At 73.1% G+C, this 56163-nt stretch carries 55 protein-coding genes and 1 riboswitch (2 of these 56 running past the window's edge); of the genes, 32 read left to right on the top strand and 23 right to left on the bottom strand.

Going from position 1 to position 56163, the window contains the following annotated elements; genetic code table 11:
• A protein-coding gene (locus PSQ21_RS05800; RefSeq protein WP_274029324.1) for a S8 family peptidase crosses the window boundary here: on the top strand, positions 1–1401 show its 3' portion. The gene continues 138 nt to the left of window position 1, outside the view; 1401 of the gene's 1539 nt are visible here — the last part of the coding sequence; its start codon lies off the left edge, out of view; it ends in the stop codon at positions 1399–1401.
• 85 nt (positions 1402–1486) lie between these two features.
• On the opposite strand, the gene PSQ21_RS05805 is transcribed toward PSQ21_RS05800, so the two are convergent.
• The 3 genes from PSQ21_RS05805 to PSQ21_RS05815 are packed head-to-tail and all read right to left on the bottom strand — an operon-like array spanning position 1487 to position 4213.
• Complete coding sequence (locus PSQ21_RS05805) at positions 1487–2545, bottom strand: zinc-dependent alcohol dehydrogenase family protein (RefSeq protein ID WP_274029325.1); 1059 nt, start codon at positions 2543–2545, stop codon at positions 1487–1489.
• A gap of 22 nt (positions 2546–2567) precedes the next feature.
• Positions 2568–3284, bottom strand: a complete 717-nt coding sequence (locus tag PSQ21_RS05810) for a lysoplasmalogenase (protein ID WP_274029326.1) — start codon at positions 3282–3284, stop codon at positions 2568–2570.
• Positions 3281–4213: a sterol desaturase family protein gene (locus PSQ21_RS05815; RefSeq protein WP_274029327.1), complete on the bottom strand. Its 933-nt coding sequence runs from the start codon at positions 4211–4213 to the stop codon at positions 3281–3283. The genes PSQ21_RS05810 and PSQ21_RS05815 overlap by 4 nt, the downstream gene beginning before the upstream one ends.
• A gap of 221 nt (positions 4214–4434) precedes the next feature.
• On the opposite strand from PSQ21_RS05815, the gene PSQ21_RS05820 reads away from it, so the two are divergent.
• The 5 genes from PSQ21_RS05820 (at position 4435) to PSQ21_RS05840 (ending at position 9284) form a co-directional block, all read left to right on the top strand.
• Positions 4435–5484 carry a DEDDh family exonuclease gene (locus PSQ21_RS05820; RefSeq protein WP_274029329.1) on the top strand — a complete coding sequence of 350 codons (1050 nt, stop codon included), beginning with the start codon at positions 4435–4437 and terminating at the stop codon, positions 5482–5484.
• A 64-nt stretch (positions 5485–5548) separates the two neighbouring features.
• Positions 5549–5782: a hypothetical protein gene (locus PSQ21_RS05825; protein WP_007459448.1), complete on the top strand. Its 234-nt coding sequence runs from the start codon at positions 5549–5551 to the stop codon at positions 5780–5782.
• Positions 5783–5860: 78 nt separating this feature from the next.
• Positions 5861–6664 (top strand): SURF1 family cytochrome oxidase biogenesis protein, encoded by an 804-nt coding sequence (locus PSQ21_RS05830; protein ID WP_274029330.1) that lies wholly within the window; start codon positions 5861–5863, stop codon positions 6662–6664.
• Between the two features lie 66 nt (positions 6665–6730).
• The gene (locus PSQ21_RS05835) at positions 6731–8524 is read left to right on the top strand and encodes a glycoside hydrolase family 15 protein (RefSeq protein ID WP_274029331.1); all 1794 of its coding nucleotides are present in this window, start codon (positions 6731–6733) and stop codon (positions 8522–8524) included.
• 4 nt (positions 8525–8528) lie between these two features.
• Positions 8529–9284 (top strand): SDR family oxidoreductase, encoded by a 756-nt coding sequence (locus PSQ21_RS05840; protein ID WP_274029332.1) that lies wholly within the window; start codon positions 8529–8531, stop codon positions 9282–9284.
• Between the two features lie 35 nt (positions 9285–9319).
• Here the strand turns inward: PSQ21_RS05840 and amaP are convergent, their stop codons facing one another.
• From amaP to PSQ21_RS05865, 5 genes are read right to left on the bottom strand one after another with little or no spacing between them, the layout of a single operon-like run.
• Positions 9320–9898, bottom strand: a complete 579-nt coding sequence (gene amaP, locus PSQ21_RS05845) for an alkaline shock response membrane anchor protein AmaP (protein ID WP_274029333.1) — start codon at positions 9896–9898, stop codon at positions 9320–9322.
• 5 nt (positions 9899–9903) lie between these two features.
• On the bottom strand, positions 9904–10587 hold the full coding sequence (locus PSQ21_RS05850; protein WP_274029334.1) for a DUF6286 domain-containing protein: 684 nt from the start codon (positions 10585–10587) through the stop codon (positions 9904–9906).
• The gene (locus tag PSQ21_RS05855; protein ID WP_274029335.1) at positions 10584–10937 is read right to left on the bottom strand and encodes a hypothetical protein; all 354 of its coding nucleotides are present in this window, start codon (positions 10935–10937) and stop codon (positions 10584–10586) included. Before PSQ21_RS05855 ends, PSQ21_RS05850 begins: the two co-directional genes overlap by 4 nt.
• On the bottom strand, positions 10934–11125 hold the full coding sequence (locus PSQ21_RS05860) for a hypothetical protein (RefSeq protein WP_006123598.1): 192 nt from the start codon (positions 11123–11125) through the stop codon (positions 10934–10936). Before PSQ21_RS05860 ends, PSQ21_RS05855 begins: the two co-directional genes overlap by 4 nt.
• A gap of 43 nt (positions 11126–11168) precedes the next feature.
• Positions 11169–11645, bottom strand: coding sequence for an Asp23/Gls24 family envelope stress response protein (locus PSQ21_RS05865; RefSeq protein ID WP_274029336.1), 477 nt, complete (start codon positions 11643–11645; stop codon positions 11169–11171).
• A 93-nt stretch (positions 11646–11738) separates the two neighbouring features.
• Here PSQ21_RS05865 and PSQ21_RS05870 point away from each other — a divergent pair, with 93 nt between their 5' ends.
• A complete protein-coding gene (locus PSQ21_RS05870) occupies positions 11739–12488 on the top strand; it encodes a hypothetical protein (protein ID WP_274029337.1) in 750 nt (249 codons plus the stop codon).
• Here PSQ21_RS05870 and PSQ21_RS05875 read toward each other — a convergent pair.
• The 3 genes from PSQ21_RS05875 to PSQ21_RS05885 form a co-directional block, all read right to left on the bottom strand.
• A complete protein-coding gene (locus tag PSQ21_RS05875; protein WP_274029338.1) occupies positions 12478–13269 on the bottom strand; it encodes an enoyl-CoA hydratase/isomerase family protein in 792 nt (263 codons plus the stop codon). The genes PSQ21_RS05870 and PSQ21_RS05875 overlap by 11 nt on opposite strands.
• 156 nt (positions 13270–13425) lie before the next feature.
• Positions 13426–13647, bottom strand: a complete 222-nt coding sequence (locus tag PSQ21_RS05880; RefSeq protein WP_009337982.1) for a helix-turn-helix domain-containing protein — start codon at positions 13645–13647, stop codon at positions 13426–13428.
• A gap of 320 nt (positions 13648–13967) precedes the next feature.
• The gene (locus PSQ21_RS05885) at positions 13968–15566 is read right to left on the bottom strand and encodes an ABC-F family ATP-binding cassette domain-containing protein (protein WP_274029339.1); all 1599 of its coding nucleotides are present in this window, start codon (positions 15564–15566) and stop codon (positions 13968–13970) included.
• A 298-nt stretch (positions 15567–15864) separates the two neighbouring features.
• Here PSQ21_RS05885 and PSQ21_RS05890 point away from each other — a divergent pair, with 298 nt between their 5' ends.
• Positions 15865–16275 (top strand): VOC family protein, encoded by a 411-nt coding sequence (locus PSQ21_RS05890; protein WP_274029340.1) that lies wholly within the window; start codon positions 15865–15867, stop codon positions 16273–16275.
• 97 nt (positions 16276–16372) lie between these two features.
• Here the strand turns inward: PSQ21_RS05890 and PSQ21_RS05895 are convergent, their stop codons facing one another.
• From PSQ21_RS05895 to PSQ21_RS05905, 3 genes are all read right to left on the bottom strand, one after another.
• Positions 16373–17740: a hypothetical protein gene (locus PSQ21_RS05895; protein WP_274035654.1), complete on the bottom strand. Its 1368-nt coding sequence runs from the start codon at positions 17738–17740 to the stop codon at positions 16373–16375.
• Positions 17741–17924: 184 nt separating this feature from the next.
• A complete protein-coding gene (locus PSQ21_RS05900) occupies positions 17925–19052 on the bottom strand; it encodes an alpha/beta hydrolase (RefSeq protein WP_274029341.1) in 1128 nt (375 codons plus the stop codon).
• A gap of 156 nt (positions 19053–19208) precedes the next feature.
• Complete coding sequence (locus tag PSQ21_RS05905) at positions 19209–19868, bottom strand: class II aldolase/adducin family protein (protein ID WP_274029342.1); 660 nt, start codon at positions 19866–19868, stop codon at positions 19209–19211.
• 277 nt (positions 19869–20145) lie between these two features.
• Here PSQ21_RS05905 and PSQ21_RS05910 point away from each other — a divergent pair, with 277 nt between their 5' ends.
• The 7 genes from PSQ21_RS05910 to PSQ21_RS05940 all read left to right on the top strand — a co-directional run bounded on the left by PSQ21_RS05910 (position 20146) and on the right by PSQ21_RS05940 (position 28747).
• A complete protein-coding gene (locus tag PSQ21_RS05910; protein ID WP_274029343.1) occupies positions 20146–21408 on the top strand; it encodes an inorganic phosphate transporter in 1263 nt (420 codons plus the stop codon).
• A 12-nt stretch (positions 21409–21420) separates the two neighbouring features.
• Positions 21421–21654 (top strand): hypothetical protein, encoded by a 234-nt coding sequence (locus tag PSQ21_RS05915; RefSeq protein WP_274029344.1) that lies wholly within the window; start codon positions 21421–21423, stop codon positions 21652–21654.
• 151 nt (positions 21655–21805) lie between these two features.
• Positions 21806–21937, top strand: a riboswitch (cobalamin riboswitch).
• Positions 21938–22068: 131 nt separating this feature from the next.
• Positions 22069–23034, top strand: coding sequence for a cobalamin biosynthesis protein (locus PSQ21_RS05920; protein ID WP_274029345.1), 966 nt, complete (start codon positions 22069–22071; stop codon positions 23032–23034).
• A 40-nt stretch (positions 23035–23074) separates the two neighbouring features.
• On the top strand, positions 23075–24760 hold the full coding sequence (locus PSQ21_RS05925; protein ID WP_274029346.1) for a cobyric acid synthase: 1686 nt from the start codon (positions 23075–23077) through the stop codon (positions 24758–24760).
• Positions 24757–26802 (top strand): putative cobaltochelatase, encoded by a 2046-nt coding sequence (locus tag PSQ21_RS05930; protein ID WP_274029347.1) that lies wholly within the window; start codon positions 24757–24759, stop codon positions 26800–26802. The genes PSQ21_RS05925 and PSQ21_RS05930 overlap by 4 nt, the downstream gene beginning before the upstream one ends.
• Entirely contained in the window at positions 26802–27401 is a 600-nt protein-coding gene (gene cobO / locus PSQ21_RS05935) for a cob(I)yrinic acid a,c-diamide adenosyltransferase (RefSeq protein WP_032756693.1), read from the top strand. Before PSQ21_RS05930 ends, cobO begins: the two co-directional genes overlap by 1 nt.
• A complete protein-coding gene (locus PSQ21_RS05940; RefSeq protein ID WP_274029348.1) occupies positions 27395–28747 on the top strand; it encodes a cobyrinate a,c-diamide synthase in 1353 nt (450 codons plus the stop codon). Before cobO ends, PSQ21_RS05940 begins: the two co-directional genes overlap by 7 nt.
• A gap of 76 nt (positions 28748–28823) precedes the next feature.
• Here PSQ21_RS05940 and PSQ21_RS05945 read toward each other — a convergent pair whose 3' ends face one another.
• Positions 28824–29546 carry a ZIP family metal transporter gene (locus PSQ21_RS05945; RefSeq protein WP_274029349.1) on the bottom strand — a complete coding sequence of 241 codons (723 nt, stop codon included), beginning with the start codon at positions 29544–29546 and terminating at the stop codon, positions 28824–28826.
• 161 nt (positions 29547–29707) lie between these two features.
• Here PSQ21_RS05945 and cobC point away from each other — a divergent pair, with 161 nt between their 5' ends.
• Positions 29708–31309 carry an Rv2231c family pyridoxal phosphate-dependent protein CobC gene (gene cobC, locus PSQ21_RS05950; protein ID WP_274029350.1) on the top strand — a complete coding sequence of 534 codons (1602 nt, stop codon included), beginning with the start codon at positions 29708–29710 and terminating at the stop codon, positions 31307–31309.
• 54 nt (positions 31310–31363) lie between these two features.
• Here the strand turns inward: cobC and PSQ21_RS05955 are convergent, their stop codons facing one another.
• Positions 31364–32353, bottom strand: a complete 990-nt coding sequence (locus tag PSQ21_RS05955; protein WP_274029351.1) for an SCO1860 family LAETG-anchored protein — start codon at positions 32351–32353, stop codon at positions 31364–31366.
• Positions 32354–32660: 307 nt separating this feature from the next.
• Positions 32661–33761, bottom strand: coding sequence for an amidohydrolase family protein (locus PSQ21_RS05960; RefSeq protein WP_274029352.1), 1101 nt, complete (start codon positions 33759–33761; stop codon positions 32661–32663).
• 77 nt (positions 33762–33838) lie between these two features.
• On the opposite strand from PSQ21_RS05960, the gene PSQ21_RS05965 reads away from it, so the two are divergent.
• The 6 genes from PSQ21_RS05965 to PSQ21_RS05990 all read left to right on the top strand — a co-directional run bounded on the left by PSQ21_RS05965 (position 33839) and on the right by PSQ21_RS05990 (position 39737).
• Entirely contained in the window at positions 33839–34945 is a 1107-nt protein-coding gene (locus PSQ21_RS05965; protein WP_274029353.1) for a pyridoxal-phosphate-dependent aminotransferase family protein, read from the top strand.
• A gap of 308 nt (positions 34946–35253) precedes the next feature.
• Positions 35254–35784, top strand: a complete 531-nt coding sequence (ectA, locus tag PSQ21_RS05970; RefSeq protein WP_274029354.1) for a diaminobutyrate acetyltransferase — start codon at positions 35254–35256, stop codon at positions 35782–35784.
• A 157-nt stretch (positions 35785–35941) separates the two neighbouring features.
• Complete coding sequence (gene ectB, locus PSQ21_RS05975; protein ID WP_274029355.1) at positions 35942–37204, top strand: diaminobutyrate--2-oxoglutarate transaminase; 1263 nt, start codon at positions 35942–35944, stop codon at positions 37202–37204.
• An 87-nt stretch (positions 37205–37291) separates the two neighbouring features.
• Positions 37292–37690 (top strand): ectoine synthase, encoded by a 399-nt coding sequence (locus PSQ21_RS05980; RefSeq protein ID WP_003969937.1) that lies wholly within the window; start codon positions 37292–37294, stop codon positions 37688–37690.
• Between the two features lie 6 nt (positions 37691–37696).
• On the top strand, positions 37697–38590 hold the full coding sequence (thpD, locus tag PSQ21_RS05985) for an ectoine hydroxylase (protein ID WP_274029356.1): 894 nt from the start codon (positions 37697–37699) through the stop codon (positions 38588–38590).
• Between the two features lie 100 nt (positions 38591–38690).
• Positions 38691–39737 (top strand): VOC family protein, encoded by a 1047-nt coding sequence (locus PSQ21_RS05990; protein WP_274029357.1) that lies wholly within the window; start codon positions 38691–38693, stop codon positions 39735–39737.
• Positions 39738–39861: 124 nt separating this feature from the next.
• On the opposite strand, the gene PSQ21_RS05995 is transcribed toward PSQ21_RS05990, so the two are convergent.
• The 4 genes from PSQ21_RS05995 to PSQ21_RS06010 form a co-directional block, all read right to left on the bottom strand.
• The gene (locus PSQ21_RS05995; protein WP_274029358.1) at positions 39862–40920 is read right to left on the bottom strand and encodes an aminotransferase class V-fold PLP-dependent enzyme; all 1059 of its coding nucleotides are present in this window, start codon (positions 40918–40920) and stop codon (positions 39862–39864) included.
• Between the two features lie 93 nt (positions 40921–41013).
• The gene (locus PSQ21_RS06000; protein ID WP_274029359.1) at positions 41014–41730 is read right to left on the bottom strand and encodes a DsbA family oxidoreductase; all 717 of its coding nucleotides are present in this window, start codon (positions 41728–41730) and stop codon (positions 41014–41016) included.
• Positions 41731–41876: 146 nt separating this feature from the next.
• Complete coding sequence (locus tag PSQ21_RS06005; RefSeq protein ID WP_274029360.1) at positions 41877–42488, bottom strand: DUF1349 domain-containing protein; 612 nt, start codon at positions 42486–42488, stop codon at positions 41877–41879.
• A complete protein-coding gene (locus PSQ21_RS06010; RefSeq protein ID WP_274029361.1) occupies positions 42485–44002 on the bottom strand; it encodes an aldehyde dehydrogenase (NADP(+)) in 1518 nt (505 codons plus the stop codon). Before PSQ21_RS06010 ends, PSQ21_RS06005 begins: the two co-directional genes overlap by 4 nt.
• A gap of 223 nt (positions 44003–44225) precedes the next feature.
• Between PSQ21_RS06010 and PSQ21_RS06015 the strand changes: the two genes are divergently transcribed.
• The 8 genes from PSQ21_RS06015 to PSQ21_RS06050 all read left to right on the top strand — a co-directional run bounded on the left by PSQ21_RS06015 (position 44226) and on the right by PSQ21_RS06050 (position 52814).
• A complete protein-coding gene (locus PSQ21_RS06015; protein ID WP_069756667.1) occupies positions 44226–44996 on the top strand; it encodes an IclR family transcriptional regulator in 771 nt (256 codons plus the stop codon).
• A 217-nt stretch (positions 44997–45213) separates the two neighbouring features.
• Positions 45214–45585: a hypothetical protein gene (locus PSQ21_RS06020; protein WP_274029362.1), complete on the top strand. Its 372-nt coding sequence runs from the start codon at positions 45214–45216 to the stop codon at positions 45583–45585.
• Complete coding sequence (locus PSQ21_RS06025) at positions 45582–46856, top strand: sensor histidine kinase (protein ID WP_274029363.1); 1275 nt, start codon at positions 45582–45584, stop codon at positions 46854–46856. The genes PSQ21_RS06020 and PSQ21_RS06025 overlap by 4 nt, the downstream gene beginning before the upstream one ends.
• Positions 46853–47515: a response regulator transcription factor gene (locus tag PSQ21_RS06030; protein ID WP_274029364.1), complete on the top strand. Its 663-nt coding sequence runs from the start codon at positions 46853–46855 to the stop codon at positions 47513–47515. Before PSQ21_RS06025 ends, PSQ21_RS06030 begins: the two co-directional genes overlap by 4 nt.
• A 102-nt stretch (positions 47516–47617) precedes the next feature.
• Positions 47618–49069, top strand: coding sequence for a peptidoglycan D,D-transpeptidase FtsI family protein (locus tag PSQ21_RS06035; RefSeq protein WP_274029365.1), 1452 nt, complete (start codon positions 47618–47620; stop codon positions 49067–49069).
• Between the two features lie 199 nt (positions 49070–49268).
• Positions 49269–50069, top strand: coding sequence for an alpha/beta fold hydrolase (locus PSQ21_RS06040; protein ID WP_274029366.1), 801 nt, complete (start codon positions 49269–49271; stop codon positions 50067–50069).
• On the top strand, positions 50066–51361 hold the full coding sequence (locus PSQ21_RS06045) for a SpoIIE family protein phosphatase (protein ID WP_274029367.1): 1296 nt from the start codon (positions 50066–50068) through the stop codon (positions 51359–51361). Before PSQ21_RS06040 ends, PSQ21_RS06045 begins: the two co-directional genes overlap by 4 nt.
• Positions 51362–51458: 97 nt before the next feature.
• A complete protein-coding gene (locus PSQ21_RS06050; protein WP_274029368.1) occupies positions 51459–52814 on the top strand; it encodes an MFS transporter in 1356 nt (451 codons plus the stop codon).
• Here PSQ21_RS06050 and PSQ21_RS06055 read toward each other — a convergent pair.
• Together PSQ21_RS06055 and PSQ21_RS06060 are read right to left on the bottom strand one after the other, a co-directional pair.
• Complete coding sequence (locus PSQ21_RS06055; protein WP_274029369.1) at positions 52800–53975, bottom strand: hypothetical protein; 1176 nt, start codon at positions 53973–53975, stop codon at positions 52800–52802. The genes PSQ21_RS06050 and PSQ21_RS06055 overlap by 15 nt on opposite strands.
• Positions 53972–54973 (bottom strand): 5-dehydro-4-deoxyglucarate dehydratase, encoded by a 1002-nt coding sequence (locus PSQ21_RS06060; RefSeq protein WP_274029370.1) that lies wholly within the window; start codon positions 54971–54973, stop codon positions 53972–53974. The genes PSQ21_RS06055 and PSQ21_RS06060 overlap by 4 nt, the downstream gene beginning before the upstream one ends.
• A 208-nt stretch (positions 54974–55181) precedes the next feature.
• Here PSQ21_RS06060 and PSQ21_RS06065 point away from each other — a divergent pair, with 208 nt between their 5' ends.
• Positions 55182–55991: an NAD-dependent epimerase/dehydratase family protein gene (locus tag PSQ21_RS06065; RefSeq protein WP_274029371.1), complete on the top strand. Its 810-nt coding sequence runs from the start codon at positions 55182–55184 to the stop codon at positions 55989–55991.
• 171 nt (positions 55992–56162) lie between these two features.
• Position 56163 carries a 1-nt sliver of a hypothetical protein gene (locus tag PSQ21_RS06070; protein ID WP_274029372.1) on the top strand. Its footprint extends 221 nt past the window's final position, so only 1 of the gene's 222 nt is visible here; only part of the start codon is in view: it crosses the right edge, with 1 base visible at position 56163; the stop codon falls past the right edge of the window.

Here is a 56163-nt window from a genome sequence, read left to right on the forward strand (position 1 = left end):
ACCGACGGGCCGAAGCTGTCCTACGTGGTCAACACCCGGGGCAACCACGGCACCGTCAAGAAAGTCAAGAAAGCGATCGCCAAGGCGGGCGGCACGGTCGTCATCGCCTATGAGCAGATCGGCGTCATCGTCGTCCACTCGCAGAACCCCGCCTTCGGCGAAACGATTCGCCGGGTACGCGGCGTGGAGTCGGCGGGCGCCACTCGCACGAACCCGATCGTCCCGCAGGCCACCAAGGACGTCGGAGCGATAGCGCAGCCGCTCACCGCCGAGCAGGCGGCGGCCGCCGCCGCGGACGCGAAGGCCGGCGAGGACCCGCTGGAGCCCCTCCAGTGGTCGCTGCCCGCGATCAAGGCGGACAAGGCGCACGAGAAGTCGCTGGGTTCGAAGCGGGTGACGGTCGCCGTCATCGACACGGGCGTCGACGACACCCACCCGGACCTGGCCCCGAACTTCGACAGCCGCGCCTCGGCCAACTGTGTCTCGGGCGCTCCGGACACCACCGCCGGCTCCTGGCGTCCGGCGGCGGGCGAGAGCGACCACGGCACGCATGTGGCGGGCACCATCGCGGCCGCGAAGAACGGCGCCGGGGTCACCGGCGTCGCGCCGGGCGTGAAGGTGTCGGGCATCAAGGTGTCGAACCCGGACGGGTTCTTCTACACCGAGGCCGTCGTCTGCGGGTTCCTCTGGGCCGCCGAGCGCGGCGTCGAGGTGACCAACAACAGCTACTACACCGACCCGTGGCTGTTCAACTGCAAGAACGACCCGGACCAGGGCGCCCTGGTCGACGCCCTCACCCGCGCCGTGAAGTACGCGGAGCGCAAGGGCACGGTCAACGTCGCGGCGGCCGGGAACTCCCGCCACGACCTGGCGCTCGACGCGATCGAGGACAAGACAAGCCCGAACGACACCGAGACGGTCACGCGGACGATCGACCCGAGCGCGTGCCCCGACATTCCGACCATGCTGCCGGGTGTCGTGACGGTCTCCGCTACGGGTGCGAAGGGCCTGAAGTCCTCGTACTCGAACTACGGCAAGGGCGTCATCGACGTGGCGGCGCCGGGCGGTGACTCGACGGTCTACCAGACCCCCGAGCCGCCGGCCGTCAACGGGCTGATCCTCTCCACGCTGCCGGGCGGCAAGTTCGGCTACAAGGCCGGTACGTCGATGGCGTCCCCCCATGTCGCGGGCGTCGTGGCGCTGATCAAGTCCAAGCACCCCTATGCCTCGCCGGCCGCGGTGAAGGCGTTGCTGACGCTCCAGGCGGACGCGAAGGCGTGCGGTGAGCCGTACGACATCAACGGTGACGGCGTCATCGACGCGGTCTGTGAGGGCGGCAAGCACTACAACGGCTTCTACGGGTCCGGAGTCGTCGACGCACTGGACGCGGTGCGCTGGTAGCAGGACACCCGGTGGTACGACACCGGAGCAGCCGCGGGGCCGGGGAGATCGATCTCCCCGGCCCCGCGGCCCGTGGCCCGCGCGGTCACGGCGTGATGAGCACCTTCAGCGCGGTCCGCTCGTCCATCTCCTTGTAGCCGACGGGCACCTCGTCCAGGCCGATGGACCGGTCGAAGACGGGTGACGGGTCGATCGTGCCGTCCAGCACGTCGGGGAGCAGTTCCGGTATGTAGGCGCGTACGGGGGCGACCCCGCCGCGCAGGGCGATGTTCCGGCCGAACATCACGCCGAGATCGACGCCGGTGGCGCTGCCGTGCGGGACGCCCACGTAGCCGATGGAGCCGCCGTCGCGGACGATGCCGAGGGCGGTGCGCATCGACTGCTCCGTGCCGACCGCCTCGATGACGCTGTGCGCGCCCTGGCCCCTGGTCAGTTCGCGGACGGCGGCGAGGGCGGCCTCGCCGCGTTCGGCGACCACGTCGGTCGCGCCGAAGCGACGGGCGATGTCGGTGCGCGCGGTGTGGCGGCCGAGCGCGATGACGCGCTCCGCGCCGAGCCGCGTGGCGGCGAGCACCGCGCACAGGCCGACCGCGCCGTCCCCGACGACCGCGACGGTGCTGCCCGGCCCGACGCCCGCGCCGACGGCGGCGTGGTGGCCGGTGCCCAGGACGTCGGAGAGCGTCAGCAGGGCGGTGAGCAGCCGGTCGTCGGAGGCGGCGGCGGCCGGGAGCTTGACCAGGGTGCCGTCGGCGTGGGGGACGCGGACTGCCTCGCCCTGACCCCCGTCCGACTGGGCGCCGTCCGGGCCGACCGAGCCCCAGAAGCCGCCCTCAGGGCAGGAGGTGGTGAGGCCCTCGGCGCAGTAGGTGCAGGTGCCGTCGGACCAGACGAACGGGGCGACGGCCAGATCACCGACGGCGAAGCCGTTCACCCCGGGACCGGCCTCCTCGACGACGCCGAGGAACTCGTGGCCGATGCGCTGACCCGGCCGCCGGGCCGACTCACCCCGGTAGGCCCACAGGTCGCTGCCGCAGACGCAGGCCCGCAGGACCCTCAGCACCACGTCGGCGGGGTGCTGGATCCTCGGGTCCGGCACCTCCTCCACCCGGATGTCGTGGGGGGCGTGGATGACGGTGGCGCGCATACGTACGGGGTCCTTGCCGGTCTCAGATGCTGGTACCCCGCTCACGGTACGCCCCGGTTCGCCCGGTTCCCCGGGCCGCCCCCGCCGTGAGCACCCCGAGGGTCAGCAGGGCCTGGGCGGCGATGTAGGTGAGCATCACCCAGAAGTCGGGAGCGGGTGCTTGCGGCCAGTCCGCGATGCCGGTGGCGATGAGGGCGTCGGAGATGAGGAAGAGCGCCCCGCCGGCCGCCGCGTACGGGCCGAGCACGCCCGCCCGCCAGGCCACGGCCGTGAGCAGCAGGCTGTAGCCGGTCAGCGGGGCGCGCAGGTCCGCCGGGAGGTCCGGCCAGATCAGCACGAGGAAGACGGCCAGGACGAGGGCGTATCCGGCCGCCGTGGCCAGCGGCGCACGGGCCCGGTCGCGGCCGAACAGGGTCAGGTAGCAGACATGGCCGGCGGCGAAGGAGCCCATGCCGACGAGGAAGGCAAGGTCGTCGTCGGCGAGCAGGAAGACGTCGCCGCCCCACCCGAACAGCAGGGCCGCGACGAGCAGTCGGGGTCCGCCGCGGAGTGCCGCGTACCCGGCTAGCAGCGGCATCAGCAGCGGCTTGGCGACCAGGTGGACGGCCTCGGCCCCGGCGAGGAGCCCGGTCAGGTCGACCGCGGCGGCGAGGAGGAAGGCGAGGAGCACGGGGCGGGCGAAGCGCTCGGCGCGTGCGCCGCGCCCGGTGTCGCCGGGACGGGACGCGGTGGAGGTCACGGGGTGCCTTCCGGGGCCGGGGCCGCGGAGGCCGGGGCGGGTACGGCTGCCTGGGCGGGTACGGAGGCGGGCGCCGGACCTCTGGCCCCCGCCTTCGACGCCGGCTGCCAGCCCGGCCCCCGGAAGACCCGTCCGGCCCGCTCGCTCCAGGTGTCGGCGGCCCGGACGTCCCGGGCGATGGCGGCGTACTCATGGGTCGCGACGCGCAGCGGGTTGTGGGTGGCGATGTTCTTGGTGAGCCCGTAGACGGGCCGCTCGGTCTCGGCCGCGAAGGACCCGAACATCCGGTCCCAGACGATCAGGATCCCGCCGTAGTTGCGGTCCAGGTAACTGCCCTGCGAGGCGTGGTGGACGCGGTGGTGGGAGGGCGTGTTGAGGACGTACTCGAAGGGGCGCGGGAGCTTGCCGACGCGCTCGGTGTGCACCCAGAACTGGTAGACGAGGTTGGCCGACTGGCAGAACGCGAGCGCCGCCGGGTGCACCCCGCAGGCGATCAGCGGCAGGTAGAAGGGCCAGACGGTCGCGGAGGTCCAGGGCTGGCGCAGCGCAGTGGTGAGGTTGAACTTCCGGCTGGAGTGGTGGACCACGTGGCAGGCCCAGAGGATCCGGATGACGTGGTGACCTCGGTGGGACCAGTAGTAGAAGAAGTCCTGGGCGAGGAGCATCAGCAGGACGGTCCACCACACCACGGGCACCCGCAGCGGCGTCAGTTCGTGGACCCCCGTGTAGATCGCGAGGACGGGGATCTTCCACAGCAGGTCGAAGCCCAGACTGCCGAGGCCCATGGTGAGGCTGGTGGCGGCGTCCTTGGTCTCGTACCCGGCGGCGTCCTCGTCCGGGTGGAGGCGGTAGCTGACCATCTCGATCACGGTGAGCAGCACGAAGGCCGGTATCGACCACAGCACGACATCGGGCAGGTTCGGCTCCATGCGAGCACCGTAGGGCCGCGGGTCGGCGGGGGCTAGACGTTGTTACCCACAAGTATGCGAGACCTGGCGTCAGCAGTCTTTGGCACCTTCTGCCAATCAGAGGAGCCGCGGGCCCGGCGAGTTGCGGAATCCGGCCCGGCGGGTCGCGGAGTTCCGGTCAGGCGTCGCACCCGCCCCCTCCCGGCCGAATAGGGGACTGTCAGTCGCGGCCCGTATTCTCTGTGACCATGCTCGACGACCGCCAGACAGCCGCACCATGGCCGACCGCCTACCCCCAGGGGTACGCGGTCGTCGACGTGGAGACCACCGGGCTCGCCCGCGACGACCGGATCGTGTCCGCCGCGGTCTACCGGCTGGACGCCCTGGGCGATGTCGAGGACCACTGGTACACGCTGGTCAACCCGGAGCGGGACCCCGGCCCGGTGTGGATCCACGGACTGACGAGCGATGTCCTGGAGGGCGCGCCGCTCTTCCCGGAGGTCGCCGCCGAGCTGTCGGAGCGGCTCAAGGACCGGGTGCTCGTCGCACACAACGCGGCGTTCGACTGGTCGATGATCGCCCGGGAGTACGCGCGGGCCTCGGTGATCGCCCCGGTCGAGCACCGGCTGTGCACGATCGCGCTGGCCAAGGAGTTGCGGCTGCCGCTGCCCAACCACAAGCTGGCCTCCCTCGCCGCGCACTTCGGAGTCGTACAGCAGCAGGCCCACCACGCCCTGGACGACGCCCGGGTGCTGGCCGAGGCGTTCCGGCCGAGCCTGCACGCGGCGGCCCGGGGCGGGGTGCGGCTGCCGTTGCTGGAGTGCCGGCCGCTCACCGAGTGGTCCGACTCCCCCGTCGCCCCGCGCGTCGGCTACCAGCCCTCCCGGCAGCCGAACAGCTGGCGGCCCTCGCGCAAGCGGCCGGCCTGCCCGTATCCCAATCCGGGGCGGTACGAGAAGGAGAAGCCGCTCCAGCAGGGGATGCGGGTGGCCTTCTCCGGGGACACCTCGATCGACCGGGAGCTGCTGGAGGACCGGGCGGTGGAGGCCGGTCTGCACGTGGCGACCAGTGTGTCGCGGCTGACCAGTCTGCTGGTGACCAACGACCCGGACGCGGCCACCTCCAAGACGCAGAAGGCCAAGTCGTTCGGCACACCGATCCTGGAGGAGAGCGCCTTCACCCATCTGCTGCGCGACGTGGCCCCGGCCGACGGCGCCGCGCTGCCGCACCAGGCGCCCCCGCCGCCTCCGGAGGCGATCCCGTCGCCGGAGGGCACCCCGTCATCGGAGTGAACCGGGGGCGACTCGCCCGGCAGCCGCTCGCCCCGTGGCCGCCGGGCGTCCCACCCTGTGGCGCATGGCACGTTGTGAGGTTTGCGGAAACGACTACGGCATGTCCTTCGAGGTGCACGCGCAGGGCGCGGTGCATGTCTTCGACTGCTTCTCCTGCGCCATCCACCGCATGGCGCCGATCTGCGAGCACTGCCGGGTCCAGGTGATCGGGCAGGGCGTGGAGGTCGACGGGCACTGGTACTGCGGCGCCCACTGCGCCCGCGCCGAAGGGAAGGCGGGCATCGTGGACAAAGTGTGACGGAACACCCCGTTGCCGGTTGGCTCCGGCGACACCCCTGAGTGCCGCACCCCATGGCCCCGGTTGTACGGTCATGGGGTGTACCGCTTCCTGTTGACCCGGCAGTGGGTGATTCTCACCCTGCTCGGCCTCGTGCTGATTCCGACGATGATCGAGTTGGGTTTCTGGCAGTTCCACCGGCACGAACACCGGGTCGAGCAGAACAGGCTGATCTCGCGGAACCTCGACGCGGATCCGGTCCCGGTCTCCGAACTGACCTCTCCCGGGCACACCGTCCCCCGCTCGGACTACTGGCGGGCGGTCACCGCGACGGGGACGTTCGACACCGAGCACGAGGTGGTCGTCCGCCGCCGGACCTCGGACGACGACCGCATCGGCGTACACGTCCTGACCCCGCTGGACCTCAAGGGCGGCGGCACCGTCCTGGTCAACCGCGGCTGGGTCCCGGCCGCGCCGAACCAGACCGCCTTCCCCGACGTGCCGCCCGCGCCCCGGGGCGAAGTGACCGTCGCCGGCCGCCTCAAGGCGGACGAGACGACCGGCAGCAGCGGCATCAAGGACCTGGCGGGGCTGCCGGACCGGCAGGTGATGCTGATCAACAGCGACCAGCAGTCCCAGCTGCTCTCCCGGACGGTCCTCGGCGGATACATCGAGCAGACCGCTCCCCGGCCGGCGGGTGATCTGCCCGAACAGATCGCCTCCCCCGACGACAGCTCGATCGGCCCGCACATGGCCTACGCCGTCCAGTGGTGGCTGTTCGTCGCCGCCGTCCCGGTCGGCTGGATCATTCTCGTACGCCGGGAGAAGCGAGACCGCGAGCAGGCCGCGGCCACGGACGCGACGGCCGACGCCCCGGAACAGCCCGAACCGGCGAGCGCCTGAGGTATCCGGCACACCCGCGGGCCGGATGGCTGGTTGACAAGGGCCCGGTTCGGGAAAGCGCCAAGCGTGACCCCACGCATCGAGGACTACGCCCTGATCGGCGATCTCCAGACCGCCGCGCTCGTCGGCAGGAACGGTTCCGTCGACTGGCTCTGCCTGCCCCGCTTCGATTCCGGCGCCTGCTTCGCCGCCCTGCTCGGCACCGAGGAGAACGGCCACTGGCGCATCGCGCCCAAGGGAGCGGGCGCCTCGGACACCTGCACCCGGCGCGGGTACGTGGACGACTCCCTGGTCCTGGAGACGTACTGGAAGACGTGGACCGGCACGGTGAAGGTCATCGACTTCATGCCGCAGCGCGACAACTCGCCGGACCTGATGCGGATCGTCGAGGGCGTCAGCGGCACCGTCGACATGAGTTCGGTGCTGCGGCTGCGCTTCGACTTCGGTTCGGTGGTGCCCTGGGTGCGGCGTTCGCACGGCCACCGGGTGGCGGTCGCCGGCCCCGACTCCGTATGGCTGCGCAGCGAACCGCCGGTCAAGACGTGGGGCCAGCAGTTCAGCACCTGCTCCTCGTTCACCGTCTCCGAGGGCGAGAGTGTGGCGTTCGTGCTGACGTGGCACCCCTCCCACGCGCAGCGCCCGAAGCTGATCGACCCGCGCAAAGCACTGAAGCACACCCTGCACGACTGGGCGAAGTGGACCGGCGCCTGCACCTACGAAGGCCCCTACCGCGACGCCGTGCTGCGCTCCCTGATCACGCTGAAGGCGCTGACGTACGCCCCGACGGGCGGCATCGTGGCGGCCCCGACCACCTCGCTGCCGGAGGAGATCGGGGGCGTACGGAACTGGGACTACCGCTACTGCTGGCTGCGGGACGCCACGCTGACCCTCGGGGCGCTGGTCTCGGCCGGCTATCTGAAGGAGGCGGAGGCCTGGCGGGACTGGCTGCTGCGGGCCGTCGCCGGGGACCCGGCCGACCTCCAGATCATGTACGGGCTGGCGGGCGAGCGGCGGCTGCCCGAGACGGAGCTGCCCTGGCTCGCCGGGTACGAGCACTCCCGGCCGGTGCGTACCGGCAACGCGGCCGTCCGCCAGCGGCAGCTCGATGTGTACGGCGAGGTCATCGACGCGCTGCGGCTGGCCCGCGTCGCCGGGCTCGACGACAAGCCGCACGCCTGGAACCTCCAGCTCAGCCTGCTCGGCTTCCTGGAGTCGACCTGGCGCGAGCCGGACGAGGGGCTGTGGGAGATCCGCGGCCCCCGGCGGCACTTCGTGCACTCCAAGGTGATGGCCTGGGTCGCCGCCGACCGGGCGGTGCGCTCGCTGGAGGAGCATCCCGAACTGCCCGGCGACGCCGACCGCTGGCGGGCGATGCGGGACGCCGTGCACGCCGAGGTCTGCGAGAAGGGGTACGACCCCGAGCGGAACACCTTCACCCAGTCCTACGGGTCCCGGGAGCTGGACGCCTCGACGCTGCTCATCGTGCGGACCGGCTTCCTGCCGCCGGACGACCCCCGGGTGATCGGCACGGTCGACGCGGTCCGCGACGAGCTGGGCAGCGACGGTCTGGTCCGCCGCTACGGCACCCGGGGCTCCTCCGTGGACGGGCTGCCCGGCGACGAGGGCGCGTTCCTCGCCTGCTCGTTCTGGCTGGTCGACGCGTTGCAGCGGATCGGCAGGCCGGACGAGGCACGGGAGCTGTTCGAGCATCTGCTGGAGCTGCGCAACGACGTGGGCCTGCTGGCCGAGGAGTACGACGTGGCGGCCGGGCGGCAGCTGGGCAACTTCCCGCAGGCCTTCAGCCATATCGGACTGGTGAACTCCGCTGTCGACCTCGCCGGTGAGGACCCGGCAGGATAGGGCCATGGATCTTGGACTGAAGGACCGCGTCTACATCGTCACCGGAGCGACCCGGGGTCTCGGCAACGCCACGGCCCGCTCCCTGGCCGCCGACGGCGCGAAACTGATCATCACCGGCCGGGACGAGAAGTCCGTCGCGGAGGCCGCCGCCGAACTGGGCCCGGAAGCGGTCGGAATCGCCGCCGACAACGCCGACCCGAGCGCCGCGCAGCGCCTGGTGGACACCGCCCGGGAACGCTTCGGACGGCTCGACGGCATCCTCATCAGCGTTGGTGGGCCCGCCCCCGGCTTCCTCGCGGACAACACGGACGACCAGTGGCAGACGGCGTTCGAGACGGTGTTCCTGGGAGCCGTACGGCTCGCCCGGACGGCTGCGGCCACGCTCGGCGAGGGCGGGGTGATCGGCTTCGTGCTCTCCGGATCGGTCCATGAGCCGATCGCGGGGCTGACCATCTCCAACGGGCTGCGCCCCGGGCTCGCCGGTTTCGCCAAGTCGCTGGCCGACGAGCTGGGCCCGCGCGGCATCCGGGTGGTGGGCGTGCTGCCCTCCCGGATCGACACCGACCGGGTCCGCGAACTGGACGCCCTGTCCGGTGACGCGGAGGCCGCCCGCACCGCGAACGAGGCGCGGATCCCGCTGCGGCGCTACGGGACGCCCGAGGAGTTCGGGAGGACCACGGCCTTCCTGCTCTCCCCCGCCGCCTCGTACCTGACGGGCCTCATGGTCCCGGTCGACGGCGGAGCACGGCGCGGCTTCTGACCCGCCCTGCCGCTCGTCCGGTGGCGCCCGGGCCGTCAGGACACCCGCTCCGCGCGGTGCTTGACGGCCTTGAGGCGTACCTCGGCGGGAAGCCCGTCCAGACCGGCCGAGTCCCTGGCGTGCGCCAGCGCCCCGTCGGCGACCGCGTTCAGCGTCCCGAGGGGCGCGGCGTGCGGTTCCATCAGCAGGCGGACCCGGGCCCGGGGCGCGGTGCGGCGGCCGGTCAGCATCGCGTGGGCGCGGGCCACTCCGTCCAGTTCGCCCGCCTCCCCGGCGAGCACGCCCTCCAGGGCGCGGCCCCGCAGCTGTGCCCCTTCGCCGTCACCGCTGTCCACCAGGACCTCGGCGAGGCGGCCGCGGCGGAGCTGGGCGAGGAACCACCACAGGGCGAGGACCACGAGGACGGCGAGGACGGCGATCACGGTCGGCCACCACCAGCCCTCGTCCCGCCGGCTGTGCCGGTCGGCCGCGCTGAGCAGCACATCGTGCGTGCCGTCCCAGGGCCACCAGGACGGCACGGACGCGCCGAGGCCGGTGGCGAGCACGGCTCCGCCGACGACGGCCAGCACCAGCCCGGCCAGGGCCAGCAGGACCCGGTTGACGGTGGAGCGCATACGGCTCATCCCTTCTTCGCCGGTCGGTGCACCTGGACGGAGAGGGCCGGCGGCTTCGCCAGGCCCAGTTCCCGGACGGCCTTCTCCAGCACGGCGTCCAGGTCGGTCCGTACGTCGTCGAGTTCCCGGAAGTGCGAGAGCGCGCGCACCTTCGCCTTCCGCCGTCCCATCCCGACCCGCACGGACTGCACGCCGGGCACCTCCACGGCCCGGTCCCGCAGGACCAGCGCGGCGGCGGTGCGGTCCAGTCCGGCCCGTACGTCGGCACGGTCGCGGCGCATCGGCAGCAGGTCGCGCAGTCCGGGGGTGAGGGCCAGCAGGATCAGCCAGAGGCCGATCAGCGCCGCGACGCCCGCCCCGATGAGCACCGCGACGTCGTCCAGGGGCCGTTCGGCCAGTCCGTCGGCGAGGGAGCGACGCCACTGCATGGCCGGATGACCGGTCCGTACGGCGGCGATGTCGTAGAGCAGCAGCCCGGCCCCGCCCAGGACCACGAGGGCCAGCAGGGCGGCCGGGACCCGGCGCGCGGACCAGAAGCGTCCGGCCCGGCCGTCCCCCTGTTCCAGGGTGGGGACAGGTGCGCGGGCGTCGGCCGAAGCGCCCGGGACGGGCGGGCGCGCGCCGCCGTCGCTCTGGTCGACCGTGGGCATCCGCCGGGTGGATCCGGTCGGTTCACCGGGTTCGGTCATCGGATCCTCCCCTGCGCCGCGGCGCCCGCTCCCGCGGGGTGCAGCCGTTCGACCTGCACGGCCACCTCGGGCACCTCCATCCCTGCCAGCGCCTTGACCCGCTGGGCGACCCGTCGGCGTACGGCGCCGCACTGGCGGCCGATGTCGCCGGGGTAGCCCAGCTCCAGGCTGACCCAGACCCGGGCGGCGTCGCGGTGCACGGTGACCGTGGCACGCGGCGACGCCCCGTCCGCCGGCGGTTCGTCGACCGCCTCCTTCGCCGCCTGGGCGGCGATCTTGGCGACGACGCGGTCGGCGATCCGGGTCTCGCCCCGTTCGGCGGCGGCGACCCGGCCGGTCACCGCCGTCACCGTCGCCGGTCGCCGCGCTCGCGACTCCGGAAGAAGTCGCCGGGCTCCAGGTCACCGTCCAGGAAGCGGCCGGCGATGAAGCCGATCGCGCCCAGCGCGGCCACCAGTACGAAGGCTCCGAACCCGCCGAAATACCCGGCGAATCCGAGCGCCATGCCGGCCAACAGGCCCGCGACAGCCATGCTCATCGTGGTCTCTCCTCAACTGCGGTGCGACGGAGATGCGGAACGGTCACTGAAGACGCTGCTCGTCGTTGTCGTCGTCCTCGTCGTCCTCGTCGGGCAGCTTGACGTCGCTGACCGCGATATTGACCTCGACGACCTCAAGGCCGGTCATGCGCTCGACCGCCGCGATGACGTTCTCGCGTACATCGCGGGCCAGGTCGGAGATCGACACGCCGTAGTCGACGACGATCTCCAGGTCAAGAGCCGTCTGCGATTCGCCGACCTCGGCCTTGACCCCGCGGGTGACGGATCTGCCGCCGCCGGGGACCCGGTCACGGACGGCGCCGAACGTCCGCGACAGGCCGCTGCCCATCGCGTGGACGCCGGCCACGTCGCGTGCCGCCATCCCCGCGATCTTCTCGACGACGCCGTCCGCGATGGTGGTGCGGCCCCGGGTGCCCGGTGCGCCGCCGCCGCGTTTGCTCAGCGGCGTCTTGTCACCGGACCCGCTGTCGGGGTTGTTGCGCTGGGAGGTGTCAGTCATCGCTGCTCTTCCCTTCGGGGCAGGTTTGTACTTCCTTGCCCACGTTAAGTGCGCTTTCCCCATCTCGCGCCGTGGATGCGGCAGTCTGGGGTGATGACGACGGCTTGGGGCCCGCGGAGGGCCGACGGATGGACCGCTGCGGTACGGGAACGCCTGGGCCTGGGCAGGCTGCTGCCGCTGGGCGGTCCGGCGGACGGCGCGTGGATCGCGGAGACGGCCGCCGCGTCGGTGCTGCGCGGGGCGTCCGCCCTCCCGGGGACGGTGCTCGGGATGCTGCGGATCGGTCCGACGGAGGAAGCGGTGGAGAGAGCGGTCACCGGGGGCGGTTCCGACGCCTCACGGGACCCTGCGGGCCCGGTGCCGCCGCCGGCTCCGCCGAGTGCGCTGCCGCCGGGGCCGTTGCGGATCGAGGCGGAGTTCTCGGCCGCCCCGGACCGGCCGCTGCCGGAGGCCGCCGCGGCACTGCGCGCGGTGCTCCTCACGGCCGCCGCGGCCCGGCTGGGTCTGGAGATCGCCGAGGTGGACCTGAGAGTGACGGCGTTGCTGGAGGACGATGCGCCCGATCAGGTGAGGGCGGCGCCGCCGTCACCTGATCGGGCGCGGGTCGCGCAGGCGGAGGGCCCGGTGGCGACGGCCGCCGCCGGGGCCCCGGGAGTCGCCTCGCTGACCCGGGCCCTGGGCAGCCCGGTGCACACCACCCAGGAGTGCGTACGGGTCGAGGTGGCGGCGGCCGGGAACCTCCGGGCGCTGGATGTCGCCCGGTCGGTGCGCACGGCGGTGGCGGCGGCCACGGGGGACCGGCTGCCGGTGTCCGTGCTGATCACGGACGTGGTCAGTCCGTGAGGCCCGCCAGGTCGCGGAGCCGGCGGCCCTGGGCGGCCCGCTCGGCGATGCGCTGCTCCTCGTAGTCGCGCGAGAGCGCGCCACCGAGCAGCGCCTTGGTCTCGACGACGGCGTCGCGTGGCGCCGCCACCAGGGCCCCGGCCAGGTCGCGGGTGGCCGCGTCGAGCTGGTCGGCGGGGACCACGAGGTTGGCGAGGCCGGTGCGCTCGGCCTCCTCGGCGTGCACGAAGCGGCCGGTGGCGCAGATTTCGAGCGCGCGGGCATACCCCACGAGGTGCACCAGCGGGTGGGTGCCCGTGAGGTCGGGAACGAGGCCGAGACTGGTCTCGCGCATGGCGAACTGCACGTCCTCGGCGACGATCCGCAGATCGCAGGCGAGGGCGAGCTGGAAGCCGGCGCCGATGGCGTGGCCCTGGACCGCCGCGATCGACACGAGGTCGTTGCGGCGCCACCAGGTGAACGCCTCCTGGTACTCGGCGATGATCGCGTCGAGCTCGGCCTCCGGGCCGCGCGCCATGTCGAGGAACGACGGCTCGCCGTCGAAGCCTTCGGGAGTGAAGGCCTGCCGGTCGAGGCCCGCGGAGAAGGACATGCCCTCGCCACGGAGCACCACGACCCGGACCGTGCCGGGCAGCGCCCTTCCGGCCTCCGTCAACGCCCGCCACAGAGCGGGAGACTGAGCGTTGCGCTTGGCCGGACGGGTGAGCGTCACCGTGGCGACGGCGTCGTCGACGGTGAGCCGTACGCCGTCCTTGTCGAGCACAGTGTCGAGCGAGGTCATGGGGCGCCTCCGGATGGGGTGCGGTCAGCACTCGGAATTAAGTGACTGAACAGTAACCACCCGGACGACCTTGCGGTCAGCCGGGTGGTCACCCCGTGTTCCGTTGGGCCGGAATGACACCGAATGACACCGAAGACACCGGGAACGCAGAGGCCTTCAGGCCGAAGTGGCCTTCTTGCCCCGTGTCGCGCCGCCGCGTCCTCGCAGCGTCACTCCGGATTCACTGAGCATCCGGTGGACGAACCCGTAGGAGCGGCCGGTTTCCTCGGCCAGCGCCCGGATGCTCGCACCGGAGTCGTACTTCTTCTTCAGGTCTGCCGCGAGCTTGTCACGCGCGGCGCCGGTTACCCGGCTGCCCTTCTTCAGAGTCTCGGCCACCCGTGCCTCCTCATGGGAAGTGCGCTCTGGACTCTCATGATCACCCCTCCCGCGCTTCCTGGCCACCCATTCGGCAAGGTCGGTGCGAGCGGTTTCCCGGACGAGAAGCCCCTCGGCACGAGCGGAATCCTCGATTCCGAAGGGCGCACGAGGGCGTTCGGCCCGGACCATGACGAGAACAGCCAGGTCAGGGCCGTACGGGGAAGAGTGGCCGAAACAGGGGCGCAGAGCGGGTGAGCGCCGGGCGCACCACCGGAGTACGAGACGCTCTCACACAGATGGTGGATCACGCGTAGGCCGAATGATCTATCCCCGGTGGATCAGGCGAGAGCGACGAGGTCGCGGTAGTCCGCTCCCCAGAGGTCCTCGACGCCGTCCGGGAGCAGGATGATCCGCTCCGGCTGGAGCGCCTCCACGGCGCCCTCGTCGTGGGTGACGAGGACGACCGCGCCCTTGTAGGTGCGCAGCGCGCCGAGGATCTCCTCGCGGCTGGCGGGGTCGAGGTTGTTCGTCGGCTCGTCGAGCAGGAGCACGTTGGCGGAGGAGACGACCAGGGTCGCGAGGGCGAGCCGGGTCTTCTCACCGCCGGAGAGCACGCCCGCGGGCTTGTCGACGTCGTCGCCGGAGAAGAGGAAGGAGCCGAGCGTCTTGCGGACCGCCACGAGGTCGAGGTCGGGGGCGGCGGAGCGCATGTTCTCCAGGACCGTGCGATCCGGGTCGAGAGTCTCGTGCTCCTGGGCGTAGTAACCGAGCTTGAGGCCGTGCCCCTGGATGATCTCGCCGGTGTCGGGCTTCTCGGCGCCGCCGAGCAGGCGGAGCAGCGTGGTCTTGCCGGCGCCGTTGAGGCCCAGGATGACGACGCGGGAGCCCTTGTCGATGGCGAGGTCGACGTCGGTGAAGATCTCCAGCGAGCCGTACGACTTGGACAGGCCCTCCGCCATCAGCGGGGTCTTGCCGCAGGGCGAGGGGTCGGGGAAGCGCAGCTTGGCGACCTTGTCGGAGACCCGCACGGCCTCCAGGCCGGAGAGCAGCCGGTCGGCGCGCTTGGCCATGTTCTGGGCGGCGACGGTCTTGGTGGCCTTGGCGCGCATCTTGTCGGCCTGCGCGTTGAGGGTCGCGGCCTTCTTCTCGGCGTTCTGGCGCTCGCGCTTGCGGCGCTTCTCGTCGGCCTCGCGCTGCTGCTGGTAGAGCTTCCAGCCCATGTTGTAGACGTCGATCTGGGAGCGGTTCGCGTCGAGGTAGAACACCTTGTTGACGACCGTCTCGACCAGGTCGACATCGTGGGAGATCACGATGAAGCCGCCACGGTAGGACTTGAGGTAGTCGCGCAGCCAGACGATGGAGTCGGCGTCGAGGTGGTTGGTCGGTTCGTCCAGGAGCAGGGTGTCGGCGTCCGAGAAGAGGATCCGGGCCAGCTCGACGCGGCGGCGCTGACCACCGGAGAGCGTGTGCAGCGGCTGGCCGAGGACCCGGTCGGGCAGGCTGAGCGCGGCGGCGATGGTGGCGGCCTCGGCCTCGGCGGCGTATCCGCCCTTGGTGAGGAACTCCGTCTCCAGGCGCTCGTACTTCTTCATCGCCTTCTCGCGGGTGGCGCCCTGCCCGTTCGCCATCCGGTCCTCGTTCTCACGCATCTTGCGCAGGATCGTGTCGAGACCGCGGGCGGAGAGGATGCGGTCGCGGGCGAGGATGTCGAGGTCGCCGGTGCGCGGGTCCTGCGGGAGGTAGCCCACCTCGCCGGACCTGGTGATGGTGCCCCCGGCGGGAGTGCCCTCGCCCGCGAGGCACTTGGTGAGGGTGGTCTTGCCCGCTCCGTTGCGGCCGACGAGGCCGATGCGGTCGCCCTTGGCGATGCGGAAGGAAGCGGATTCGATGAGGATGCGGGCGCCGGCGCGCAGCTCGATGCCGGAAGCGGTGATCACGGAAAAACTCCAGGGCAGTGTGGACGGCGGAGGGACGAGGGCGGAGGTCTCTCGACGCCGCTAATGCACAAGGAGGAAAGCCATACGGCCCATTCTACTGGCGGTGCGCAACTTCTTTCCCGCGAGCCCGTCGGGACGAACCGCCCGCTGTCCAGCGCGGAGGGGCACCCGCCTGGGCGGCGGCGGTCGGCGAGGACCGGATCCGGGAGGGCATTGTCAGTGCCCGGTGGAAGACTGAGACGCAGATCACATCAGAGTGGTCCGCAGAGCAGACGCGACACCGGAAGAGGTGAGTGCGATGACCGGCGGGGCGAACGGCGTTCCCACGATCTACCCGACGATCCTGTACGACGACGCGAAGGCCGCGATCAGAACGCTGACGCAGGGTCTCGGCTTCACCGAGGAGGCGGTCTACGAGGGGGAGAACGGCAGCGTGCTGCATGCCGAGCTGTCCTGCGGCAACGGCAGGGTGATGCTCGGCTCCAAGGGGCGCGGGGGTCTGTTCGCGCAGGCGATGACGGGCGCGGGCCCGGCGGGGGTGTACGTGGTGGTGGAAGAGGTCGACGAACACTGTGCCCGCGCCAAGGAGTTCGGCGTGGAGATCCTCATGGAGCCGACCGACCAGGACTACGGCTCCCGGGACTACATGGCGCGGGACGCCGAGGGCAATGTGTGGAGCTTCGGGACCTACGCTCCGGGGTCCGGCTGAGCGGGCTGAGCGGTCCCGAACGGCGGGCGGGTTTCGCGCGGCGCCCGGTTGGGCGTAGTTTCGCGCGGCGCCCCGGTGCCGCCCGGGGCGCGCGGTCTCAGGCTCCTCCGGTGTGCACCTGGAAGGCGGCCCGGCGGACCGCCTTGGCCAGGGCCGGGTCCGGGTGGGCCGCGGCCAGGGCGACCAGGACCTGGACGGTGCGCGGATGGCCGACGGCCCTGACCTCGTCGAGCAGGGCCGGGACGGTTCCCTGGACGGCGGAGTCGAGGTGGCGGACCAGCAGCCCGGTCTCGCCGTGGTCGGCGACCGCGGCCGCGGTGTCGACCCAGAGCCAGGTGGCCTCCTCGCGGCTGAGGACGTCCTGGGCGTCATCGGGATCGTTGCCCTCGTACTCGGCGAGCCAGAGCAGCCCGTAGGGCCGCAGCGAGGGTTCGGTGAGCACGGCGCGGACCTCGGGTTCGGCGGGGGCGCCGACGACCCTCAGCGCCTCGAAGGCCAGTCCGCGCAGCAGCGCGTCCTCGCCCCGGGCGACGGCCAGCAGTTCCGCGACGGCGCTGCCGACGGTACGGGCGGCGAGCCAGGCGCGGTATTCGTCGCGGGCCGGGCCGGGGCTGAGCCGGGCGCAGCCGAGGAGCATGTCGGCGGCGGACTGCTCGATGTTCCCGGCCGGGCTCTGGGCGGCGACGCAGATCTGTTCCAGCTTGACCCAGACCGCCCAGTTGCCGAGCGGGGTGAGCGTGGCGTGCCCTTGGCCGAGCGTCAGCGCCCCGACGGCGGCGAGGCCTTCCAGGGCCCAGTCGAGCAGCAGGGCGTTGAGGCCGGGGCTCCGGTCGGGTCCGGCGGCGCTCTCGGCCGCCGCTGTGCGTGCGGTGGTCACCGCGGGGGCATCGGTCTCCGCCGGGGCGGCGGGCGCGGTTCGGCCGGGTCCGAGGGGCACTTCGCAGCGCTCCTCCTGAAGTTCGGCGACGCGCTGGCCGAGAAGGTCCAGCAGCGCGGGGACGGTGACGGGACCGGCGGAGAGCTGAAGGAGGGAAAGCACCTGGGGCACGGCCTCGACGGCCTCGGCGACCGCGCCCGCCTCGATGCCCGCGGGGGCGGCGTGGACGAGCGACCAGGCGTCGAAGAGCGCCACCCAGCCGCGGAGCACGGCGGAGTCGTCCCGGTCCCAGGCGCGCAGCCGCCACCCGGGGCGGGCGGTGTCGCCGTGCAGTTCGATCAGTCCGGCCAGCCGGGCCCGGTCCCAGCCGGCGCGGACCTGCGCCGGGGAGAGTTCCAGAGCGGTGGCCGCCCGTTCGAGGGCGTGCGCCGCGAGGGGGGCGGCAGTACCCGGCCCCGGCGTGCCGGCCGCCCAGTGGGCGATGCGTACGGCGTCGGCGAGCACCGCCCTGGCCTGGCGCGCCAGTTCCGTACGGGGCGGGGTGCCCTCGGGGGGCCGGGGTGCCGGCCTGGTACGCCGGGTCGTCACGGCCTTGCGGGCGGTGGCGAGGGGTCGCGGGCGGACAAGTCGCAGCCTGGAGTCGCGCGGAGTACGGGACGTCACGGGAGCAGTCTTGCCCCTGACGGCCCGAAAGCCCAAACGGAAGGCGTTTCGCCGGTACGGGAAAGGTTCCCCCGGCGCGACGGCAAGCGGGAGAGTTCACCCCATCGGCTCACATCAGAGGCGTGAGGAAGCGTCGCAGGGTCTCCTCGTAGCGGGCCGGGCCGACGTTCCACATCGACGCATGCGGAGCCTGCGGTACGGCGTGGAGGCTGACCAGATCCGGACGGCGGGCGGCGAGCCGGCGGGAGGCGTCCCAGGGGGCGATGGTGTCGTCCGGTCCGTGCAGGATCAGGGTCGGGGTGCGCAGGGAGGCCGGCGCCGAGGTCTCCAGCATCGGGGCCGCGCTCATCCCGGTCCTGCCCTGGGCGGCGCGGACGGCGAGCGGCAGCAGGGCGGCCGGGACGCCGCGGGCCGCGGCCAGGGCGCGCAGCGTGACCGGCCAGTCCAGCACCGGGGAGTCGAGGACGAGGCCGCTGATCCGGTCGCGGAGCGGGGACTCGACCGCGGCGTACAGGGCCATGGTGGCGCCGGTGGACCAGCCGTGGACGATCACGTCGCGGGCCCCGTAGCGCAGGGCCCAGCGGAGGGCGGCGTCGAGGTCGCGCCACTCGGAGGCGCCGAAGTGGCCGAGGCCGTCCGCGGGGCGCGGGGCCCCGGGGTCGCCCCGGTAGGCGAGGTCGAGCACGGGGAAGCTCTGTTCGCGCAGGAACGGCATCAGGTTCATGGGGTGGGCCCGGGTGGTGCCGAGGCCGTGCACGGTGATGACCCAGGTGTCGCGCGCGCCGGGGACGTACCAGGCGGGCAGGGTTCCCAGTTCGCCGGGGATCTCGACCTCCTGATGGTCCAGGCCGAGGTCGCTGCTCGGGTCACCGCCGTACAGCGCGGGGGTGAGCCGCACCTTCACGCCCGGTTCGAGGAGTCCCGTGCCGACGCTCTCCAGCCTGCGGACGACGGTGTCGGCGGCCTGGGAGGCCCCTTCGACGACGGGCCCGACGACCGCGTGGACGCCGGGTCCGGACAGGCCGTAGGTGCCGGGCCTGAGCGCCGAGAAGGACCGGGTCAGGGTGGTCTGCCCGGCCGCCGTGGCGTGCACGGTGAGTCTGCGGTCGGCGGGGAGGGGACGTCCGGGCGCCGCTTTGAGGGCGACGTCGCTGGCGTACCGGCCGGCCGCGACCGCTGTCGCACCGACGCCGAGGATCGTGGTGACGGCCGTTGCCGTCGCGGTTACCGGGCGCACCGCTCCAGTGTCGTGGGACGGGAGGCGCGCTGCCAGTGGACGGGGCCGTCCGGGGCGGACGCGGGCCGGACCCGGCGCCCGGGCTCCGGCGGACACGAGGGCGCCCGTAGGCGAGCAGCGGGCGCCGGCGGAGAAGGAGCGGGCGCCGAGCGCGGCTCAGCCGGGCTGGCCGTATCCCTTGAGCGCTTCCGTCACCTCGTCCAGCTGGGCCGCGTCGAGCAGGGCCGGGGTGCGGCCGGGTACGGAGCTCGCGGTGAGCCAGAGGCGGCAGAGCCACTCCAGTTGGGCGGTGCGCTCGTAGGCCTGGTCGAGCGTGTCGCCGTAGGTGACGGTGCCGTGGTTGGCGAGCAGACAGCCGGTGCGGCCCGCCAGGGCCCCGAGCATGGCCTCGGCCAGCTCCGGGGTGCCGTAGCGGGCGTAGGCGGCGGTGCGGACGGGGCCGCCGAGGATGGCGGCGGCGTAATGGACGAGCGGCACCTCGGTGACGAGGGTGGAGACGGCGGTGGCGTGCACGGCGTGGGTGTGGACCACGGCGGCGGCGTCGGTGGAGCGGTAGACCGCCAGGTGGAGGGGGAGTTCGCTGGTCGGCCCGAGGTTCCCGAGGACCTGGCGGCCTTCCAGGTCGACGCCGACCGCGTCCCCGGGGCCGAGCCGGTCGTAGGGCACCCCGCTGGGCGTGACCAGGACCAGGTCGCCGACGCGGGCCGAGACATTGCCCGAGGTGCCGACGACCAGGCCGTCCGCCGCGCTGCGGCGGGCCGTTGCCACGACGTCCAGCCAGGCCCGGCCGACGGATTCCGGCTGTTGCTCGCTCATGGGGCGAGCGTAGAGGGCAGGACGCGCAACCGGAACGTCACAGGGAAGGTGACGGGGGTCTCTTCCGGGTGCCGAACAGCCGTTCAAAATGTTCGCCAACTAGTGGCAAAGGGCAGCCCACATCCCGCCCCACTGGCGTCGCGCGGCCCCTCCCGCGTACAAGCGGAGGCAACCCACTCCGCTTGGGGTCACCGTGGCGCCCCGCTCAGTTCACCTTCCGTTCATCCAGGTTGCCTACGGTCCACGTGCCACTGACGTCGAACGATTGCCTGGGTAAATGGAACACATCACGCTGCTGCTTGCGATTGTGGTCGTGACAGCTCTCGTGTTCGATTTCACGAACGGTTTCCACGACACCGCCAACGCGATGGCGACCACCATCTCGACCGGCGCCCTGAAACCCAAGACAGCGGTGGCGATGTCCGCCGTTCTCAACCTGATCGGCGCGTTCCTGTCGGTGGAGGTCGCCAAGACGATCTCCGGCGGGATCGTCAACGAGGACGGCATCAGAACCGAGGTCATCTTCGCGGCGCTCGTCGGCGCCATCCTGTGGAATCTCCTGACCTGGCTGGTCGGCCTGCCCTCCAGCTCCTCCCACGCCCTGTTCGGCGGTCTGATCGGCGCCGCGGTCATGTCGGCGGGCTGGTCCTCGATCAACGGCGGCACCGTCGTCACCAAGGTGCTGCTCCCGGCGATCGCCGCCCCGCTGGTCGCCGGTATCGCCGCGATGCTGGCCACGCGGCTGACGTACCGGATCAACCGGAACGTCACCGACGAGGGTCAGCTCAAGTCGACCGCCAAGGGCTACCGGGCCGGACAGATCGCCTCCGCCGGTCTCGTCTCGCTCGCCCACGGCACCAACGACGCCCAGAAGACGATGGGCATCATCACGCTGGCGCTGGTCACCAGTGGCGTCCTCGCCCCCGGCTCCAACCCGCCGCTGTGGGTCATCGTCTCCGCCGGTGTGGCCATCGCGCTCGGCACCTACCTCGGCGGCTGGCGCATCATCCGCACGATGGGCAAGGGGCTGACCGACCTCCAGCCGCCGCAGGGCTTCGCCGCCCAGACCAGCGCGGCGACGGTCATCCTGGCCTCCTCGCACCTCGGCTTCTCGCTCTCCACCACCCAGTCCTGCTCCGGCGCCGTGATGGGCGCGGGTCTCGGCCGCAAGGGGGGCGTGGTCCGCTGGTCCACCGCCACCCGGATGTTCGTCGCCTGGGGTCTGACGCTCCCGGCGGCCGGTCTGATCGGCGCGGGCGCCGAGTTCCTGACCAAGCAGGGCCCCTGGGGCATCACCGTCACCGCGGTCGTGCTCGTGGGCGGCTCCTTCGCCATCTGGCTGGCCTCGCGCCGCCAGCCGGTGGACCACACCAACGTCAACGACCCGGACGGGGAGGGCGAGCCCCAGGGCGTCGTCACCACCGCCATCGCCGCGGTCCAGCCGCCGCCCGCCGGCGCCCCGGCCGCCGACCTCGCAACCACCATCCCGGCCCCGGCCTCGTCGCCCGACGACCCGGCCCGGCCGCCGGCCAAGGTGTAAGGACAGATCCGCATGAAAATCGACTGGGCAGCCCTCGCCTCCGTGTTCGGTGTCAGCCTCGTGGTCACCGTCGCGCTGGTCGGCCTCTTCACCCTGGGCATCGTCGCCCTCTCCAAGCAGTCCGCCACGGCCGGAAGCGGCGCCGCCGGCGGCGGGTCGGTCGCGCTGGCGCGCACCGCGGCGTACGTCTGCTTCGCGGCGTGCGTGGCGGCGGTCGCGTACGGGATCTACCTGATCGTCGCCTGACCCCGCACCCCGCTTCTCCCTCGGGCCGGACACACCCTCGTGTGTCCGGCCCGATGTGCGTCTGCGCACAGTGGAGCCTCGCAGGTCAACAGCGAGTTGACGGTTGTTCGCGGGGCGTGGTGGACTGCCGGAGCCATTTACGGCGACAGCAGAGGAAGCCGGTGCGAATCCGGCGCGGTCCCGCCACTGTCACCGGGGAGCACTCCCCCACACCGGACGTCACGGCCCACGGAACACGGGCTGGAAGGCCGGGGGAACTGCGGATCCGGAAGCCAGGAGACTCTCGTCGCCGGTCACGTCGAACCAGGGCGCGGACCCTGAGTGAGGACATACGCCATGCCCGGCCGCCGTGTGCCGCTTCCTGTCCCCCCTCATCCCCCTTCCGGAACGCCTCTCCCCGCGACGGGCTGAGCCGTGCGTGCCGACCGCGTCTTCGCGTACGGCGCCACGGCCGGGCTGATCGCCGACGCTCTGCTCGGCGACCCCCGTCGGGGCCATCCCGTCGCCGGATTCGGCCGCGCAGCCGCGCGGGCCGAATCCCTGCTGTGGCGTGACGACCGGGGCCGGGGCGCCCTGCACACCCTCGTGTGCGCCGGCGGCGCCGTCGGGGCCGCCGCGCTGGCCGCCCGCGCCACCCGGGACCGCCCCGCGCTCGCCGTCGCGCTGACCGCCGCCACCGCCTGGTCCGTCGTCGGGGGGACGTCGCTCGGCCGGGAGGCGCGCGCCATCGGCGGCGCCCTGGCCGCCGGGGACCTGGAGGCCGCGCGGGAGCGGCTGCCGCACCTGTGCGGTCGCGATCCGCACTCCCTCGACGGCCCCGGGATCGCCCGCGCGGTCGTCGAGTCGGTCGCCGAGAACACCTCGGACGCCGTTGTCGGCGCGCTGGTGTGGGGGGCGATCGGCGGGGTCCCGGGGCTCGTCGGCTTCCGGGCCGTGAACACGCTCGACGCGATGGTCGGCCACAAGTCCCCCCGCTACCGCCGTTACGGCTGGGCCTCGGCCCGCCTGGACGACCTCGCGGGGTGGCCCGGCGCCCGTCTGACGGCCGCGCTGGCCGTGGCGGGCGGTGGGCGGCCCCGGGAGGCCGTACGCGCCTGGAGGGCGGACGCGGGGCGTCACCCGAGCCCGAACGCGGGGCCGGTGGAGGCAGCGTTCGCGGGTGCGCTCGGCGTACGGCTGGGCGGGACGCTGGCGTACGCGGGGCGCGTCGAGCACCGGCCGGTGCTGAACGGGGAGTCCGGGCGGGCCGTGCGGGGAGCGGACATCGAACGTGCGGTACGGCTGTCGCGCCGGGTGAGCACGCTGGCCCTCGGTGTGTGCGTGGCGGGGCGGCTGGTCGCGGGCCGGACGGTCACGGGGCGGAAGTGGGGACGGTCATGAACGGTCCGGGACGGAACGCGGTACGGGAACGGGAGCGGGCATGAGCGGCGGACTGCTGGTCGCGGGCACCACATCGGACGCGGGCAAGAGCGTCGTCACGGCGGGCATCTGCCGCTGGCTTAAGCGCCGGGGCGTGAAGGTCGCGCCCTTCAAGGCCCAGAACATGTCCCTGAACTCCTTCGTGACCCGACAGGGCGCGGAGATCGGGCGGGCCCAGGCGATGCAGGCGCAGGCCGCCCGGGTGGAGCCGACGGCCCTGATGAACCCGGTGCTGCTGAAGCCCGGCAGCGACCGCTCCAGCCAGGTGGTCCTGATGGGGAAGCCGGTCGGCGAGATGAGCGCCCGGGGGTACCACGGGGGCCGTCAGGAGGCGCTGCTCGGCACGGTGACGGACTGCCTGGAGGAGCTGCGGTCGACGTACGACGCGGTGATCTGCGAGGGGGCGGGCTCCCCCGCCGAGATCAATCTCCGGCGCACCGACATCGTGAACATGGGGATCGCGCGGGCCGCCCGCTTCCCCGTGCTGGTGGTCGGGGACATCGACCGGGGCGGGGTCTTCGCGTCGTTCTTCGGAACAACGGCGTTGCTGGGCCCCGAGGACCAGGCGCTGGTCGCGGGCTACCTGGTGAACAAGTTCCGGGGCGACGTCTCCCTGCTGGAGCCGGGCCTGGACATGCTGTACGGGCTGACCGGGCGGCGGACGTACGGGGTGCTGCCGTTCGCCCACGGGCTCGGCATCGACGAGGAGGACGGCCTGCGGGTGTCCTTGCGGGGTGCGGTGCGGGAGTCGGTCGTGGCTCGCCCGCACGGCGAGGACGTGCTGCGGGTGGCGGTCTGCGCGGTGCCGCTCATGTCGAACTTCACGGACGTGGACGCGCTGGCCGCCGAACCGGGCGTCGTCGTGCGGTTCGTGGACCGGGCGGAGGAGCTGGCCGACGCGGACCTGGTGATCGTGCCCGGGACGCGCGGGACGGTGAGGGCGCTGGCCTGGCTGCGCGAGCGGGGCCTCGCGGAGGCGCTGGTACGGCGGGCGGCGGAGGGCCGGCCGGTGCTGGGGATCTGCGGCGGGTTCCAGGTGCTCGGTGAGCGGATCGAGGACGAGGTGGAGTCGCGGGCCGGCGTCGTGGACGGGCTGGGGCTGCTGCCGGTGCGTATTCGCTTCGACCGGGCCAAGACGCTGGCGCGGCCGGTCGGCTCGGCGCTGGGCGAACCGGTGGAGGGATACGAGATCCACCACGGGGTGGCCGACGTACGGGGCGGGGAGCCGTTCCTCGACGGGTGCCGGGTGGGGGCGGTGTGGGGGACGCACTGGCACGGGTCGCTGGAGAGCGACGCGTTCCGGCGGCGGTTCCTGGTGGAAGTGGCCCACGCCGCCGGGCGGCGGTTCGTGCCGGCGCCGGACACGAGTTTCGAGGCGTTGCGGGAGGAGCAGCTGGACCGGCTCGGGGATCTGGTGGAGGAGCACGCGGACACGGACGCGTTGTGGCGGTTGATCGAGGGGGGCGCGCCGGTGGGGTTGCCGTTCGTGCCGCCGGGGGCGCCGCCGTCGAGCGCGGGTGCTCCGCGGAGCCGGGGCGCTGCCCCGGACCCCGCTCCTCGATCGCCGGAAGGACTCGTCCTTGCCGGGTCCGCCGAAGCAGGGCCCCAGGGGCTCGGGGTTGCCGGGTCCGCTGAGGCAGCGCCCCCGGAGCTTGATCTTGTTGACGTCGACCAGGAGGCCAAGTGAGTACGCCGTATCCCTTCACCGCGATCGTCGGACAGGACGACCTGCGGCTCGGGCTGTTGCTGAACGCGGTCAGTCCGGCCGTCGGTGGGGTGCTCGTGCGGGGCGAGAAGGGCACCGCCAAGTCCACCGCCGTGCGGGCGCTCGCCGCCCTCGTGCCGGAGGTCTCCGTCGTGCCGGGGTGCCGGTTCTCCTGCGACCCCCTCTCCCCCGATCCGGCGTGTCCCGATGGACCGCACGCGGAGGCGGCCGGTGTGTCGCGGGCCGCGCGGACCGTGGAGCTGCCCGTCGGCGCGTCCGAGGACCGGCTCGTGGGGGCGCTGGACATCGAGCGGGCGCTGTCGGAGGGCGTGAAGGCGTTCGAGCCGGGGCTGCTGGCGGACGCGCACCGCGGGATCCTGTACGTGGACGAGGTCAATCTGCTCCACGACCACCTGGTGGACCTGCTGCTGGACGCGGCGGCCATGGGTGCCTCGTACGTCGAGCGGGAAGGCGTCTCCGTACGGCACGCGGCGCGGTTCCTGCTGGTCGGGACGATGAACCCGGAAGAGGGCGAGCTGCGGCCCCAGTTGCTCGACCGGTTCGGGCTGACCGTCGAGGTGGCGGCGTCGCGGGACACCGACGAGCGGGTCGAGGTCGTGCGGCGCAGGCTCGCGTACGACGACGACCCGGAGGGGTTCGCCGCGCGCTGGGTCGGGGAGGAGAGCGCCCTGCGGGAGCGCATCGCCGCCGCGCGTGCCCTGCTGCCCCGGGTCGTGCTGGGCGACGGCGTGTTGCGTCAGATCGCCGCGACCTGCGCCGCGTTCGAGGTCGACGGGATGCGGGCCGACATCGTGATGGCCCGTACCGCGACCGCGCTGGCCGCCTGGGCGGGCCGCGAGGAGGTCACCGCGGACGACGTGCGGCAGGCCGCGCTCCTCGCGCTCCCCCACCGGCGTCGCCGCAACCCCTTCGACGCGCCCGGCCTGGACGAGGACAAGCTCGACCAGACCCTGGACGAAGCCGGTCCGCAGGAGAACAACGACGATGACGACCGGCCCGACCCCGACGGGGGTGGGAACGATGACGGCGGTGGTGGCGGCGGTGGCGTACCGCCCCAGGCCGACGGGGACCGCACGCCGCCGCAGGGCGAGGCCGACAGCGGCGGTGACACGCCGTCACAGGCCCCCGGAGACAGCCCCGACACGCCCGGCCGGTCCACCGGGGCCGAGCAGCAGCCGGTGGCGTCCGCCGAGCCGTTCCGGGCGAAGACACTCAGCGTGCCGGGGCTCGGCGAGGGCGCTGCGGGGCGGCGCTCCCGGGCCCGTACCGAGCACGGGCGCACGACCGGCGCCCGCCGCCCGCAGGGGGCGCTGACCAAGCTGCACCTGGCCGCGACCGTGCGGGCCGCCGCCCCGCACCAGCGGGCGCGCGGGCGTGCCGGGCGGGGGCTCGTGGTGCGCCGGGACGATCTGCGGCAGGCGACCCGGGAGGGCCGTGAGGGCAACCTCGTGCTGTTCGTCGTGGACGCGTCGGGCTCGATGGCGGCGCGGCAGCGGATGAGCGCGGTCAAGGGGGCCGTGCTGTCGCTGCTGCTGGACGCCTACCAGCGGCGGGACAAGGTCGGCCTGGTGACCTTCCGGGGCAAGGAGGCGGAGGTGGCGCTGCCGCCGACCTCGTCCGTGGACGCGGCCGCCTCCCGTCTGGAGGCGCTGCCGACCGGGGGCCGCACCCCGCTGGCCGCCGGTCTGCTCAGGGCCCACGACGTGCTGCGGGTGGAGCGGCTGCGCGATCCGTCGCGGCGGCCCCTGCTCGTCGTGGTCACGGACGGCCGGGCGACCGGCGGGCCGGAGCCGGTGGCGCTCGCGGGACGGGCCGGGCGGCTGCACCGCTCGGAGGGGACGGCGTCGGTCGTCGTGGACTGCGAGTCGGGGTACGTACGCCTCGGTCTCGCCGGGGAACTCGCCCGGGAGCTGGGAGGCACCGCCGTCACGCTCGACGAGCTGCGGGCCGACTCGATCGCCGGGCTCGTCAAGGACGTCACCGCAGCCGGGAGGGCCGCTTAATGCCGCAGGGACAGCCGACTTCAGTACCGGACGACGGACTCACCACCCGTCAGCGGCGCAACCGTCCGCTCCTGTTCGTCCACACCGGCATCGGCAAGGGCAAGTCGACGGCGGCCTTCGGGCTGGCGTTGCGGGCCTGGAACCAGGGGTGGCCGATCGGGGTGTTCCAGTTCGTGAAGTCGGCGAAGTGGAAGGTCGGCGAGGAGAACGCGCTGAAGGTCCTCGGAGCGAGCGGCGAGGGCGGCACCGTCGACTGGCACAAGATGGGCGAGGGCTGGTCCTGGGTCCAGCGCGACGGCCAGCTGGACAACGAGGAGAAGGCCCGCGAGGGCTGGGAGCAGGTCAAGCGCGACCTGGCGGCCGAGACGTACAAGCTGTACGTGCTCGACGAGTTCGCGTACCCGATGCACTGGGGCTGGATCGACACCGACGAGGTCGTCGAGGTGATGCGGAACCGGCCCGGCACCCAGCACGTGGTGATCACCGGCCGCAACGCGCCCGACCAGCTCATCGAGGCCGCCGACCTGGTGACCGACATGTCGAAGGTCAAGCACCCGATGGACGCGGGGCAGAAGGGCCAGAGGGGCATCGAGTGGTGAGTACGCCCCGTCTGGTCATCGCCGCTCCGGCCTCCAACAGCGGCAAGACCACCGTCGCCACCGGCCTGATGGCAGCCTTCGCCGCGCGCGGGCTCGCCGTCTCCCCGCACAAGGTGGGGCCGGACTACATCGACCCGGGCTATCACGCGCTGGCGACGGGACGCCCCGGCCGCAACCTCGACGCGTACATGTGCGGGACGGACCTGATCGCCCCGCTGTTCGCGCACGGGTCGGCGGGGTGCGACCTCGCCGTGGTCGAGGGCGTGATGGGGCTGTACGACGGCGCCTCGGGCCAGGGTGAGCTGGCGTCCACCGCGCAGGTGGCGAAGCTGCTGCGCGCCCCCGTGGTGCTGGTGGTGGACGCCTCCTCGCAGTCACGTTCGGTGGCGGCCCTGGTGCACGGGTTCGCCTCCTGGGACCCCGAGGTCCGCATCGGCGGGGTGATCCTGAACAAGGTGGCCTCCGACCGGCACGAGGCGCTGCTGCGGGACGCGCTGGACGAGTCGGGGCTGCCGGTGCTCGGGGTGATCCGGCGGGCCCCGCAGGTAGCGACGCCCTCACGCCATCTGGGGCTGGTCCCGGTGGCCGAGCGGGGCTCCGAAGCGGTGGACGCCGTGGCGGCGATGGGCGAGCGGGTGCGCGCCGGGTGCGATTTGGACGCGCTGATGGCGTTGGCCCGGACCGCGCCGGCCCTGCCGGACGCCGCGTGGGAGCCGATGCCCGCCGGGGCCACCGGTTCCGCGCGGCCCGTCGTGGCCGTGGCGGGCGGGGCGGCGTTCACCTTCGCGTACGCGGAGCACGCCGAGCTGCTGACGGCGGCCGGTGCGGAGGTCGTGGTCTTCGACCCGCTGCGTGACGAGAAGCTGCCGGTGGGCACGGCGGGGCTCGTGATCGGCGGCGGGTTCCCGGAGATGTACGCCCCCGAACTCTCCGCCAACGAGCCGTTGCGGCGGGCGGTCACGGAGTTGGCCCTGAGCGGCGCTCCGGTGGCGGCCGAGTGCGCCGGCCTGCTGTATCTGGCACGGGAGCTGGACGGGAAGCCCATGTGCGGGGTGCTGGACGCCGAGGCCCGGATGTCCGAGCGGCTCACGCTCGGGTACCGGCAGGCGGTGGCCGTGTCGGACAGCGCGCTGGCGGTGGCGGGGACCCGGATGCGCGGTCATGAGTTCCACCGCACGGTGCTGGAGCCCGGGGCGGGGACCACGCCCGCCTGGGGCATGCACCAGCCGGAGCGTCGGGTCGAGGGGTACGTCCAGCGGGGCGTGCACGCGAGCTATCTGCACACCCATTGGGCCGCGTCGCCCGGGGTGGCCCGGCGGTTCGTCGAGCACTGCCGGGCGCGGTGAGCCCCTGTCCGGACCCGGTGGGCCGCAGCCCGGGGGGCGCGTCCGTCGTCACAAAGCGCCCGGGCGTACGCGCGGCTCACTCCGCGATGCCGACGACCAGCCAGATGAAGCCCACGCCCCCGATGGTGCAGAGAAGGGTGGAGCGGGCGGGATGGGTGTGGTGTGCCTCGGGCAGGATCTCGGCGGCGGCCAGGTAGAGCAGCGCTCCGCCGAAGAAGCCGAGATAGCCGCCGAGCAGTTCCTCCGGAAGGGTGAACAGCACCGTCGTCGCGGCGCCCACGACCGGTGCCGCGGCAGCCGCGAAGAGCATCAGGAGCGCCTTGCGGCGGGCGTTCCCGTACAGACTGGTGAGGGTGTACGTGTTGAATCCGTCGGCGAAGTCATGACTGATCACCGCCAGCGCGACGGCCACGCCCATGGAGCCGCTGACCTGGAAGGCGGCGCCGAGGGCGACGCCGTCCATGAAGCTGTGCCCGACCATCGCGGCGGCCGCCGTCAGTCCCACCTGCGGGACGCGTTCGCCGCTCGCCCCGTGTGCCACCTGGCGTACGGCGAGCAGCCCCTCCACCAGATGGGCCGCCAGGAAGCCGCCGACGAACAGCAGCAGGGCGGCGGGTACCCCGAACACCGGTGTGCCCGCGGCCTCGATCGCCTCCGGCAGGAGGTCGAGTCCGACCACACCGAGCATCAGGCCGCCCGCGAGGCCGAGCACCAGGTGACGGCGGTCGGTGACGCGTTGTGCGACCCAGCCGCCGGCCAGAGTCATCAGGAACGCGCCGAGCGCGACGAACACCGCCATGGGGCCTTGCTAGCCGATCGGGGCCTCTCTCCGCATCTCAGGGTGCCCTTACCGGCGGCGTCCGCCGCGCCGCTCCCGCCGCCCGTCTCCGTATACGGAACGGCCCCTCCTCCTCCCCCCTCAGTACCGAGACGTATGACCTGAAAGGCAGGACTCCGCCGATGACCGGAGCATCCGTCGGCACCGGACCGGAGTCCGGGGCCCGCAGTCTGGTGGTGGGGGTCGGCGCGCGCCGGGGCGCCCCCGGTGATGTGGTGTTCGCCCTGATCGAGGCGGTGCTCAGCGGGGCGGGGCTGGACGCGGCCGACGTGCTGGAGGTGGCGACGGTCGACGCCAAGGGCGACGAGCCGGGGATCGTGGGTGCGGCGGCGCGGCTCGGGGTGCCGCTGCGGACCCATCCGGCCGGGGCGCTGGCCGCGGTGCGCGTGCCGCACCCGTCGGGCGCCGTGGGCGCGGCGGTGGGCACCGGGTCGGTCGCGGAGGCGGCGGCGCTGATCGAGGCGGACGAACTGGTGGTGCCGAAGACCCGCGCCCCGGCCGGAAACTCCGCGGCCGGAGGGGTGGCGACCTGTGCGGTGGCCCGCCGCCGTCCGGCCGTCGCCGGGACTTTCCAGGTTTCCGGGAGGAAAACTTCCACCTCACCGGTGACGGCGGGCTCCCGCCCGTTCACCATGGCTGCCATGAATCCCCCCACGCGGAACATCGAGAGCGCAGGGCCCGACCTGCGCCACCACGGCGACGCGGAGGTGCGCGGCGAGAATCTGACCGATCTCGCGGTGAACGTCCGTACCCACACTCCTCCGGAGTGGCTGCGCGAGCGGATAGCCGCGTCGCTCACCTCGCTGGCCTCCTATCCGGACGGTTCCACCGCCCGCGCCGCGGTCGCCGGGCGGCACGGGCTGCCGGTGGAGCGGGTGCTGCTGACGGCGGGCGCGGCCGAGGCGTTCGTCCTGATCGCCCGTGCCCTTCCGGCCCGTTGCCCGGTCGTGGTGCATCCTCAGTTCACGGAGCCGGAGGCGGCTCTGCGGGCGGCCGGGCACCGGGTGGGGCGGGTGCTGCTGCGTGCCGAGGACGGCTTCCGGCTCGATCCGGAGGCGGTGCCCGAGGAGGCGGACCTCGTGGTGGTCGGCAATCCGACGAACCCGACGTCCGTGCTGCATCCGGCGGCGCTGCTGGAGCGGTTGGCCCGGCCGGGGCGGACGCTGGTCGTCGACGAGGCGTTCATGGACGTCGTGCCGGGCGAGCGCGAGGCGCTGTGCGACCGGACGGACATCCCGGGGCTCGTGGTGCTGCGCAGCCTCACCAAGACGTGGGGGCTCGCCGGGCTGCGGATCGGTTACGTCCTGGCCGGTCCGGAGACCGTGGCGCTGCTCTCCGAGGCGCAGCCGCTGTGGCCGGTGTCGTCGCCGGCGCTGGCGGCGGCGGAGGCGTGCATGGAGCCGCGGGCGCTGGTGGAGGCGGCCGAGGCGGCGGACCGGATCACGGTGGACCGGGCCCATCTGCTGGCCGGTCTGGCCGAGTTCAGCGAGGTGGAGGTGGTGGACGCGGCCCGGGGGCCGTTCGTCCTGGTGCGTCTCGAGCGGGCCGCGGAGGTCCGGGAGCGGCTGCGGCTGCTGGGCTTCGCGGCGCGGCGCGGGGACACCTTCCCGGGGCTGGGGCCGCAGTGGCTGCGGCTCGCGGTCCGCGACCGGGCCACGACCAATCGTTTCCTCCAGGCCCTGGACCAGGCCGTGCAGGCGCTGCCCGCGAGATCGGGGCGCTGAGGGCCCGGCGGGGCCGGGGGCGGCGTTCGCCGTGCGAACGCCGCCCCTTCACGCCTATCGGCTCTGGCTGCTGCCGCGCCTGCGGGCCAGCACCGTCGCGCCCGCGCCGACGGCCAGCAGCAGGGCCGCGCCGCCCGCGATGTACGGGGTGGTGGAGCTGCCGCCGGTCTCGGCGAGGTTGACCTCGGTGGGAGCGGTGCCGGTGTCGGAGCCGGTCTGCGTCTTCGTGCCGCCGCCGCTCGTGCCGCCGTCGCCCTCGTCGCCGCCGGTGCCTCCGTCGCCGCCCGTGGAGCCGCCGTCCGTGGAGCCGGGCTTCTCGGGGGTCTTCGGTCCCTTCGGGGTCTCGCAGGTCGCCTCGGCGAGGGTGACCTCGCCCTCCACCTCGGCGACGTTGAGATTCAGCGGGTTGACCGACACCTTGAGCTGAAGTGCCGTCGCCGCCGCCGTGCGCTCGGTGGTGACCGTCTTGGAGAGGTCGAGGGAGACCTCGCCGACGCCCGGCACCGCCACCCGGGTCGGTCCGCCCGCGCTGAGCGTCACCTTCTTGCCGAGCACCGCGATGTGGCCGAGCACGTTCGACTCGGCGACGGGCTTCTCGCCGGTCTCGCAGACCGCCTTGGAGGTGACCTTCTCGACCTCGATGAGCGAGAGCACCGGCAGTCCGGGGACATGGATCCTGGCCTTCGCCAGGTTGGTGCGGCCCTCGGCCCTGTGCTCGTCGACCGTGGCGTTCGCGGTGGCCACGTCGGCGCGCAGGACGCTGACCGGGGCTCCGCCCTCCACCCCGTCCACGTTCACGCTGAGCGCGGTCTTCTCGGCGCTGGCCGGGGCCTGCACCTCGTTGAGCGTGACCTTGAGGGGCACCTGGACGGACTTGTTGAGGAGCGAGACGTCGAGCCCGGTACGGAGCACGACCGCGCTCGCCCTGCCCTCGCCGCCGGTGGTGGGCGTCGCCGGGGCTGCGTGCGCGGGGACGGCGGCAAGCAGGGCGACGGGGCCGGCGGCGACCGCCAGGGCGGCGAGACGGAAGGTGTTGCTGTTCAAGATGGTGGAACCCCCACAAGAGACATGGAGCCACCGGCACAGTCCAATGGGGGACATCGCCTGCGCCGGTGGCCTCGACTCCGTGAATCTTTACGCACTGAGGGTGAACTGACGGATACCTGGCGTGAGTTCACCCCAAAGGGGGGTTTCCGCGCGCATATTCGAATCTTTCGGCACGTGCGTTCGCCGCTGTCACTCGTTTCACTCGGCGCGAGCCGTACGGAGCGCACTCGCGCCGGAGCGCGCGCAGAGGTGCTTCAACGATCCGGGGGCGGCATCCGTCACCACCCGTCAACACCGCGACGTCTCATCCGGTCACCCGCCCGTTCAGCACGATGTGCCGGGGGGCCGCCAGCACCCGGACGTCCGCGCGCGGGTCCTCGTCGTACACGACCAGGTCCGCCGGAGCGCCCTCCTCCAGCACCGGCCGCCCCAGCCAGCGCCTGGCTCCCCACGCGGTGGCGGAGAGGGCCTCCAGGGGCGGGATGCCCGCCTTGACCAGCTCGGCGACCTCGCCCGCGACCAGCCCGTGCGCCAGGGAGCCGCCCGCGTCGGTGCCGACGTAGACGGGGATCCCGGCGTCGTACGCGGCGCGCACGGTGTCGTAGCGGCGTTCGTGCAGCTGCCGCATATGCGCCGACCAGCGGGGGAACTTGGACTCGCCGCCCGCCGCGAGGTCGGGGAAGGTGGCGATGTTGACCAGGGTCGGGACGATCGCGACCCCGCGTTCGGCGAAGAGCGGGATGGTCTCCTCGGTGAGGCCGGTGGCGTGCTCGACGCAGTCGATGCCCGCCTCCACCAGGTCGGTGAGCGAATCCTCGGCGAAGCAGTGCGCGGTGACGCGGGCACCGAGCCGGTGCGCCTCGGCGATGGCCGCCTCGACCTCGCCACGCGGCCAGCAGGCGGTCAGGTCCCCGGCGTCGCGGTCGATCCAGTCCCCCACCAGCTTGACCCAGCCGTCCCCGCGCCGGGCCTCCCGGGCGACGTACGCGACGAGGTCGCCGGGCTCGATCTCATGGGCGTAGTTGCGGATGTAACGGCGGGTCCTGGCGATGTGACGGCCGGCCCTGATGATCTTCGGCAGGTCCTCGCGGTCGTCGATCCACCGGGTGTCGGAGGGCGAGCCCGCGTCCCGGATCAGCAGGGTTCCGGCCTCCCGGTCGGCGAGCGCCTGCTGCTCGGCGGTCGCCGCGTCGACCGGGCCGTGCCGGTCCAGGCCCACATGGCAGTGCGCGTCGACCAGCCCGGGCAGGGCCCAGCCGGTGACGGTCACCGCGTCGTCGGCGCCGGGCGGCCGCTCGTAGGTGATCCGCCCGCCCACGGCCCACAGTTCGTCCCGCACCTCGTCCGGGCCGACGAGCACCCGGCCCTTCACCCGCAGCACCCGCTGCTCCTCCTGATCACTCATACGCGGCACTGTACGAGGCCGTCGGTAGGCTGCCTGTGCGATTCCGACCGTCGAACAAACCCGAAGAGAGCCCCATCGTGACGCACCCCTTCCTCGACCTCCCCCCGCTCACCGCCGACCGCTTCGCGGCGATCGAGCGGCGCGTGGCCCGGCTCCTCGCCACGGAGCAGGACGTCGTCATCACCCAGGGCGAGGCGCTGCTGCCGCTGGAGGGCTGCATCCGCGGCGGCGCGCGGCCCGGCTCGACCGCGCTGAACGTGGTCACCGGGCCGTACGGGCAGACCTTCGGCAACTGGCTGCGGGACTGCGGTGCGGAGGTCGTCGACCTCACGGTGCCCTTCCACGCCGCGGTCACCGCCGACCAGGTCGCCGAGGCGCTCGCCGGGCACCCGGGGATCGACTTCGTCTCGCTGGTGCACGCGGAGGCGGCGACCGGCAACACCAACCCGGTCGCGGAGATCGGCGAGGTGGTCCGGGCGCACGGAGCGCTGTTCATGCTGGACGCGGTCGCCTCGGTGGGCGCCGAGCCCCTGCTGCCGGACGACTGGGGCGTCGACCTGTGCGTGATCGGCGCGCAGAAGGCCATGGGCGGGCCCGCCGGGGTGTCGGCGGTGTCGGTGAGCGAGCGGGCCTGGGAGCGGATCGCCGCCAACCCGGCCGCCCCGCGCCGCTCCTACCTCTCCCTCCTGGACTGGAAGGAGCGCTGGATCGACGCCGGCCGGACGGCCCTGCCGCACGCCCCGGCGCAGCTGGAGATGCTGGGCCTGGAGGCCTGCGTGGCGCGGATCGAGGACGAGGGCCTGGACACGGTGATGGCCCGCCACGCCTCGGCCGCCGCGGCGACCCGGGCCGGAGCGGTGGCCCTGGGCGGCGGTCTTGAGCCGTACGTCCACGAGGCGCGGGACGCGGCCCCGGTGGCGACGACGCTGCGCGCCCCGGCGGGGACGGACGCGGCCGTGCTGGTCGCGGAGGCGCTCGCGGCGGACCCCGCGCTGCCGCTCGTCGCGGGCGGCGGGGCGCTGTCCAAGGAAATGATCCGGGTCAACCATTACGGAGTGGATGCGACGCGGGGCGCGGTGCTGTCCTCGCTCGCGGCTCTGGGGGCGGTGCTGGCCGAAGCGGGCCTGCCGGTCGATATCGAGGCTGCCCGGCGGGCCGTTTCGGAAACCTGGCCGAGCCTCTGATATTCATTATGTGGGAAGCTGCTTTATTAAAAGCAGCTTCCCACATTCTTCTTCCCGCTTTTCCGTCACCTAAACGGGCCAGTTTTTTCCGGCCTCGAACTTCATAATTCGGACACATCTCGTGAGAGTTACAACCCTGTGACCGACTCCACAAGATCGGTGTTATGCCCGATTAATCCGGGACAAAGCGGCACAAGTTGCCCCCATGTGGGGGCAGGTCTCGCGCACGCCTGATAACACATGAGGGCTCGCCACCCAACCCTCTACGTCGATGCAATTTCGAAATTTGCTGGGTAAATTCAATTCGCATGACCGCCGCACCAGCAGATTTTGCCCGTGCCCGAAGCGAATTCCTCAGTATCGATGCGCCACGAGTGGAGGACGGAGCCGCGATCTGGCGCATAGCCCGCGACTCCCAGGTCCTGGACCTGAACTCCTCGTACAGCTACCTGCTGTGGTGCCGTGACTTCGCCGCGACCTCCGCCGTCGCCCGTGGCGAGAACGGCGAGCCCATCGCCTTCGTGACGGGCTACATCAGGCCCGACCGTCCCCAGACCCTCGTCGTCTGGCAGGTGGCCGTCGACCAGGCCCACCGCGGCAAGGGACTGGCCGCCGCTCTGCTGGACGCGCTGACCGCCCGGGTCGCCGCCGACCAGGGCCTGTCGTCCGTGGAGACGACGATCACGCCGGACAACACCGCCTCCGACCGGCTGTTCACCTCCTACGCCCAGCGCCACGACATCGCGCTGGAGAAGGAGGTGCTCTTCGACGGCGGGCTGTTCCCCGAAGGGACGCACCTGCCCGAGGTGCTCTACCGGATCGGCCCGTTCGCCCCCTGAGCCGTCCCGGCCTCCGCACTCCGGCGTACCCCGACCCGTACGCCCGGACCCACCGACTTTCCGCGCCGTCCGACCACTCGGCGCGGTCCCGGCCGCATCCGTGCGCCGGGAGCACTCGACCACTGCCCGTCACACCCCCTCACGCAGGAGAACCGCTGTGACCATCACCCCGCCCGCACTGAGCGTCTTCGAGACCCTGGAGTCGGAGGTACGGAGCTACTGCCGCGGCTGGCCCGCCGTCTTCGACCGCGCGCAGGGCGCCCGGCTGACCGACGAGGACGGCCACTCCTACCTGGACTTCTTCGCCGGGGCCGGCTCGCTCAACTACGGCCACAACAACCCGGTGCTGAAACGAGCGCTGATCGACTACATCGAGCGCGACGGCATCACCCACGGCCTGGACATGGCGACCACCGCCAAACGCGCGTTCCTGGAGACGTTCCAGAACGTGATCCTGCGGCCGCGCGACCTGCCGTACAAGGTGATGTTCCCCGGCCCGACCGGCACCAACGCCGTCGAGTCGGCGCTGAAGCTGGCCCGTAAGGTCAAGGGCCGCGAGTCCGTCGTCTCGTTCACCAACGCCTTCCACGGCATGTCGCTGGGCTCGCTCGCCGTGACCGGCAACGCGTTCAAGCGGGCCGGGGCCGGTATCCCGCTGGTGCACGGCACCCCGATGCCGTTCGACAACTACTTCGACGGTACGGTCCCCGACTTCCTCTGGTTCGAGCGACTGCTGGAGGACCAGGGCTCCGGGCTCAACAAGCCCGCCGCGGTGATCGTGGAGACGGTCCAGGGAGAGGGCGGCATCAACGTCGCCCGCGCCGAGTGGCTGCGCGCGCTGCAGGAGCTGTGCCACCGCCAGGACATGCTGCTGATCGTCGACGACATCCAGATGGGCTGCGGCCGTACCGGCGGCTTCTTCTCCTTCGAGGAGGCCGGCATCGTCCCGGACATCGTCACGCTCTCGAAGTCCATCAGCGGCTACGGCCTGCCGATGTCGCTGTGCCTGTTCAAGCCGGAGCTGGACATCTGGGAGCCGGGCGAGCACAACGGCACCTTCCGCGGCAACAACCCGGCCTTCGTCACGGCCGCCGCCGCGCTGGACGCCTACTGGGCCGACGGCCAGATGGAGAAGCAGACCCTGGCCCGCGGCGAACAGGTCGAGCAGACACTGCTGGCCATCTGCGCCGAGGAGCCGACCGCGCAGTTCCGCGGCCGGGGCCTGGTCTGGGGCATGGAGTTCCAGGACCCGGCGCGCGCCACGGCGGTCTGCGCCCGCGCCTTCGAGCTGGGGCTCCTGCTGGAGACCTCGGGCCCGCAGAGCGAGGTCGTCAAGCTGCTGCCGCCGCTGACCATCACCCCCGAAGAGCTGGACGAGGGCCTGCGCACGCTGGCCCGCTGCGTCCGCGAGACGGCCTGACCCGGCACTGCCGGGGCAGGCGGAGAAGAGAGGTCCCGGGCCCGCGAGGCCCGGGACCCCGTACAGAGAGAAAGGCAACCGCTCACCGTGATCGTCCGATCGTTCAGTGACATCGAGAACACCGACCGGCATGTGAAGTCAGCGTCCGGCACCTGGGAGAGCAAGCGCATTGTGCTCGCCAAGGAGAAGGTGGGCTTCTCGCTCCACGAGACCGTGCTGTACGCGGGCACGGAGACCTCCATGTGGTACGCGAACCACATCGAGGCGGTGCTCTGCACCGAGGGCGAGGCCGAGCTCACCAACGACGAGACCGGCGAGACGCACTGGATCACGCCCGGCACCATGTACCTGCTGGACGGGCATGAGCGGCACACCATGCGGCCCAAGACCGACTTCCGCTGCGTGTGTGTCTTCAACCCCCCCGTCACCGGACGGGAGGACCATGACGAGAACGGTGTCTATCCACTGCTGACCGAGGAGGCCTGAACCACCATGACCACCGAAGTACGCGCCGATCTGTACCCCTCGCGCGGCGCCGCCGAGATGACCACTCCCCGCCAGGACCCGGTCATCTGGTCCGCGCCGGGCGCACCGGGCCCGGTCGCCGCCAAGGACCTCCAGGGATACGAGCACGACGGCTTCCTCACCGTCGACCAGCTCATCACCCCGGACGAGGTCGCCGTCTACCGGGCCGAGCTGGACCGGCTGATCTCCGATCCGGCGGTCCGCGCCGACGAACGCTCGATCATCGAGAAGCAGTCGCAGTCCGTACGGTCCGTCTTCGAGGTCCACAGGATCAGCGAGGTCTTCGCCGGTCTGGTCCGCGACGAGCGGGTGGTGGGCCGGGCCCGCCAGATCCTCGGTTCGGACGTGTACGTCCACCAGTCCCGGATCAACGTGAAGCCGGGCTTCGGCGCCACGGGCTTCTACTGGCACTCGGACTTCGAGACCTGGCACGCGGAGGACGGTCTGCCGAACATGCGGACGGTGTCCGTGTCGATCGCGCTGACCGAGAACTTCGACACCAACGGCGGGCTGATGATCATGCCCGGTTCGCACAAGACGTTCCTCGGCTGTGCGGGCGAGACGCCGAAGGACAACTACAAGAAGTCGCTCCAGATGCAGGACGCCGGCACCCCGTCCGACGAGGCGCTGACGAAGATGGCCGACCGCCACGGCATCAAGCTCTTCACGGGCAAGGCCGGTTCGGCGACCTGGTTCGACTGCAACGCGATGCACGGCTCGGGCGACAACATCACCCCGTACGCGCGCAGCAACGTCTTCATCGTCTTCAACAGCGTGGAGAACGCGGCGCAGGAGCCCTTCGCGGCTCCGATCCGCCGCCCCGAGTTCATCGGGGCGCGGGACTTCACCCCGGTGAAGTAGCGGCACGCACGGGCGGGAGAGGGCCGGGACGGTACGCCGTCCCGGCCCTCTCCGCGTAACTCGTTGGACCGGGGCCGGGTCAGCGGAGAGGGTGTCCGCCATGACCTCCCATGTACGCCACATCACGATCGACTGCGCCGACGCCTACACGCTCGGCAGCTTCTGGGCCCAGGTGCTCGGCGCGCCGCTCTCCGACGAGGACGTCCCCGGCGATCCGGAGGCGCTGGTGGAGACCCCCGGCGCCGCGATCCTCTTCGTCCAGGTGGACGAGGCGAAACAGACCAAGAACCGCGTCCATCTGGACATCCAGCCGCAGGACCGCTCCCGGGACGAGGAGGTGGAGCGGCTGCTCGCGCTCGGCGCGACCCTGGTGGACGACCACCGCCGGCCGAACGGGCGCGGCTGGGCGACGCTCGCCGATCCTGAGGGCAACGAGTTCTGCGTGGAGTGCTCCGCCGCCGAGCGGGCGGCCCTGAGCGGGACCCGGCTGCCGGTGACCGCCGACGATGTGACCTCGGCGGTGCGGCTCGCGGTGGACGTGCTGGCCGGGGCCCCGGCGGACCGCTGGGACGCGCCCGCGGGGACCCTCACGTGGACCTGCTGGGAGACGGTGGAGCACCTGAGCGACGATCTGTTCGCGTACGCCGTGCAGTTGGGCCCGCGTACGCCTCCGCTGGACGGCGAGGTGCCCTACCGGTGGGCGCCCGAACGGCAGGGCGGGCCGCACAACGCGGTCTTCGCCGACCGTGCCGCCGGTCCCGCCGGACTGCTGGCCACGCTGGAGGCGAGCGGGGCGCTGCTGGCCTCGATGGCGCGGACGACGCCGCGCGAGGTGCGCTCGTACCACGGGTACGGGATCTCCGACCCGGAGGGCTTCGCCGCGATGGGTGTGGTGGAGACCCTGGTGCACACGCACGATCTCGCCGAGGGCCTGGGGCTGGCCTGGTCGCCGCCCCCGGCGCTCTGCGACCGGGTGCTGGCCCGGCTCTTCCCGGACGCCCCGGCGGGCGGCGACCGGTGGGCCGTACTGCTGTGGGCCACCGGCCGCGCCGAGCTGCCGGGCCACCCGCGCCGGACCTCGTGGCGGTGGGACGGGAGGCCGCGCGAGGACGGTCGGACGGCGTCGAGCGCCGGGGAGCCGGTGTAGCCCCTGGCGTCGCCGTCGAAAAAGGCCGACGGGCGGGTCGGACTCCGGGATGTGCGGGCGGGCGATGCCGAGCGGCTCGGTCGCCCGCACCGCCCGACCGGTGCCGAGCCGCGCTCCGTACGGATCAGGCCAGGAACTCCAGCACCCGGTCCACATCGGCCTCCGTGTTGTAGAGATGGCAGGAGATCCGTAGGTTCCCGGCCGGGGCCGAGACGGCGATGCCGGCCTCCGCGAGGTCGGGCTGACGGCTCTGCAGTCCCGGCACGGAGACGATCGCCGACTCCCCGGGAACGGTCTCGTGCCCGAGTTTCGCCAGTCCCGCCCGCAGCCGGGCCGCGAGCCCGGTGGCGTGCGCGTGGAGGGCGTCGGCCCCCACCTCGCCGAGCAGCTGCAGGGAGTGCTCGGCCCCGTGGTACGAGAGGAATGCGGGCGGCTCGTCGAAACCGCGGGCGGTGGGGGCGAGGCGCTCCAGCGGGCCGTAGTTGCCCGCCCAGGGCGCCCCGGCGGAGACCCAGCCCGCGAAGAGGGGCGGCAGGGTGTCCTCCGCCTCCTCGGTGACGGTCAGGAACGACGTACCGCGTGGGCAGAGCAGGAACTTGAAGCCGCCGGTCACGGTGTAGTCGTACGCCCCCGCCTCCAGCGGGAACCAGCCCGCCGCCTGGGTTCCGTCCAGCAGGGTCCGGGCACCGTGCGCCGCGGCGGCCGCGCGGACGGCGGCGAGATCGGCCACCCTGCCGTCTGCCGACTGCACGGCGGAGAAGGCGACGAGGGCGGTCGAGGGGCGTACGGCCCCGGCGAGGTCATCGAGCGGCACGTACCGCACGCGCAGATCGCCGCGGAGCGCGAACGGGCTGACCACGGAGGAGAACTCGCCCTCGGGGCAGAGGACTTCGGCGCCCGGCGGCAGCGAGGCGGCGATCAGGCCGACGTGGACGGTGACGGACCCGCCGGTGGCGACCCGGTCCGGGTGGACTCCGGCGAGCCGGGCGAAACCGGCCCGGGCTGCCTCCACCGCGTCGAAGCTGCCCGCCCCCACCCGGCGCCCCGCGGCGTTCTCGTCGGCCAGGGCCTTGACGGCGGCGATCGTCCGGCGGGGCAGCAGGCCCCAGCTGGAGGTGTTGAGATAGGTGACCTCGGGCGCGAATTCGGCGGCTGCCGCTTGGATGGGCGCAAGGATCGTCATACGTCCACCCTGGAGCCACCCTCCCCCAAAGTCAATCACGGAGAGCCAAGGAGATATCAAAGGACTACTTATGGATGGCTCCCGGGTGCGGGCTCAGCTCCGCGGAACCTCGCAGGCGCCGTCCGTGTCACAGGCCGCCGCATCCCCGCCGACGGCGGTGAGCGCGGTGACGGGGCGATCCTTCCAAGCCTGCTCCAGCGCCTGGACGAAGACCTCCGACGGCTGGCCGCCGGAGATTCCGTACCGGCGGTCGAGAACGAAGAACGGCACGGCGTTGGCACCCAGTTCGGCCGCCTCGCGCTCGTCGGCGCGGACGTCGTCCGCGTACGCCCCGGGGTCGGCGAGCACCGCACGGGCCTCGTCGGCGTCGAGTCCGGCCTCCACGGCGAGGGCGAGCAGCACCTCGTCGTCGAAGACGGACCGCTCCTCGGCGAAGTTCGCCCGGTAGGCGAGGGTCAGCAGCTCGTCCTGGCGGCCGCGGGCCTTGGCCAGGTGCAGCAGCCGGTGGAGGTCGAAGGTGGAGCCGTGGTCACGGCCCTCGGTGCGGTAGCCGAGCCCCTCGGCCTGCGCGTTGGCCGCGACGTTCGCCTCCATCGAGGCCGCTTCCTCGCGGCTGCGGCCGTACTTCTCGGCCAGCATGTCGATCACGAGCGCGGTGTCGCCCTTGGCCCGCGAGGGGTCGAGCTCGAAGGAGCGGTGCACCACCTCGACCTCGTCCCGGTGGGCGAACTCCGCGAGGCCCTTCTCGAAGCGGGCCTTGCCGATGTAGCACCACGGGCAGGCGATGTCGCTCCAGATCTCGACGCGCATGACTCTTCTTCTCCCTGGGGAACGTGGACGGAGTGCGCGGTGTCCCGCACTCGATTCGGCAACGTCGTCGCGGCACCGGACATTCCGGAGGAAGGAGCCGAGCCGGTGACGACAGGGCGGTCACCACCGCACCGCGCGCCCGCCCGTCACCGCCCGTCGCGCAGGTCCTCCACTCCCCCGGCCAGGAACGCGATCCGGTCGAAGACCGCGCCGCAGCCCTCGCCGGTGGGCGACTGCACCAGGAAGCCGGCGCGGGCGGCGGCCCGCTCCTTCTCCGTGCCGAGGGTGAAGACGCGGACGAAGGTCCACGTCTCGCCGTCGGCGGAGGCGTGGAAGGCGTAGGCGCTGCCGGTGCGGCTGAGGCGGAGCCAGCAGACGCCCTCCTCCACCACGAAGGCGTTGGCGTCGTCGCTGTGGCCCCGGGTGACGACGGTGCAGACGGTCGGGAGGTCCGCGGAGTGCTCCAGGCAGAGTTTGGCCCACTCGCGGTCCCCGACGTGCAGATACAGCGCGCCCGCGTCACCGGCCGACAGCAGCCCCGGGCGCACCCGGGCCACCAGCCGGAAGTCCCCCTCCCCCACCGGGCCGAGCAGGCGCGGGGCGTCGGAGGCCGACTCCAGGGAGTCGCCGGACGGGGGGACGAACAGGTCCTGGCCGGGTCCGGCCCGGCCCGTCAGCACGCCGTCGGCGTGGGTCCAGCGTCCGTCGGGGCCCTCCGCGTCCAGGGCGAAGGGGAGGGCGTCCAGGTGCGGGCTCATGCGCGGCGCCCGTCCACCCGGCGGGGCAGGCCCAGCGGGTTGTCCTCGCGCAGCTCCGGCGGGAGGAGCGCCTCGGGGGTGGACTGGAACGTGACGGGGCGCAGCCAGCGTTCGATCGCCGTCGCGCCGACGGAGGTGGAGGTGGAGGTGGTGGCCGGGTAGGGGCCGCCGTGGTGCTGAGCGGGGGCGACGGCGACGCCGGTCGGCCAGCCGTTGACGAGGACGCGCCCGGCGAGCGGGGTGAGCGCGGCCAGCAGGCGCGCCGCGTCGGGGTCGGCGTCCTCGGCGGCCTGGAGGGTGGCGGTGAGGTTCCCGGGCAGCCGGGCGAGGACGGCGGTGACCTCGTCGACGGAGGCGTACCGGGCGATCACGGTGACCGGCCCGAAGCACTCCTCCAGCAGCGCGTCGTGCGGGCCATCGGCGGTCAGCCGGGCGGCCGGGACGGTGAGGAATCCGGCGGACACGGTGTGCTCGCCGCCCGCGCCTGGGGTGACGGGCGCCCCGACGTCCGGCAGCGCGGCCCGCTCCCGTACGCCCGTGACGAAGGCGTCCCGCATGCGGTGGTCCAGCAGGACGCCGGAGCCGGTGGAGCTGACCGCCTCGGTGAGTGTCTTGAGGAGCTGGTCGCCCGCCGCGCCCTCGGGAACCAGGACGAAGCCGGGCTTGGTGCAGAACTGGCCCACGCCCAGCGTCATCGAGCCGCCGAGCCCGGCGCCGATCTCCTCGGCGCGCTCGGCGGCGGCCGCCCCGGTGACGACGACCGGGTTGAGGGAGCCGAGCTCGCCGTGGAACGGGATAGGAGTGGGGCGGGCGGCCGCCGCGTCGAACAGGGCGCGTCCGCCGCGCACCGAACCGGTGAAACCGGCGGCGCTCACCAGCGGGTGGCGGATCAGCTCGACGCCCGCGTCGAAGCCGTGCACCAGGGTCACGACGTCCTCGGGCAGTCCGGTGCGGGCGGCGGCGCGGCGGAGGACGGAGACGCAGAGTTCGGAGGTGGCCGGGTGGTCGGGGTGCGCCTTGACCACGACCGGGCAGCCGGCCGCGAGCGCGCTGGCCGTGTCGCCGCCGGGGACGGAGAAGGCGAGCGGAAAGTTGCTGGCCGCGTAGACGGCGACGACCCCGAGCGGGATCTTGTAGCGGCGCAGGTCGGGCCAGGGCGGGGTCCGGGAGCCGTCCGGGTGGTCGATGTGGACGTCGAGGTAGGCCCCTTCGTCCACGACCTCCGCGAAGGCCCTCAACTGGGCTGCGGTGCGGGCCAGTTCACCGGTGAGCCGGGCCGGCCCGAGGGCGGTCTCGGCGTCGGCCGCCTCGACGATGTGCTCCCCGGACTCCTCCAGCAGCTCCGCCGCCGAACGCAGGAACGCGGCGCGCGCCGCGCGGTCGGCGAGGGGGTCGCGGGCGGCGTGGGCCGCCCGGACCGCACGGTCGACCTCCCCGGCGGTAGCCTCCACCGCGACCTGCTCGCGCGGGTTCCCGGTTCGGGGGTCGACGCTCCAGACTGGTACTGCGTTCACCGTGCTTCCCTCCCGTGGTGCGACCGGCCTCCGGCCGGCTTCCGTCCGGCTTCCGTCCGGCTTCGGCCGCACATCGCCAAGTGTTCGGTATTCTGAACAGAGTTCCTGATCGTGAATGTCCTGGGACTCTATTTCCGGGCGTTCCGTGTTGGCAATCGTGTGGCGGCTTTTCGGACGCCGACGCGGGCGAGAAGTCGATGAGCTGGAGAAGGGGGCGTGGGCGATGTCGGTCGCCGAGTCCGGTGGGGCACAGGTCAAGTCCGCGGTACGGACCGTGGAGCTCCTCGAATACTTCGCGGGGCGGCCCGGCATGCACTCGCTGGCCGCCGTCCAGGAGGCTGTGGGCTACCCCAAGTCGAGCCTCTACATGCTGCTGCGCACCCTGGTGGAGCTGGGCTGGGTGGAGACGGACGCGACGGGCACCCGGTACGGGATCGGCGTGCGCGCCCTGCTGGTCGGCACGTCGTACATCGACGGCGACGAGGTCGTGGCCGCCGCCAGGCCCACGCTGGACAGGCTGTCCGACGACACCACGGAGACCATTCACCTGGCCCGCCTCGACGGGACGAACGTGGTCTACCTCGCCACCCGGCAGTCCCAGCACTATCTGCGCCCCTTCACCCGGGTCGGCCGCCGACTGCCCGCGCACTCCACGTCGCTCGGCAAGGCGCTGCTGGCCACCCACAGCGACGAGCAGGTCCGCAAGATGCTGCCCGAGTCGCTGCCCGCGCTGACCGAACACACCATCACGGACCGCGAGAAGCTCATCGAGGAGCTGCGGCTGGTCCGCGAGCAGGGCTACGCGGTGGACCGCGAGGAGAACACCATCGGCCTGCGCTGCTTCGGCGTGGCGATCCCCTACCGGACGCCCGCGCGCGACGCGATCAGCTGCTCGGTGCCGGTCGCCCGGCTCACTCCCGGCCACGAACAGATGGTGAAGGACGCCCTGTTCGACGCCCGGGACCGGCTCACCCTCGCGACCCGGAGGCTCTGACGGCCACGGTGGCGCCGGGCCCGCGACGCGGAGCGTCGTCGTCGACCGACGGCAACCCGCGACGCGCGCGCGTGCGGACGTGGCCGCCCGGGCCCAGGTCACCGTACGGCCCTTGAGGCCGGGCGCCGCGCGCGTGCCGCGCCCCTCCCCCGCGCGGCGGAGACGGATCGTCGCCGGGCAGGACGCGCGGGGCCGGCCGGTGCGGAAGCCTGGTGGCGTGACAGCGAACCGGCATCCCGCGGCACTCGCCCCGCCGCACCGACCCGGGGCGCCCGTGACGGCCCCGCACCACGCCGAGCCGGCCGAGGCGTCCTCGTACCGCGTCGCCCCGCCCGGAGCGGAAGCGGCCTCGGGCCTCGTCGGCCGGGCGCGGTCCGTGCTCCGGGCGGTCGCCACGGTGTCGCGCCGGCCCTGCGCGGGCGTCAAGGCGACGGCGACGGCTGCCGTACTGACCTACGCTGTCCAGATGCCGGCCGGGGTGCTCGTCGTGACGCCGGGCGCCCGCGTCCTCGCGGAGCGCGCGACGGCTTCCGCGCTGCCCACGACCGCCGGCGTCCCTGCCCCGGCCGCCGCCCACCGGGTCTCGTGAAGCCCGTCTCCGCGCTGTTCGGACGGCGGACCCGGCTGCGCTGGCTGCATCTGATCATCGGCGGCGCGCTGCTGATGCCGTACTTCCTCGTCGGCGCGGTCCTCAACAGCCTGGCGAGCGGCGGGGAACCGCTGCTCTCCTCCGTCTCCGACCCGTTCGCCGCGTTCGCCATCGCCCTGCCGATGGCGGCGGTCACCGGCTGCTTCCCGCTCGTCCGGCCGCTGTCCGTGGCCGCCGCCCGCGCCCTGTGCGGGGTGCCGCCCGCCCTGCTGGCCGACGGCCCCGCCCGCACCCGGCAGGCCCGGGTGCGTACCGCGGGCTGGTACACCCTGCATCTGGCGCTCGGCGGGATCGTCAGCGGGCTCACCCTCGCGCTGCCGTCGTTCGCGGTGGCCGTGGCAGCGCTGCCCTTCTCCGACGGGCTGCGCGGCACCTGGCTGCTCAACGGCCCCCACGCGCTGCGGGAACCGTGGGCGGTGGCCCTCGCCCCGTTCGCCGGGCTCGCGATGCTGGCGGCCCTGGCGCTGGTCGCCGCCGCGGCCGGGGAGGTGCTGGCCCGGCGGGCCCCGGTGCTGCTGGGGCCGACGCCCGAGGACCGGCTGGCCGCCGCCGAGCGCCGGGCGGCGGATCTGGCGGTGCGCAACCGGCTCGCCCGGGAGCTGCACGACTCGGTGGGGCACGCGTTGAGCGCGGTGACCCTTCAGGCGGGGGCGGCGCGCCGGGTCCTGGACCGCGATCCGGAGTTCGTCCGCGAGGCGCTGACCGCCATCGAGGAGACGACGCGACGGACGGTCGGGGAGCTGGACTCGGTGCTGGGGCTGCTGCGGCAGGACGGGGAGCCGGACCACGAGGACGCGGCGCACGGGCCGGGGCTGGACGCGCTCGGCGGGCTGCTGGCGCACTGCGGGGTGCCGGTGGCGCACGAGCGGCAGGGCGATCCGGACCGTCTGGACCCGGTGGTCTCGCGGGAGGCGTACCGGATCGTCCAGGAGGGGCTGAGCAACGCGTTACGGCACGGCGGGGGCGCGTCCCCGGTACGGCTGCTGATCGCGGTACGGGAGAGGGAGCTGGAGATCGTGATGGAGAATCCACTGGGCGAACGGCCCGCCGCGGCACGCCCCGGGGGCGGTCGCGGACTGCGCGGCATCGCGGAGCGGGCCGTCCTCCTGGGCGGCCGGACCGAGGCGGGGGCGGACGACGGCGTCTGGCGGCTGACCGCCCTGCTGCCGACGGTGCCGGGTACGGCCGGGCGGACGGGGGGACGGCGATGAGCGGGGCTCCGGTGCGCGTGGTGCTGGCGGACGACGAGCGGATGGTGCGTACGGCGCTGCGCGTGATCCTGGACGCCGAGGAGGGCATCGAGGTCGTCGGGGAGGCCTCCACCGGTGCGGAGGCCGTCTCCGTGGTGCGGGAGCTGCGGCCCGACGTGGTGCTGATGGACGTGCGGATGCCGGAGATCGACGGCATCCGGGCCACGGAGCAGATCCTCGCCACACTCGAGGACCCGCCGCGGATCGTCGTCGTGACGACCTTCGAGAACGACGCGTACGTGTACGAGGCCCTGCACGCCGGGGCGGCCGGGTTCCTGCTGAAGCGGTCGGCGGCCGAGGAGCTGGTGCAGGCGGTACGCCTGGTGGCGTGCGGCGACTCGCTCCTGTATCCGGCGTCCGTGCGCTCGCTCGCCGCCGAGCACTCCGGGCGACGGGCGGCCGGGACTCCGGCCTGGGTGGGGAGGCTGACCGGGCGGGAGGCGGACGTGCTGCGGCTGATGGCGGCGGGGCTGACCAACGCGGAGATCGCGGGGCGGCTCTCGGTGGGCCCGGCGACGGCGAAGACGCATGTGGCGGCGGTCCTCGCGAAGTGCGGCGCCCGGGACCGCACCCAGGCGGTCATCGCGGCGTACGAGTCCGGTTTCATCACCCCGGGCTGAGCCGCCGGCCGGGCTCCGGGGCGCGGCGGGCCGCCTGAGAAATCGGTGAGAAGGGGCGCGGACGGGAACGGCCGGAACGCGCCCGTTCGTCGCTCCAGTGGGATGAACAAGACAATCAGGCACGCTTCGGTCTTCTGTCTGCTCATGGTGCTCGCCCTGCTGGTGCGGGCGACATGGGTGCAGGGCTACCGGGCCGAGGCGCTCGCAGACCACGAGCACAACCGGCGGAACACCATCGCGCAGTACGCGCAGCCGCTCGGGGACATCATCGTGGCCGGTTCGCCGGTCACCGGATCGAAGGAGACCAGTGGCGGCGACCTCCGGTACAAGCGCACGTACCCCCAGGGCGAGCTGTACGCGCCCGTCACCGGCTACAGCTCACAGGCGTACGGGGCGACCCAGCTCGAAGGCATCTACGGCGACGTCCTGGACGGCACGGACGACCGGCTGAAGGACCCGAAGGACCTGCTCACCGGCGGGCAGGCCGACCCCGGCAACGTACTGACGACCATCGACCCGGACGTCCAGAAGGCGGCCTACGAGGCGCTCGGCGACACCAAGGGCGCGGCGGTGGCCATCGACCCGGGGACCGGCCGGATCCTCGGCATGGTCTCCACCCCCTCCTACGACCCCTCGACAATCAGCGGGACGACGGACCAGGACGCCTGGCAGGCCCTGCTGGACGACCCGGACAAGCCGCTGGTCAACCGGGCGCTGCGGCAGCCGCTGCCGCCGGGCTCCACGTTCAAGCTGGTGGTCGCGGCGGCCGCGCTGGAGAACGGGCTGTACGGCTCGGTCGACGAGCGCACCGACAGCCCCGACCCGTACACCCTGCCCGGCACCAGCACCGTGCTCCCCAACGAGAACGCGTCCGCGCCCTGCGAGAACGCGACCCTGCGCACCGCGCTCCGGTACTCCTGCAACAACGTCTTCGCGAAGGCCGCGGCCGACCTCGGCCAGGACGAGGTCAAGGAGATGGCGGACGCGTTCGGGTTCGGCACCGAGAAGCTGGACGTCCCCGTACGGGCGGCGAAGAGCGTCTACCCGACCGGTATGGACAAGGCCCAGACGGCGCTGACGGGGATCGGCCAGTTCGAGGTCACCGCGACCCCGCTCCAGGTGGCGATGGTCACCTCGGCGCTGGCCAACGGCGGTGAGCTGGCCGCGCCGCACATGGTCTCCCGGGTGACCGACGGGGACGGCACGGTGCTGGAGGAGACCGCCGACGGCGACACCGAGCGGGTGGTGAAGGAGTCGACCGCCGAGCAGCTGCGGAGCGCGATGGTGACGGTCGTCGAGGAGGGTACCGGCACCAACGCCCGGATCCCCGGGGCCGAGGTGGGCGGCAAGACGGGCACCGCGCAGCACGGCGTGGACAACAGCAACACCCCGTACGCCTGGTTCACCTCGTACGCGAAGGACCGCGACAGCGGCAAGGAGGTCGCGGTCGCGGTGCTCGTGGAGGACTCGGGGGCGGCGCGCTCCGAGGTCAGCGGCAACGGGCTGGCCGCGCCGATCGCGCAGAAGACGATGAAGGCGGCGCTGGAGCGGTGACGCCGGGCTGCCGGGACTGCCAGGACTGCTGGAGGTGCCGGGGCCGGGCCGGGGCTGCTGGGGCTGCTGGGGCTGCTGGGGCTGCTGGGGCTGCTGGATCGGTGCCGCCCGGCCGCCTCCGGAAGCGTGATCGGCGCTGGTGGGCGGCGGTCGCCCGGCAGACCGGGCCGTGCGGTACGAAGGGTGTCAGGATGTCCGTATGGACGTGCGCGAGAGAAACCGGGTACGGGTGAGAGGCCGGGAGAGCGGCCCGGTGGTGATGCTCGCCCACGGTTTCGGCTGCGATCAGAATCTCTGGCGTCTCGTCGCACCGGCGCTGGAGGAACGCTTCCGGGTGGTCCTGTTCGATCATGTGGGGGCGGGGTATTCCGCCGCGTCGGCCTGGAGCCCCGAGCGGTACTCCACCCTGGACGGCTACGCGCAGGACGTCATCGGCATCTGCCGGGAGCTCGGCCTCGGCCCCGTGACCTTCGTCGGGCATTCGGTCAGTTCCATGATCGGTGTGCTCGCCGCCGTACAGGAGCCCGCGCTCTTCGAGAAGCTGGTCCTCCTCACCCCCTCGCCGTCGTACATCGACGACGGTGACTACCGGGGCGGATTCAGCAAGCAGGACATCGACGAACTGCTCGAGTCGCTGGAGAGCAACTATCTGGGCTGGTCGGCGACCATGGCTCCGGTGATCATGGGGAACCCGGAGCGCCCCGAGCTGGGTGAGGAGCTGACCAACAGCTTCTGCCGGACGGACCCCGAGATGGCCCGGGTCTTCGCCAGAGCCACCTTTCTCTCCGACAACCGGGCGGACCTCCCCAAGGTGACCGTTCCGACGCTCATCGCCGAGAGCGCGCGGGACACGATCGCCCCGCGCGAGGTGGGCGCCTACGTCCACGCGCGGATCCCCGGCAGCGAGCTGGTCACCCTGGACTCGACGGGTCACTGCCCCCAGCTGAGCGCCCCCGAGGAGACCGCCGAGGCGATCATCGCCTTCGTACAGGGGCCGTGACCGTGTGCCCGGGCGGCGGCAGGACCGACGGATCATGGCCGGCGGAGGACCCTGAGCAGGACTCCGCACTGTCCTCCGCCCTGCTGGAGGACAGTGCGGAGGACCTGTACGAGAACGCGCCGTGCGGCTACCTCTCCACCCTGATGGACGGGCGGATCGCCAAGGTCAACGGAACGCTCCTGAAATGGCTCGGCCACCGTCGTGAGGAGCTGGTGGGCCGCAAGCACTTCTCCGACCTGCTGACCATCGGCGGCAGGCTCTACCACGAGACGCACTTCGCACCGCTGCTGCGGATGCAGGGCGAGGTCAACGGCGTCGCGCTGGAACTCAGGGCCGCGGACGGCGCCCGGCTGCCCGTCCTGGTCACCTCCACCGTCAAGCGGGACGCCGACGGCGAACCGCTGCTGATCCGCACCACTCTCCTCGACGCCCGGGACAGGCGTGCCTACGAGCGGGAACTCCTGCGGGCCCGGCAGGAGGCCGAGCGCGAACGCGAACGCGTGCAACGCCTCGCCACCACCCTGCAGCGCACCCTGATCCCGCCGGCCATCGAACCGGGTCCGGGCAGGGAGGCCGCGGCGCACTACCACTTCGCGTCCACCGACCAGGTGGGCGGGGACTTCTACGATCTGTTCCCGCTCACCGCCGGAGCCTGGGGGTTCTTCATGGGGGACGTGCGCGGCAAGGGCGCCGACGCGGCCGTGGTGACGTCGTTGGCGCGGTACACCCTGCGAGCCGCCGCGGTCTTTGACCCCGTACCGGTCAGGGTTCTGGCCAACCTCAACACCGCGCTCAACCACCGGACCGAGGGGGACGAACCGCTCTTCTGCACCGTGATCTTCGGCATGCTCACACCTGATGAGGAGAACGGCGCCGGGTTCCACGTCGTCCTGGCCGGCGGCGGCCACCCTCCCGCCCTGCTGCTCAGGGCCGACGGCAGCGCCGACTACCTGCCCACCCCCGGCGGCCAGCTGGTCGGGGTCGTAGCGGACGCGCAGTTCACCACCGCCACCCTGGACCTGCGTCCCGGTGACACCCTGCTGCTCTACACCGACGGCCTGACCGAGGCCCGCACCGGGGGCCCGGGGGAACGCTACGGCGACGAAGCACTCCTGGACTTCGCGCGGTCCCTCGCCCCCACCTCGGCGCCCGTCGCCGTCAAGGAGCTCACCGCACTGCTGAACTCGTTCGGCGAGGGGCTCGACGACGACACCGCGCTCCTGGCGATCAGCGTGCCCCGGGCGAAGGACGAGGAGTCCGGGCGGTCGGCGCCGGGCCCGGACAGCACGTAGGGCATCCGCCCGATGCCGCCGCACAGCCTTACTCCGCAGCATGACCGTACGGCCCGCACGGCCGGGGCGCGGAGCACGAGGCGGAGGGCGGGGCGGCATGGGCGGGCCGGCGGTGGTGCGGGTCCTGCGGGACCCGACGGCGGGGCGGTATCTGGCGGGGGTGGTCGTCTCCGGGTTCGGTACGTCCGCGATGTGGCTCACGGCGGGGATCTGGGTCAAGTCGCTGACCGGGTCGGACAGTCTGGCGGCGCTGACGGTGTGCGCGATGTGGGCCCCGGTGCTGGCCGGGCCCGCGCTCGGCGCGCTCGCGGACCGGATGGACCGGAAGAAGCTGCTGGTGCGGGTGAACCTGGCGATGGCCTGTCTGCTGGCGTCGCTGGTGCTGGTGGACTCCGGCCGCACCGTCTGGCTGGTCTTCGTGGTGCTGGTCCTCTACGGGGCGAGCGGCGTCCTGCTCGACGCGGCGGAGTCGGCGCTCGTCGCGGGGACCGTGCCCGCCTCGCTGCTGGCGGACTTCAACGGGCTGCGGACGACGGCCAACGAGGGCATGAAACTGGTCGCCCCGCTGGCGGGCGCCGGGCTGTACGCGCGGTTCGGCGGCCCGGCCGTGGCGCTGCTGGACGCGGCGACGTGCGCCCTGGCCGCCCTGATCCTCGCCCGGCTGCGGGTGCGGGAGGCTCCGCGGCCCCCGGTGGGGGCGTGGCGCGGTGAACTCCTCGCCGGGCTGCGGCGGATACGCGCCTCGGACGTGCTCCGCCCGCTGGTGACGGCGGGGGCGGCGACGATGCTGCTGGCAGGGGTGAACGGGGCCGTGACGTTCGGTTACGTCGATGATGTGCTCGGCCGGACGCCGGAGTACGCGGGGATCCTCTACGCGGTGCAGGGCGCCGGTTCCGTGGCGGTGGGGCTGCTCGTGGGGCCGCTGCTGCGCCGGCTGCCGGAGCGGGTGTTCGCGGCGGGCGGCATGGCGTTGTTCGCGCTGGCGGTGGGCGCCCGGACGCTGCCGTACGACGGGGTGGCCCTGGCGGCGAGCGCGGCGATCGGGTTCGGCCTGCCGTGCGTGCTGATCGCGACGATGACGGCGGTGCAGCGGGAGACGCCGGACGCGGAGCTGGGGCGGACGGCGGCGACGGCCGGCTCGCTGATGACGGCGCCCAACGCGGTGGCCCTGGCGGTGGGGGCGGGACTCGTCGCGGTGGTGGACGTGCGGGTGCTGACGGCGGTGGGCGGGGCGGCGGGGCTGCTGGCCGCGGCGCTGCTGGCGGCGGGGGCGGCACGGCGCGGCACCGGCCCCACGTCGGCCTCCAGCCCCACGTCGGCCTCCGGCTCCGCGTCGTCGTCCGCCCCCGGTTCGTCATCCGGCCCCGCGTCGACAGCGGCTCCTGTGCCGGCGCCCCGCCCCGGGGAGTCCAGTCCCGCAGGGGAGTCCGGCCCCGCGTCACCCCAGCCGTGAGAGAGCGGCGGCGACCGCCTCCAGGTCCGGGCCCGAGGCGAGCCCCGCGTGGTACAGGCGCAGTTGGTCAGCGCCGAGCGAGGCGGCGTGGGCCGCGTCGCGCTCCAGGGTGCGAGGGCTTCCGCCCATTCCCGTGACGATCCCGAAGTTGGCGGCGCGCACGCCGCCCCGGCCGGCGAACGGCCCGAGGACCGCTTCCCGGGCGCTGTCGGGTCCGGTGCAGGGCAGCACCACGCCGTCGGCCACGGTCAGGATGTGGTCCGCCTCGACGCCGACGTTGGCCCCGGTGCGGTACGGGACGGGGTCGGCGTGCAGCAGCACCTGGAAGCCGGACGGGGCAGCGCCCCGTACCGCCGCGACGGCAGCCTCCTGGAACGCGCGGGCGACCCGGCCGCGCCACCGCAGGGTGGCGTCCGCGAGCTCGGGCCCGAGCAGCTTCCCGATGCCTTCCCGGCCGGACTCCGGGGAACCGGCGCCGGACCAGGCCGGTTCCAGGGCGCGGCGGACGGCGGCGGACAGCTCGCCGGGGTCGGCGCCCGCCTGCCCGTACCCCTCGCGGCAGTCCGGGCAGAAGCACAGCGACATCAGGTACTGCGCCGCCTCGCCGAGGTCCACGCCGGCGACCTTGTCATGGGCGTGCAGATGGGCGAAGCCGTACCAGCCGCAGGACTCCAGTTCGGTCCCGCGGGTTCCGGGCCGGGCGGCGGCCTCCGCCGCGAGGTCGACGAGGTAGGCGCGCACGGCGGGGCGGGCGATGCAGGGGGCCCAGGGGTAGCGGTCCCCGTAGGCGTTGACCACCGAGGTGTCCGGGTGCTCCGCGCCGAGCCGCGTGCTGTGGGCGAGGACCACCCAGCTGTGCACCTCCAGGCCGGCGGCGGCGAGCGCGCCCGCGGCCTCCCCGTACGGATCGTCGCCGTCCGTCCAGCTCTGGCGGTACGGGGCGAGGGCCCGCCCCGCCCAGCGGGCCGGGTCCGGCGGATAGAGGACGGCGGCGTGCCCGGCGGTGACGACGCGGTGGGCGGGGTGGCGGGGGGTCAGGGCCCGGGTGGAGTGGTAGGCGGAGGCCAGGGTGACCTGGCGGACGCCGAGGTCCGCGATCCGGGCGGCGGCGTCCGGGTCCCCGACGACGTCCCACGGGTAGAGGAAAGCGCCGGCCTTCACGCCCGGCCCCCGGCCCGGACAGGAGCCCGGCCCGCCGGGGGGCGCTGTTCCCGGGATGCCCGTTCCTCCAGCAGGGCGCGGCCGCTCGCGATGATCTCGATGAGGTCCTCGACGTGCGCGGCGGACGGTTCGGTGAGCGGGGTGCGTACCTCACCGACATCCAGGCCCTGGAGCCGGACACCGGCCTTGACCAGGGAGACGGCGTATCCGCGGCCCTGGGCGCGCAGTTCGACGAGCGGCCGGTAGAAGTGGTCGAGCAACCCGTGCACCAGGGCGTCGTCCCCGGAGTCCAGGGCCCGGTGGAAGGCGAGGGCGATGTCCGGGGCGAAGGCGAAGACGGCGGAGGAGTAGAGGGTGACGCCGATGCCCCGGTAGGCGGGGCCGGTGAGCTCGGCGGTGGGCAGTCCGTTGAAGTAGAGGAAGTCGCCGCCGGGCCGGTGGGTGCGGACCGCGCTGACGATGCGCTGCATGAGGTCGAGGTCGCCGTGGCCGTCCTTGAGCCCGATGACGCCGGGGGTGCCCGCCAGGGCGACGACCGTCTCGGGGGTGAGGATCGCGTTGTCACGCTGGTAGACGATCGTCTCCAGGCCGGTGGCCGCCGCGAGCGCCGCGTAGTGCTTCAGCAGCCCTTCCTGGTCAGCGACGACGAGATAGGGCGGCATCGCGAGGAGCCCGTCCGCGCCGGCCTCCTCGGCGGCCCGCGCGTACTGGACGGCGAGCGCCGTGCCGTAGCCGGCCCCCGCGAGGACGGGAACCTCTCCGGCGGTCTCCTCGACGGCGGCGGCGACCGCGAGGCGGAACTCCTCCGGAGTCAGCGCATGGAACTCGCCCGTGCCGCAGCAGGCGAAGACCGCGGCGGCTCCGGCGTCGATCCCGGCCCGCACATGGGCGCGGAAGACGGCGAGGTCGACGGTGCCGTCCGGCCCGAACGCGGTCACGGGGAAGAAGAGCGGCCCGGCGACTTCGCTGAGCCGGGCGGCAAGGGGGGCTGAGGTCACGGGCGCTCCCTGAGCAGACGCAGGCGTGCACAATTCTGATCGGTGTCCATATTTCTGAACAACCTCACGCTAAGGCAGCCTTCAACGGCAGGTCAAGGCGGACGCGGGCTCTTGACGCACCTCCCGCCCCCTCTTTAGCTTGTCCACGCATGTGAATGTCAGCCAGCATTGCGCACAGCGCCCGCGTACGCCCCGAGGAGACCCCCGTATGACCGCTCCCCGTACCGTCCTGCTCACCGGCGCCGCAGGCGGCCTCGGCACCCTGATGCGGGGGCTGCTGCCCGCGTACGGATACGACCTGCGTCTGTTCGACGTGGTCCCGGTGGAGGGAGCGCCCGAGGCGATCACCGCCGACCTCAACGACCGGGAGGCGCTGCGCGAGGCCGTGCGCGGGGTGGACGCGGTCATCCACCTGGCGGGCATCTCGCTGGAGTCCACGTTCGACAAGATCCTCCGCGCCAACATCCAGGGCACGCACCACCTCTACGAGGCCGCCCGCGAGGAGGGCGTCCGGCGCATCGTGTCCGCCTCCTCCAACCACGTCATCGGGCACACCCCGCGCCCGGCTCCGGGCGATCCGCTGATCCCCCTGGACGCCCCGCGCCGCCCCGACACCTTCTACGGGCTCTCGAAGTGCTTCGGCGAGGACCTGGCCCAGCTCTACTGGGACCGGCACGGGCTGGAGACGGTCTCGGTACGGATCGGGTCCTGCTTCCCCGAGCCCACCTCGGTGCGGATGCTGTCGGTCTGGATGAGCCCCGGTGACGGCGCCCGGCTGTTCCACGCGGCCCTCACCGCCGAGGACGTCGGGCACACCGTCGTGTACGGCTCCTCCGCCAATACCCGCCTGTGGTGGGACCTGACGCCGGCCCGGGCGCTGGGCTACCGGCCGCTGGACGACTCGGAGCCGTACGCGGCGAAGCTCGTCGCCGAACAGGGCGAGCTGGACCCGGACAATCCGGCGCACGCCCGCGTGGGCGGCCACTTCGCGACCGACCCGCCGATCTGGCCGCACTGAGCCTGCCGGAAGCGCAGCGCAGGGCCGACCGGGAGCGGAGCGCAGGTACCGGCGAAAGCGGAGCGCAGGGCCCGGGCGGAAGCGGTGGACGGCCCGGGCGGGAGCGGCGGAGGGGCCCGGCGGCGGAAATCGGGGCGACGGGGGCTCGGCGAGGCGGGCAGGATACGGGCCA

This window comes from Streptomyces sp. MMBL 11-1 (assembly GCF_028622875.1).
GTDB lineage: Bacteria > Actinomycetota > Actinomycetes > Streptomycetales > Streptomycetaceae > Streptomyces.

Coding starts and splice junctions, on each gene's coding strand:
- PSQ21_RS05805 (WP_274029325.1), bottom strand. CDS start 2,545: ATGCGCGCCACCGTCATCCACGCCCCCCACGACATCCGGGTGGAGGAG.
- PSQ21_RS05815 (WP_274029327.1), bottom strand. CDS start 4,213: ATGGAGCCGAACCTGCCCGATGTCGTGCTGTGGTCGATACCGGCCTTC.
- PSQ21_RS05825 (WP_007459448.1), top strand. CDS start 5,549: ATGGCACGTTGTGAGGTTTGCGGAAACGACTACGGCATGTCCTTCGAG.
- PSQ21_RS05840 (WP_274029332.1), top strand. CDS start 8,529: ATGGATCTTGGACTGAAGGACCGCGTCTACATCGTCACCGGAGCGACC.
- amaP (WP_274029333.1), bottom strand. CDS start 9,898: ATGCGCTCCACCGTCAACCGGGTCCTGCTGGCCCTGGCCGGGCTGGTG.
- PSQ21_RS05850 (WP_274029334.1), bottom strand. CDS start 10,587: ATGACCGAACCCGGTGAACCGACCGGATCCACCCGGCGGATGCCCACG.
- PSQ21_RS05860 (WP_006123598.1), bottom strand. CDS start 11,125: ATGAGCATGGCTGTCGCGGGCCTGTTGGCCGGCATGGCGCTCGGATTC.
- PSQ21_RS05865 (WP_274029336.1), bottom strand. CDS start 11,645: ATGACTGACACCTCCCAGCGCAACAACCCCGACAGCGGGTCCGGTGAC.
- PSQ21_RS05870 (WP_274029337.1), top strand. CDS start 11,739: ATGACGACGGCTTGGGGCCCGCGGAGGGCCGACGGATGGACCGCTGCG.
- PSQ21_RS05875 (WP_274029338.1), bottom strand. CDS start 13,269: ATGACCTCGCTCGACACTGTGCTCGACAAGGACGGCGTACGGCTCACC.
- PSQ21_RS05890 (WP_274029340.1), top strand. CDS start 15,865: ATGACCGGCGGGGCGAACGGCGTTCCCACGATCTACCCGACGATCCTG.
- PSQ21_RS05905 (WP_274029342.1), bottom strand. CDS start 19,868: ATGAGCGAGCAACAGCCGGAATCCGTCGGCCGGGCCTGGCTGGACGTC.
- PSQ21_RS05910 (WP_274029343.1), top strand. CDS start 20,146: ATGGAACACATCACGCTGCTGCTTGCGATTGTGGTCGTGACAGCTCTC.
- PSQ21_RS05915 (WP_274029344.1), top strand. CDS start 21,421: ATGAAAATCGACTGGGCAGCCCTCGCCTCCGTGTTCGGTGTCAGCCTC.
- PSQ21_RS05925 (WP_274029346.1), top strand. CDS start 23,075: ATGAGCGGCGGACTGCTGGTCGCGGGCACCACATCGGACGCGGGCAAG.
- cobO (WP_032756693.1), top strand. CDS start 26,802: ATGCCGCAGGGACAGCCGACTTCAGTACCGGACGACGGACTCACCACC.
- PSQ21_RS05945 (WP_274029349.1), bottom strand. CDS start 29,546: ATGGCGGTGTTCGTCGCGCTCGGCGCGTTCCTGATGACTCTGGCCGGC.
- cobC (WP_274029350.1), top strand. CDS start 29,708: ATGACCGGAGCATCCGTCGGCACCGGACCGGAGTCCGGGGCCCGCAGT.
- PSQ21_RS05960 (WP_274029352.1), bottom strand. CDS start 33,761: ATGAGTGATCAGGAGGAGCAGCGGGTGCTGCGGGTGAAGGGCCGGGTG.
- ectA (WP_274029354.1), top strand. CDS start 35,254: ATGACCGCCGCACCAGCAGATTTTGCCCGTGCCCGAAGCGAATTCCTC.
- thpD (WP_274029356.1), top strand. CDS start 37,697: ATGACCACCGAAGTACGCGCCGATCTGTACCCCTCGCGCGGCGCCGCC.
- PSQ21_RS05990 (WP_274029357.1), top strand. CDS start 38,691: ATGACCTCCCATGTACGCCACATCACGATCGACTGCGCCGACGCCTAC.
- PSQ21_RS05995 (WP_274029358.1), bottom strand. CDS start 40,920: ATGACGATCCTTGCGCCCATCCAAGCGGCAGCCGCCGAATTCGCGCCC.
- PSQ21_RS06000 (WP_274029359.1), bottom strand. CDS start 41,730: ATGCGCGTCGAGATCTGGAGCGACATCGCCTGCCCGTGGTGCTACATC.
- PSQ21_RS06005 (WP_274029360.1), bottom strand. CDS start 42,488: ATGAGCCCGCACCTGGACGCCCTCCCCTTCGCCCTGGACGCGGAGGGC.
- PSQ21_RS06015 (WP_069756667.1), top strand. CDS start 44,226: ATGTCGGTCGCCGAGTCCGGTGGGGCACAGGTCAAGTCCGCGGTACGG.
- PSQ21_RS06030 (WP_274029364.1), top strand. CDS start 46,853: ATGAGCGGGGCTCCGGTGCGCGTGGTGCTGGCGGACGACGAGCGGATG.
- PSQ21_RS06035 (WP_274029365.1), top strand. CDS start 47,618: ATGAACAAGACAATCAGGCACGCTTCGGTCTTCTGTCTGCTCATGGTG.
- PSQ21_RS06040 (WP_274029366.1), top strand. CDS start 49,269: ATGGACGTGCGCGAGAGAAACCGGGTACGGGTGAGAGGCCGGGAGAGC.
- PSQ21_RS06050 (WP_274029368.1), top strand. CDS start 51,459: ATGGGCGGGCCGGCGGTGGTGCGGGTCCTGCGGGACCCGACGGCGGGG.
- PSQ21_RS06065 (WP_274029371.1), top strand. CDS start 55,182: ATGACCGCTCCCCGTACCGTCCTGCTCACCGGCGCCGCAGGCGGCCTC.